The sequence below is a fragment of the Rhodococcus sp. 1163 genome (assembly GCF_002091985.1).
Lineage (GTDB): Bacteria > Actinomycetota > Actinomycetes > Mycobacteriales > Mycobacteriaceae > Rhodococcoides.
In genome coordinates, this window is sequence record NZ_MKKX01000018.1 from 175,159 (window position 1) to 232,829 (window position 57,671).

The 57,671-nt window shown below is 62.8% G+C and carries 55 protein-coding genes and 1 pseudogene (2 of these 56 only partly in view); 19 read left to right on the forward strand and 37 right to left on the reverse strand.

Annotated features, from left to right (window positions below; all coding sequences use genetic code 11):
- Window positions 1-942: the 5' portion of a DUF885 domain-containing protein gene (locus BJD99_RS06970; protein WP_179142224.1), read on the reverse strand. 255 nt of this gene lie to the left of the window's left edge; the window shows 942 of its 1,197 coding nt (coding positions 1-942); its start codon is at window positions 940-942; the stop codon falls past the left edge of the window.
- A gap of 169 nt (window positions 943-1,111) precedes the next feature.
- On the opposite strand from BJD99_RS06970, the gene coaA reads away from it, so the two are divergent.
- Window positions 1,112-2,035, forward strand: coding sequence for a type I pantothenate kinase (gene coaA / locus BJD99_RS06975; protein WP_084346084.1), 924 nt, complete (start codon window positions 1,112-1,114; stop codon window positions 2,033-2,035).
- A gap of 8 nt (window positions 2,036-2,043) precedes the next feature.
- Here the strand turns inward: coaA and BJD99_RS06980 are convergent, their stop codons facing one another.
- Window positions 2,044-2,826, reverse strand: coding sequence for an isoprenyl transferase (locus tag BJD99_RS06980; RefSeq protein ID WP_084346085.1), 783 nt, complete (start codon window positions 2,824-2,826; stop codon window positions 2,044-2,046).
- A gap of 126 nt (window positions 2,827-2,952) precedes the next feature.
- On the opposite strand from BJD99_RS06980, the gene BJD99_RS06985 reads away from it, so the two are divergent.
- On the forward strand, window positions 2,953-3,618 hold the full coding sequence (locus BJD99_RS06985) for a hemolysin III family protein (protein ID WP_084346086.1): 666 nt from the start codon (window positions 2,953-2,955) through the stop codon (window positions 3,616-3,618).
- 6 nt (window positions 3,619-3,624) lie between these two features.
- On the opposite strand, the gene BJD99_RS06990 is transcribed toward BJD99_RS06985, so the two are convergent.
- The 3 genes from BJD99_RS06990 to mca are packed head-to-tail and all read right to left on the reverse strand — an operon-like array spanning window position 3,625 to window position 6,785.
- Entirely contained in the window at window positions 3,625-5,634 is a 2,010-nt protein-coding gene (locus BJD99_RS06990; protein ID WP_084346087.1) for a thioredoxin domain-containing protein, read from the reverse strand.
- A gap of 2 nt (window positions 5,635-5,636) precedes the next feature.
- The gene (locus BJD99_RS06995; RefSeq protein ID WP_084346088.1) at window positions 5,637-5,909 is read right to left on the reverse strand and encodes a hypothetical protein; all 273 of its coding nucleotides are present in this window, start codon (window positions 5,907-5,909) and stop codon (window positions 5,637-5,639) included.
- Window positions 5,910-6,785, reverse strand: coding sequence for a mycothiol conjugate amidase Mca (gene mca, locus BJD99_RS07000; RefSeq protein WP_179142225.1), 876 nt, complete (start codon window positions 6,783-6,785; stop codon window positions 5,910-5,912).
- 136 nt (window positions 6,786-6,921) lie between these two features.
- Between mca and BJD99_RS07005 the strand changes: the two genes are divergently transcribed.
- The 3 genes from BJD99_RS07005 to BJD99_RS07015 all read left to right on the forward strand — a co-directional run bounded on the left by BJD99_RS07005 (window position 6,922) and on the right by BJD99_RS07015 (window position 9,437).
- The gene (locus BJD99_RS07005) at window positions 6,922-7,344 is read left to right on the forward strand and encodes a DUF4307 domain-containing protein (protein WP_084346090.1); all 423 of its coding nucleotides are present in this window, start codon (window positions 6,922-6,924) and stop codon (window positions 7,342-7,344) included.
- A gap of 238 nt (window positions 7,345-7,582) precedes the next feature.
- Window positions 7,583-8,077, forward strand: a complete 495-nt coding sequence (greA, locus tag BJD99_RS07010) for a transcription elongation factor GreA (RefSeq protein WP_084346091.1) — start codon at window positions 7,583-7,585, stop codon at window positions 8,075-8,077.
- Between the two features lie 106 nt (window positions 8,078-8,183).
- Window positions 8,184-9,437, forward strand: coding sequence for an acyl-CoA thioester hydrolase/BAAT C-terminal domain-containing protein (locus BJD99_RS07015; protein WP_084346092.1), 1,254 nt, complete (start codon window positions 8,184-8,186; stop codon window positions 9,435-9,437).
- Here the strand turns inward: BJD99_RS07015 and BJD99_RS07020 are convergent.
- The 4 genes from BJD99_RS07020 to BJD99_RS07035 form a co-directional block, all read right to left on the reverse strand.
- Window positions 9,427-10,221: an ABC transporter permease gene (locus BJD99_RS07020; RefSeq protein ID WP_084346093.1), complete on the reverse strand. Its 795-nt coding sequence runs from the start codon at window positions 10,219-10,221 to the stop codon at window positions 9,427-9,429. The two genes, BJD99_RS07015 and BJD99_RS07020, sit on opposite strands and share 11 nt — an antisense overlap.
- Window positions 10,218-11,186: an ATP-binding cassette domain-containing protein gene (locus BJD99_RS07025; RefSeq protein ID WP_084346094.1), complete on the reverse strand. Its 969-nt coding sequence runs from the start codon at window positions 11,184-11,186 to the stop codon at window positions 10,218-10,220. Before BJD99_RS07025 ends, BJD99_RS07020 begins: the two co-directional genes overlap by 4 nt.
- A gap of 216 nt (window positions 11,187-11,402) precedes the next feature.
- On the reverse strand, window positions 11,403-12,617 hold the full coding sequence (gene ilvA / locus BJD99_RS07030) for a threonine ammonia-lyase (RefSeq protein ID WP_084346095.1): 1,215 nt from the start codon (window positions 12,615-12,617) through the stop codon (window positions 11,403-11,405).
- Window positions 12,610-13,755, reverse strand: a complete 1,146-nt coding sequence (locus BJD99_RS07035; RefSeq protein ID WP_084346096.1) for an NAD(P)/FAD-dependent oxidoreductase — start codon at window positions 13,753-13,755, stop codon at window positions 12,610-12,612. The genes ilvA and BJD99_RS07035 overlap by 8 nt, the downstream gene beginning before the upstream one ends.
- Before the next feature lie 126 nt (window positions 13,756-13,881).
- Between BJD99_RS07035 and BJD99_RS07040 the strand changes: the two genes are divergently transcribed.
- From BJD99_RS07040 to BJD99_RS07060, 5 genes are read left to right on the forward strand one after another with little or no spacing between them, the layout of a single operon-like run.
- Window positions 13,882-14,325: an Asp23/Gls24 family envelope stress response protein gene (locus BJD99_RS07040; protein WP_084346097.1), complete on the forward strand. Its 444-nt coding sequence runs from the start codon at window positions 13,882-13,884 to the stop codon at window positions 14,323-14,325.
- Window positions 14,322-14,624, forward strand: coding sequence for a hypothetical protein (locus BJD99_RS07045; RefSeq protein ID WP_084346098.1), 303 nt, complete (start codon window positions 14,322-14,324; stop codon window positions 14,622-14,624). Before BJD99_RS07040 ends, BJD99_RS07045 begins: the two co-directional genes overlap by 4 nt.
- Complete coding sequence (locus BJD99_RS07050; protein ID WP_084346363.1) at window positions 14,621-14,806, forward strand: DUF2273 domain-containing protein; 186 nt, start codon at window positions 14,621-14,623, stop codon at window positions 14,804-14,806. Before BJD99_RS07045 ends, BJD99_RS07050 begins: the two co-directional genes overlap by 4 nt.
- The gene (locus tag BJD99_RS07055) at window positions 14,799-15,734 is read left to right on the forward strand and encodes a DUF6286 domain-containing Asp23/Gls24 family envelope stress response protein (RefSeq protein ID WP_256895532.1); all 936 of its coding nucleotides are present in this window, start codon (window positions 14,799-14,801) and stop codon (window positions 15,732-15,734) included. Before BJD99_RS07050 ends, BJD99_RS07055 begins: the two co-directional genes overlap by 8 nt.
- A complete protein-coding gene (locus tag BJD99_RS07060; RefSeq protein ID WP_084346099.1) occupies window positions 15,731-16,291 on the forward strand; it encodes a hypothetical protein in 561 nt (186 codons plus the stop codon). Before BJD99_RS07055 ends, BJD99_RS07060 begins: the two co-directional genes overlap by 4 nt.
- A gap of 145 nt (window positions 16,292-16,436) precedes the next feature.
- On the opposite strand, the gene tuf is transcribed toward BJD99_RS07060, so the two are convergent.
- The 14 genes from tuf to BJD99_RS07130 all read right to left on the reverse strand — a co-directional run bounded on the left by tuf (window position 16,437) and on the right by BJD99_RS07130 (window position 32,057).
- Window positions 16,437-17,627: an elongation factor Tu gene (gene tuf / locus BJD99_RS07065; protein WP_084346100.1), complete on the reverse strand. Its 1,191-nt coding sequence runs from the start codon at window positions 17,625-17,627 to the stop codon at window positions 16,437-16,439.
- A gap of 121 nt (window positions 17,628-17,748) precedes the next feature.
- On the reverse strand, window positions 17,749-19,851 hold the full coding sequence (gene fusA, locus BJD99_RS07070; RefSeq protein ID WP_084346365.1) for an elongation factor G: 2,103 nt from the start codon (window positions 19,849-19,851) through the stop codon (window positions 17,749-17,751).
- A 132-nt stretch (window positions 19,852-19,983) separates the two neighbouring features.
- Window positions 19,984-20,454, reverse strand: coding sequence for a 30S ribosomal protein S7 (gene rpsG, locus BJD99_RS07075; RefSeq protein ID WP_072805598.1), 471 nt, complete (start codon window positions 20,452-20,454; stop codon window positions 19,984-19,986).
- On the reverse strand, window positions 20,454-20,828 hold the full coding sequence (gene rpsL / locus BJD99_RS07080) for a 30S ribosomal protein S12 (RefSeq protein WP_072805599.1): 375 nt from the start codon (window positions 20,826-20,828) through the stop codon (window positions 20,454-20,456). The genes rpsG and rpsL overlap by 1 nt, the downstream gene beginning before the upstream one ends.
- Before the next feature lie 306 nt (window positions 20,829-21,134).
- Window positions 21,135-21,653 (reverse strand): DUF3558 domain-containing protein, encoded by a 519-nt coding sequence (locus tag BJD99_RS07085; RefSeq protein ID WP_084346101.1) that lies wholly within the window; start codon window positions 21,651-21,653, stop codon window positions 21,135-21,137.
- The gene (locus BJD99_RS07090; protein ID WP_084346366.1) at window positions 21,650-22,168 is read right to left on the reverse strand and encodes a DUF3558 domain-containing protein; all 519 of its coding nucleotides are present in this window, start codon (window positions 22,166-22,168) and stop codon (window positions 21,650-21,652) included. The genes BJD99_RS07085 and BJD99_RS07090 overlap by 4 nt, the downstream gene beginning before the upstream one ends.
- A gap of 53 nt (window positions 22,169-22,221) precedes the next feature.
- On the reverse strand, window positions 22,222-22,851 hold the full coding sequence (locus BJD99_RS07095; protein ID WP_084346102.1) for a TetR/AcrR family transcriptional regulator: 630 nt from the start codon (window positions 22,849-22,851) through the stop codon (window positions 22,222-22,224).
- A 5-nt stretch (window positions 22,852-22,856) separates the two neighbouring features.
- Complete coding sequence (locus tag BJD99_RS07100; RefSeq protein ID WP_084346103.1) at window positions 22,857-23,621, reverse strand: enoyl-CoA hydratase family protein; 765 nt, start codon at window positions 23,619-23,621, stop codon at window positions 22,857-22,859.
- On the reverse strand, window positions 23,621-24,781 hold the full coding sequence (locus tag BJD99_RS07105) for an acyl-CoA dehydrogenase family protein (RefSeq protein WP_084346104.1): 1,161 nt from the start codon (window positions 24,779-24,781) through the stop codon (window positions 23,621-23,623). The genes BJD99_RS07100 and BJD99_RS07105 overlap by 1 nt, the downstream gene beginning before the upstream one ends.
- Window positions 24,778-26,823 carry a biotin carboxylase N-terminal domain-containing protein gene (locus BJD99_RS07110; protein ID WP_084346367.1) on the reverse strand — a complete coding sequence of 682 codons (2,046 nt, stop codon included), beginning with the start codon at window positions 26,821-26,823 and terminating at the stop codon, window positions 24,778-24,780. The genes BJD99_RS07105 and BJD99_RS07110 overlap by 4 nt, the downstream gene beginning before the upstream one ends.
- Before the next feature lie 5 nt (window positions 26,824-26,828).
- Complete coding sequence (locus BJD99_RS07115; protein WP_084346105.1) at window positions 26,829-28,427, reverse strand: acyl-CoA carboxylase subunit beta; 1,599 nt, start codon at window positions 28,425-28,427, stop codon at window positions 26,829-26,831.
- A complete protein-coding gene (locus BJD99_RS07120) occupies window positions 28,424-29,572 on the reverse strand; it encodes an acyl-CoA dehydrogenase family protein (protein ID WP_084346106.1) in 1,149 nt (382 codons plus the stop codon). The genes BJD99_RS07115 and BJD99_RS07120 overlap by 4 nt, the downstream gene beginning before the upstream one ends.
- Entirely contained in the window at window positions 29,569-31,263 is a 1,695-nt protein-coding gene (locus BJD99_RS07125) for an acyclic terpene utilization AtuA family protein (protein ID WP_084346107.1), read from the reverse strand. The genes BJD99_RS07120 and BJD99_RS07125 overlap by 4 nt, the downstream gene beginning before the upstream one ends.
- Entirely contained in the window at window positions 31,260-32,057 is a 798-nt protein-coding gene (locus tag BJD99_RS07130; protein WP_084346108.1) for a TIGR03084 family metal-binding protein, read from the reverse strand. Before BJD99_RS07130 ends, BJD99_RS07125 begins: the two co-directional genes overlap by 4 nt.
- A 648-nt stretch (window positions 32,058-32,705) precedes the next feature.
- Between BJD99_RS07130 and BJD99_RS07135 the strand changes: the two genes are divergently transcribed.
- Window positions 32,706-34,535 (forward strand): HNH endonuclease signature motif containing protein, encoded by a 1,830-nt coding sequence (locus BJD99_RS07135; protein WP_084346109.1) that lies wholly within the window; start codon window positions 32,706-32,708, stop codon window positions 34,533-34,535.
- 369 nt (window positions 34,536-34,904) lie between these two features.
- On the opposite strand, the gene BJD99_RS21500 is transcribed toward BJD99_RS07135, so the two are convergent.
- The 3 genes and pseudogenes from BJD99_RS21500 to BJD99_RS07145 form a co-directional block, all read right to left on the reverse strand.
- Window positions 34,905-35,141 (reverse strand): pentapeptide repeat-containing protein, encoded by a 237-nt coding sequence (locus tag BJD99_RS21500; RefSeq protein ID WP_373270524.1) that lies wholly within the window; start codon window positions 35,139-35,141, stop codon window positions 34,905-34,907.
- Window positions 35,119-36,720 (reverse strand): annotated as a pseudogene (locus BJD99_RS07140) (MDR family MFS transporter); the annotation flags it as partial. The gene BJD99_RS21500 and the pseudogene BJD99_RS07140, both read right to left, overlap by 23 nt.
- 190 nt (window positions 36,721-36,910) lie before the next feature.
- A complete protein-coding gene (locus BJD99_RS07145; RefSeq protein ID WP_084346110.1) occupies window positions 36,911-38,188 on the reverse strand; it encodes a nitrate/nitrite transporter in 1,278 nt (425 codons plus the stop codon).
- A gap of 56 nt (window positions 38,189-38,244) precedes the next feature.
- Between BJD99_RS07145 and aroQ the strand changes: the two genes are divergently transcribed.
- The 3 genes from aroQ (at window position 38,245) to BJD99_RS07160 (ending at window position 40,104) form a co-directional block, all read left to right on the forward strand.
- Window positions 38,245-38,718 carry a type II 3-dehydroquinate dehydratase gene (gene aroQ, locus BJD99_RS07150; protein ID WP_256895533.1) on the forward strand — a complete coding sequence of 158 codons (474 nt, stop codon included), beginning with the start codon at window positions 38,245-38,247 and terminating at the stop codon, window positions 38,716-38,718.
- Window positions 38,719-38,801: 83 nt separating this feature from the next.
- Window positions 38,802-39,524, forward strand: a complete 723-nt coding sequence (locus BJD99_RS07155) for a thioredoxin domain-containing protein (RefSeq protein WP_256895534.1) — start codon at window positions 38,802-38,804, stop codon at window positions 39,522-39,524.
- A gap of 10 nt (window positions 39,525-39,534) precedes the next feature.
- A complete protein-coding gene (locus BJD99_RS07160) occupies window positions 39,535-40,104 on the forward strand; it encodes a vitamin K epoxide reductase family protein (protein ID WP_084346112.1) in 570 nt (189 codons plus the stop codon).
- On the opposite strand, the gene BJD99_RS07165 is transcribed toward BJD99_RS07160, so the two are convergent.
- Entirely contained in the window at window positions 40,101-40,541 is a 441-nt protein-coding gene (locus tag BJD99_RS07165; RefSeq protein WP_256895535.1) for a RidA family protein, read from the reverse strand. The two genes, BJD99_RS07160 and BJD99_RS07165, sit on opposite strands and share 4 nt — an antisense overlap.
- A gap of 192 nt (window positions 40,542-40,733) precedes the next feature.
- Here BJD99_RS07165 and BJD99_RS07170 point away from each other — a divergent pair, with 192 nt between their 5' ends.
- Entirely contained in the window at window positions 40,734-42,152 is a 1,419-nt protein-coding gene (locus BJD99_RS07170) for an NlpC/P60 family protein (protein ID WP_084346113.1), read from the forward strand.
- Window positions 42,153-42,211: 59 nt separating this feature from the next.
- On the forward strand, window positions 42,212-42,991 hold the full coding sequence (locus tag BJD99_RS07175) for an acyl-[acyl-carrier-protein] thioesterase (protein WP_084346114.1): 780 nt from the start codon (window positions 42,212-42,214) through the stop codon (window positions 42,989-42,991).
- On the opposite strand, the gene BJD99_RS07180 is transcribed toward BJD99_RS07175, so the two are convergent.
- From BJD99_RS07180 to BJD99_RS07205, 6 genes are read right to left on the reverse strand one after another with little or no spacing between them, the layout of a single operon-like run.
- Complete coding sequence (locus BJD99_RS07180) at window positions 42,910-44,448, reverse strand: AMP-binding protein (protein WP_084346115.1); 1,539 nt, start codon at window positions 44,446-44,448, stop codon at window positions 42,910-42,912. The two genes, BJD99_RS07175 and BJD99_RS07180, sit on opposite strands and share 82 nt — an antisense overlap.
- 9 nt (window positions 44,449-44,457) lie before the next feature.
- Window positions 44,458-45,060 carry an energy-coupling factor transporter transmembrane protein EcfT gene (locus tag BJD99_RS07185; RefSeq protein ID WP_084346116.1) on the reverse strand — a complete coding sequence of 201 codons (603 nt, stop codon included), beginning with the start codon at window positions 45,058-45,060 and terminating at the stop codon, window positions 44,458-44,460.
- Window positions 45,057-45,737: an energy-coupling factor ABC transporter ATP-binding protein gene (locus BJD99_RS07190; protein ID WP_084346117.1), complete on the reverse strand. Its 681-nt coding sequence runs from the start codon at window positions 45,735-45,737 to the stop codon at window positions 45,057-45,059. Before BJD99_RS07190 ends, BJD99_RS07185 begins: the two co-directional genes overlap by 4 nt.
- Complete coding sequence (locus BJD99_RS07195) at window positions 45,734-46,861, reverse strand: thiolase family protein (protein WP_084346118.1); 1,128 nt, start codon at window positions 46,859-46,861, stop codon at window positions 45,734-45,736. The genes BJD99_RS07190 and BJD99_RS07195 overlap by 4 nt, the downstream gene beginning before the upstream one ends.
- A complete protein-coding gene (locus tag BJD99_RS07200; protein WP_179142226.1) occupies window positions 46,858-47,964 on the reverse strand; it encodes an AMP-binding protein in 1,107 nt (368 codons plus the stop codon). Before BJD99_RS07200 ends, BJD99_RS07195 begins: the two co-directional genes overlap by 4 nt.
- Window positions 47,961-48,491, reverse strand: a complete 531-nt coding sequence (locus BJD99_RS07205) for a biotin transporter BioY (RefSeq protein WP_088942907.1) — start codon at window positions 48,489-48,491, stop codon at window positions 47,961-47,963. The genes BJD99_RS07200 and BJD99_RS07205 overlap by 4 nt, the downstream gene beginning before the upstream one ends.
- Before the next feature lie 214 nt (window positions 48,492-48,705).
- Between BJD99_RS07205 and BJD99_RS07210 the strand changes: the two genes are divergently transcribed.
- A complete protein-coding gene (locus BJD99_RS07210) occupies window positions 48,706-49,215 on the forward strand; it encodes a histidine phosphatase family protein (protein ID WP_084346372.1) in 510 nt (169 codons plus the stop codon).
- Here the strand turns inward: BJD99_RS07210 and BJD99_RS07215 are convergent.
- Window positions 49,212-49,415: a hypothetical protein gene (locus tag BJD99_RS07215; RefSeq protein WP_084346120.1), complete on the reverse strand. Its 204-nt coding sequence runs from the start codon at window positions 49,413-49,415 to the stop codon at window positions 49,212-49,214. The two genes, BJD99_RS07210 and BJD99_RS07215, sit on opposite strands and share 4 nt — an antisense overlap.
- Before the next feature lie 55 nt (window positions 49,416-49,470).
- Window positions 49,471-50,493: an MsnO8 family LLM class oxidoreductase gene (locus BJD99_RS07220; protein WP_084346121.1), complete on the reverse strand. Its 1,023-nt coding sequence runs from the start codon at window positions 50,491-50,493 to the stop codon at window positions 49,471-49,473.
- A gap of 110 nt (window positions 50,494-50,603) precedes the next feature.
- On the opposite strand from BJD99_RS07220, the gene BJD99_RS07225 reads away from it, so the two are divergent.
- The gene (locus tag BJD99_RS07225) at window positions 50,604-50,981 is read left to right on the forward strand and encodes a VOC family protein (protein WP_084346122.1); all 378 of its coding nucleotides are present in this window, start codon (window positions 50,604-50,606) and stop codon (window positions 50,979-50,981) included.
- A 5-nt stretch (window positions 50,982-50,986) separates the two neighbouring features.
- On the opposite strand, the gene BJD99_RS07230 is transcribed toward BJD99_RS07225, so the two are convergent.
- Entirely contained in the window at window positions 50,987-51,931 is a 945-nt protein-coding gene (locus BJD99_RS07230; RefSeq protein WP_084346123.1) for an endonuclease/exonuclease/phosphatase family protein, read from the reverse strand.
- 164 nt (window positions 51,932-52,095) lie between these two features.
- Between BJD99_RS07230 and BJD99_RS07235 the strand changes: the two genes are divergently transcribed.
- Window positions 52,096-53,718 (forward strand): GMC oxidoreductase, encoded by a 1,623-nt coding sequence (locus tag BJD99_RS07235; protein WP_084346124.1) that lies wholly within the window; start codon window positions 52,096-52,098, stop codon window positions 53,716-53,718.
- 292 nt (window positions 53,719-54,010) lie between these two features.
- Here BJD99_RS07235 and BJD99_RS07240 read toward each other — a convergent pair whose 3' ends face one another.
- A protein-coding gene (locus BJD99_RS07240) for a DNA-directed RNA polymerase subunit beta' (RefSeq protein WP_084346125.1) crosses the window boundary here: on the reverse strand, window positions 54,011-57,671 show its 3' portion. Its footprint extends 296 nt past the window's final position; only the last 3,661 of its 3,957 coding nucleotides appear in the window; the start codon falls outside the window, past its right edge — the gene reads right to left on this strand; the stop codon is at window positions 54,011-54,013.

The window sequence follows — 57,671 nt, forward strand, 5'->3', positions numbered from 1 at the left end:
CAGCAACAATGCCGCGTCCTGCCGCACCCCGAGCAGCTGGCCCGACGCCGTCGACAGTCGCTCGGCCTTGTCCCCGTCGAACCGCAGGCCGAGGTCGGCGTAGATTTCCTGCGCCCACAATCCCCACCCTGGTCCGACGATCGACTCGAGCGCCAGATCGGCAAGCCCCTCCGCCATCAGGCATTGCGGAGTGTTGACGAGAAACAAGGTCTGTTCCTGCTGCCCGGAACCGACCAGGCCCATCTCTTTCCGGCAATGCTCGGTGTGATGTCCGGGGTAAGCCTCATGCGCGATGAGGTGTGGGAGGTTCGCCATGTGCTGTTCGAGATCGGAGTTGATGGCCACGGTGGACTTGAAGTCACCGAGGTAATAGTTGAATCCTGACCACGGCTTGTCCCCCACCACCTCGTAACGCACCTGCTCGGTCTCGGGCAGTGAATACTCTGCTCGCACGAGATCACGCAAGGCACTCGAGAAGGCGTCGACACATTCCTGCAGTCGATCGGCCGGTATGACGTCTCCGGCGCGGTGAGCGGCCAATCGCTCGGCAAGCGAACCCGGACCCGACAACACCTCGTCCATCTTTCGGTGTGCCTGCACATAGTGGTCCTGATCCCCGGGTTCGATGCGGACATCGAAATATGCGAAGACCTCGTCGACGAAACCGATGTCTTCTCCTGCGAACTTGCGGCCCGAGCATTCCAGCGCGCGTAAGTGGACATCGATGAACTCGGCACGTTGCGCCGTCAGATCTGTGTTTGCCAGCTCGGCCCGCAGTGCGACGGCCTGCCGCGCGAGCGCAGCCGGATCGGGAGCGGGTGCATTCTCGGTCTGTCGACGCAACTCGGGGTCACCGGTGTACGCGTCGACGAAGCCCTCTTCGAGTCGGTCGAATTTCAGACCGAGTTGTAGATACTCACGGACGAGCGAATCGGCATTCATAAGATTCGACGATAGTGGCCGCAGTGAGATGAACGAACAGTGAACTACCCCGCCCGTGTGAGTATCAGTGGCACCAAGCACAATCTGAAGCCATGCGACTTCAGTGTCCCTCGTGCGCCTGGTGCGTACTCCCAGGTACGCACCAGGCACACGAGGTGTGTACCTCCGAATGAGCGAACCCAGCCCCTACGTCGAGTTCGATCGCGCCCAGTGGCGCACTCTTCGGCAGTCGACGCCACTGGTGCTCACCGAGGAAGAACTCGTCGGCCTCCGCGGCTTGGGTGAGCAGATCGATCTCGAAGAAGTCGCCGAGGTGTATCTACCTCTGGCTCGACTCATTCACCTTCAGGTCGCCGCACGGCAACGGCTGTTCGCGGCCACGGCAACATTTCTCGGCGAGAAGCACCCGGATCGTCAGGTGCCCTTCGTCATCGGAGTCGCCGGCAGTGTCGCGGTCGGAAAGTCGACGACGGCCCGAGTTCTGCAAGCACTCCTCGCGCGGTGGGATCACCATCCACGCGTCGACCTGGTCACCACCGACGGCTTCCTGTATTCGACGACAGAGTTGATGCGTCGCGGCATCCTGCACCGCAAGGGATTTCCCGAGAGCTACGATCGGCGCAAGCTGCTCCGCTTCGTCACCGAGGTGAAGTCGGGAGCCGAAGAGGTTGCCGCACCGGTCTATTCGCACGTGTCCTACGACATTCTGAAGGGCCAGTTCCACATGGTTCGTCAGCCGGACATTCTCATCGTCGAAGGCCTCAACGTTCTGCAGACCGGTTCACGTTTGATGGTGTCGGATCTGTTCGACTTCTCGATCTACGTCGACGCCAGAATCGAGGACATCGAACGCTGGTACGTGAAGCGCTTTCTCGCGCTGCGTAAGACGTCGTTCGCCGATCCCGACGCGCACTTCCATCACTACGCGAATCTGCCCGACGAGCACGCACGCATGGCGGCCGAGGATCTCTGGCACTCGATCAATCTGCCGAATCTCGTCGAGAACATTCTGCCGACGCGTCCTCGGGCCACGATGGTGCTGCGCAAGGACAGCGATCACGCCATCAACAGGCTCCGATTGCGCAAGTTGTAGATCGGTAGTCAGATTCCGAATCTGCGATGCCTGGCTGCATAGTCACGCAGTGCTCGAAGGAAATCGACTCGGCGGAATTCGGGCCAGTACGCCTCGGTGAACCAGATTTCCGAGTACGCGCTCTGCCACAGCAGAAATCCGGAGAGCCGTTGTTCACCCGAGGTGCGAATCACCAGATCAGGATCGGGCTGGCCGGAGGTGTAGAGGTGAGTATCGATGCCGTCGACGTCGATGGATTTCACCAAGTCGTCCCCGGTGAGTCCCTCGGCAATCTTCTCCCTCACCAATAACTGCACTGCGTCGGCGATTTCTTGACGACCGCCGTAGCCCACTGCGACGTTGACATGCGTTCCGGTTCGCCCCGCGGTATGAGCGGCGGCCTCTTCGAGCCTGCGCGCCGTCGACGGTGGAAGGAGCTCGAGGGTGCCGACGATCTTGACTCCCCAATTCTGCTCGGGTCCGCAAATCTCCTCGACGACGTCGGTGATGATCTCGAGCAGTGAATCGAGCTCGTCCGGGTCGCGGGACAGATTCTCGGTCGAGAGTAGATAGATGGTGGCCATCTCGATTCCCGCGGCGTCGCACCAACCGAGCATCTCGGCGATCTTCAGTGCACCCATGCGATGCCCGTGCGCGACGTCGGTGAAGCCGTTCTCACGTGCCCAGCGGCGATTTCCATCACACATCACTGCAACGTGACGAGGATGCCGCATGCCGTCGAGCTGCATGAGCAAGCGCCGCTCGTACACGTTGTACAGCACGTTACGTACGTTCGTCGGGAGAATTTTCACCGAGACATCACCACAGTCGGATCACCACGGAGCACAACCTTACGCCGACGAAACGAAGCTACTCGCCGGTAGAGTACGGACCGAACCTACGGTTGCGTAAGTTCGGAGTCGAGAGGAAGTGATCGCATGACGATGTTCGGGATCGACCAACTGCCCGCGAAACCTCGGATGCGCGGGTGGATTCATCTCTATGCTTTCGCGGTCTCCGTCGTGGCGGGCATCGTCCTGGTCACGTTGGCCTTCAGCTTGGTCTCCGTCAGTGCCGGAATCGCTACCGCGGTCTACGCGAGCACTGTCTGCGGTGTCTTCGGCGTCAGCGCTACTTACCACCGAATCCATTGGAAAACCCCGGCCTCTCGCACGTGGATGAAGCGTGCCGATCACTCGATGATCTTTCTGTTCATCGCCGGCAGCTACACGCCATTCGCCGTACTCGGACTCCCGGCAGCAACGGGCAAGACCCTGCTGATCGTCGTCTGGATCGGCGCCCTCAGCGGGGTCGCACTCAAGATGCTGTGGCCTCTCGCACCCGTCTGGGTGGGCGTGCCGCTGTACCTGATTCTCGGCTGGGCCATCGTGCCGGTCGCACCGACGCTCATCCAGCAAGTGGGCTTCGCACCGTTCATCCTGTTGCTCGTCGGCGGTATCCTGTACAGCGTCGGAGCCGTCCTGTACGCGACGAAATGGCCCAATCCCTGGCCCACTACGTTCGGGCACCACGAGTTCTTCCATGCGGCCACGGTGCTTGCTGCGATCTGCCACCTCGTCGCCGTGTGGTTGGTGCTGTTCTAGCCAGGGTCAGCGCTGCAATGCGGCGATGAGCTCGACCTCGGTGGTGACGGGGCGATCGCACACGAATCCGCGACACACGTACGCCGCCTCGTTGCCAGCGATCATCGGCCGACCCGCCAGTAGCGCGCTGGAATTCTCCGCTCCGGCCATGATCGTCGTACCCCCGGGAGCGTGGGCGCGAGCAACGGCGAGCAGCCTGCTGTTCCCGACACTCGACACGGCCACCTGCAAGGGTCCCCGCACCGAAGCCTCGGCGACGGTGAGCCAGTGGCCTCCCGATCGCGGTGCCCGTTCCAGAATCAGAGCCGCACGGGCGAGCCCCGCCGAGGCGAGCTCTCCGTATCGAGCCGACACTTCGGGCGGCACAAGCGCCTCTGCCGTCAGAAGAGCCTCCGTCACCGTCGATGCTCCCGACGGGGTTGCATTGTCGAGTGGGTCTCGCGGCCTCGTCACCAATACTTCGGCGTCATCGGCGGTATCGAACCAACTGCCGGGATGATCCGGGTCGGCGAAGTGTTCGATCGCAGCGTCGAGAATCGCCTGCGCCCGAATCGACCAGATCTCCTCTCCGGTGGCCTGGAAAAGTGCCAGCGAGGCGACGGCGAGGCAGGAGTAGTCCTCGAGCACACCCGTTGCGACGCCGACGTGGGTGCCGAGCGAGGCGCGTCGCAGTCGTCCGTTCTCGAAGTGCGTCGCGAAGAGTTGTTCACCGCAGGCGACGGCGGCGTCGACCCACTCCGAACGTCCCAGCCCCGCGCCCACTTCGGCGAGTGCTGTGATTGCCAGGCCGTTCCACGCGGTGACCACCTTGTCGTCGCGGCCTGGTTGTGGGCGCTGATCCCGAACCGAAAGCAACAGTTCGGCCACGCGCCGGTACCGCTCGAGATCGTCAGGATCCTCGGGCAACTGCAGAACCGACATGCCCGCTTCGAATGTCCCTGCGCTGTCGACGACGAACATGCCTGCAGCCCAGACGCCATCTTCGAATCCGAGAACGTCCACGAGCTGTTCCGGTGTCCACGCGTAGGTCGATCCCTCCACACCGTCGGTGTCGGCATCGAGCGCGGAGGCGAAACACCCATTGTCGGTTCGCAGTTCGCGTAGCAGAAAGCCCGCGGTCGCCTCGGCTACGCGAACAGCCAGCGGATCCCCCGTCACCCGGGCGAGGTGCCCGTACAACCGAAGTAGAAGCGCGTTGTCGTAGAGCATCTTCTCGAAGTGCGGCACGACCCATTCCGCGTCGACCGAGTAGCGCGCGAACCCGCCACCGATCTGGTCGTAGATTCCGCCGCGAGCCATCGCGGCCGCGGTGCGTTGGACCGTCTCGAGTGCCGCCGCCGAACCAGTGCGCTCGTGATGACGCAGCAGACCTTCCAACAGTGCACCCGGCGGAAACTTCGGTGCCCCGCCGAAACCACCACGATCGACGTCTTCGTCCGCGAGTACCGAGGCCACGGCGTCCGCCATCAGGTCGGAGTCGATCGGACGCTCCGATGTCGGCATCTGCCCCGAATTGTTTCGGAGGGCCGCAACGATCGCAGCGGATGCGTCGAACACTTCTTCCCGACGCGTACTCCAGGTGTCCGATATCGCGGTCAGCAATTGCTCGAACGAGGGCGTTCCACCGCGCGGTCTCGGCGGGAAGTAAGTGCCGCAGTAGAACGGTTCGGCGTCGGGCGTCAGAAAGCACGTCATCGGCCAGCCGCCCTGACCCGTCATCGCCACGGTCGCGTTCATGTAGACGGCGTCGAGGTCGGGCCGCTCCTCACGATCGACCTTGATACACACGAAGTTGGCGTTCATCAGCGCCGCGACCGTCTCGTCCTCGAAGGATTCGTGCGCCATCACGTGACACCAGTGACAGGCCGAATACCCGATCGAGAGCAGAATCGGCACATCGCGTTCTACTGCAGAGTTCAACGCCTCGGGCGACCATTGCTGCCAATGCACCGGATTGTCCGCATGCTGAAGCAGGTAGGGACTGGTCGATACTCCGAGTGCGTTGGCACCGAGCACGGCTAAGTCTCGTCCTTGTCGGCCCGCTTGTCCCCAGTCGACGTCTTCGTCGGATCCACCGTCAGCGCGCCGCGATCGGTCCCCTCGTCGAGTTCTTGATCAGGCCGCGGGTCTTCCTTCTCGAAAGTTTCGGGAAGCTTCTTGATCTGTTTGTTCATCGACCAGATCAGCAGGGCTGTACCGACGAGAAGTGCGACGATGATCACGAGCCCGACGGGCGAGGATTTACCGAACTCCGGGCCGGTCGGCTGCTGGGCCAATAGCGAGATGATCACTCAGACCTCCTTCGTTTCGATGCCGGCGAACAAATCGGTTTCGGGCAACGACGTCTTGACCCGCGTCTTCGCCAATTCGAACTCTTCGGTGGGCCAGAGCTTGCGCTGCACATCGACAGGTACGGCGAAGAACACCCCGTTCGGATCGATCTGCGTCGCATGCGCCCGCAAAGCGTCGTCGCGCTGCTCGAAGTATGCGTCAGCAGTGACCTGAGTGGTAATTCTCTCCATGATTTCGTCGCGGTCCGTGGTCCACCGTTTCAACCAGTCGGCGAATGGGCTCTCTTCGCCGCGGTCGACGAACCAGTCGTTGAACAGTTGCATCCGTTTACGAAGGAAACCGTGCGAGTAATAGAGCTTGAGTGGCGTCCATGGTTCCCCGGCATCGGGGAACTTCGTGGGATCACCTGCGGCTTCGAAGGCCGCAACCGATACCTCGTGACACCGAATGTGGTCCGGGTGCGGGTATCCGCCCTTCTCGTCGTACGTGGTCATCACGTGCGGCTTGAATTCGCGGACAACCTTGACCAGTGCCTCGGTGGACTCCTCGAGTGGAACCAGCGCAAAGCACCCCTCGGGCAGCGGGGGCAGCGGGTCGCCCTCGGGCAAACCCGAATCGACGAAACCGAGCCAGTGTTGGCGTACCCCGAGAATGCGGGCAGCCTCAGCCATCTCTTCCCGCCGCACTTCCTCGATGCGATCGTTCACACCGGGGATGTCCATCGCCGGATTGAGGATGTCTCCCCGTTCACCACCGGTCAACGTCACGACCAGGACATCGTTGTTCTCGGCGGCATACCGAGCCGTCGTCGCTGCGCCCTTGCTCGATTCGTCGTCGGGATGGGCGTGCACCGCCATGAGCCGTAGTCCGGACACGTTCTTTCCTCACCTCAGCTTCGCCTGCTTCTTCCCTACACATATAGTTCCACTTGGCGCCGACACAACGCGCACCGGCTGCCGTAGATCCACCAGCGAACACCGAGTTCCCCCGACCTTCACGACGAAAGCATGCATGACTTCCACGCTCCCCGAAGGCCGTTATCCCGCGTCGACGTCACGATCGATGTCCCGTCGCACCAAGAACCTGCTGCTTATCGTGGTGCTCCTCGCCGGCCTGGGGATCGCATACATCGGGTACGTGAAGTTTTCGGTGAAGGACATCGAGGGAACAGCCCTCGCGTTCGACCTGCTCGACGATTCCACCGTCTCCATTCGTTTCAGCGTCACGCGCGCAGATCCGCAGGACGACGCGGTCTGTATCGTGCGGGCGCGTTCGCGTGACGGATCGGAAACCGGACGCCGCGAAGTACTCGTACCCGGCTCGGACGCACGCGAGGTCGAGGTAAAGTCGGAGATACGTACTTCTCAACCGCCCGCCGTCGGCGACATCTACGGATGCAGCCTGAAAGTCCCCGATTATTTGCGTGCAGGCTGACCTAGCGCCTGCTCGTGGTAAGATCGGCCGGTACACGGTTCCGCTTTGGAGCCGTGTATTGCTGCATTGACGGCCAGGGCGGCACTGTGGCTCGCGGCTGACGCTGCGCTCCAGTGGCTCGAGAAACGGGCCTACAACGCCTGGGAATCTGCACATTGCAATCCCCAGGTTCGCCGCGTGCGCCGTCCGCATAAAACGGGGAGTCCACCGCGACTTCTACTACAAGGGAGTGATCGAGATGACCGAGACCCAGGTGACCTGGCTTACCCAGGAGTCCCACGACAGGCTCAAGAGCGAACTCGACCAACTCATTTCCAATCGTCCGATCATCGCCGCCGAAATCAACGAGCGACGCGAAGAGGGCGATCTGAAAGAGAACGGCGGCTACCACGCTGCACGCGAGGATCAGGGCCAGCAGGAAGCCCGTATTCGCCAGCTGCAGGAACTGTTGAACTCCGCCAAGGTCGGCGAGGCGCCCACCCAGTCCGGTGTAGCTCTGCCCGGGTCCGTGGTGAAGGTCTACTACGACGGTGACGAGTCCGACGCCGAGACTTTCCTCATCGCCACCCGCGAAGAGGGTTCCACCGACTCCAAGCTCGAGGTCTACTCCCCTAGCTCTCCGCTGGGTGGTTCACTCATCAACGCCAAGGTCGGCGACACCCGCCAGTACACGCTGCCGAACGGCAAGATCATGAAGGTCACGCTCGTCAGCGCAGAGCCTTACCACTCGTAGACATTCGTCTCGGTTCAGTCGAGTTTCCCCGGTCGGTAGTCATCCGACCGGGGAAACTTGCGTTATAAGACCGACACCGAACGCGGTCGCGGCGCACACTTGGACAATGGATGCCGTGTCCCTGCAGGTCGACCCAGTCGAGGGCCCAATCGACGGCCCCACCACCTTTCGTGTCCTGGGCGTTGCACCCGGCCTTCCAGTCCATCTCGATGTCGCGACGGTGGATGCGAACAACCACCACTGGGTGTCACATCAGGATTACAACATCGATGCCGAAGGTCGGCTGTTGATCACCGACCCCGATCGCCCCTGGTGGAATATGTTCTTCGTCGACGAAGGCGTCGTACCGGTCAGCTTCGCCGGGTCGGACGGCGGGCTCGACTATCGAATCTCGGTGCACGCAGTGGAGGGCTCGTCCAGCACCACAGTGCGTCGCACCTGGGGCGGAGATCTGGTTCGCGAGGATCTCGCGGGCGTCGGGTGGCGACTGCGGATTTATCTGCCCGATACCGGCGACGACGCACTGGCCGGGGTCATAGTTCTCCCCGACACCACAGGCGCACGACCGGCAGCGCCTACCGCAGCGCTGCTCGCCTCACATGGATACGTGGCAGCCGTGCTGTCCTATATGGACGACACCGGGCTCCCCGAGCAGTTCGAGGAAATACCGGTAGAAGCGATCGCCGCTGGAATGGCAGCTTTCGCCGGGCATCAACGTGTCGACGCACATCGCATTGCGGTCTACTCATGCTCGGTCGGGGTGTCGGTGGCCTTGTCCGCTTTGGCCCGCACTCCAAGCCTTCCGGTGCGCGGCGTCATCGCGATGTCACCCTCCCATGTCGTCCTGCAAGCCCGGTGCAAAGGTGGACCTCCGCCCCGTACGTCTTCGCTGACCGTCGGCGGTGAACCGTTGCCGTACATGCCCATTCGAAGCGAACGACTCATTGGGCAGCTGATCAGGACGGCGGTCCGACGGGTCTTTTCGACCGGCCCGACCTCGCAAGCGCTATCGCTACGACCCGCGTACGCTGCCGGGCTGAAAAACGACAAAGATGTCTACGACGCGACCATCCCAGTCGACAGGATCGACGCTCCGCTGCTGGCGATCGCCGGCGATGACGACGCGGCGTACCCGTCCGACCGGATGGCGCGCGCGTTGATCGCAAGACGCAAACGCAATACGGACCGGTTGCTGATCCTGCCGAATGCCGGTCACGTTCTGCGTCCCCCCGCAACGCCCACGACCGTCGACCGGAACTACGACGCTGTGTCCGGTGGAACGCCCGCGGGCACCGCGAAGGCGCAGCGCCGGATGTGGACCGAGGTACTGGATTTCCTCGAGGCCAGCCTCAAGCAGTAAGCGTTCTCTCGTACTTACGCACCGACAACGGCACGAAGACCACCAGCAGCACGACGACCCAGATGAGCGTATAAAGCACTGGGTTCTGCAGTGGCCACACATCCGGCGGCGGCGCCAAAGGACTTGTGTTGCCGAACAACTCGCGTACCGCCTGGACGGTCGAGGAAATCGGATTCCATTCGGCGATCGCTTTGAGCACCGGCGGGAAGCCGTCGATGGGCACGAAGGTGTTCGCGATGAAGGTTACGGGGAATATCACGATGAACGACGCATTGTTGAAGATCTCCGGTGACCGCACTGACAGCCCGACGAACGCCATCACCCACGAGATCGAGTAAGCGAACAGCAGCAGCAGAACGTACCCCGCCAAAGCCTCGAAAAACGACGTCGTAATACGCCAGCCGACGATCAAGCCAGTGATCGACATGATCGTGATGGTCACCAAGTTGTTGCCCACGTCGGCGGCAGTTCGCCCGATGACCACAGCCGAGCGTGCCATCGGCAGCGAACGGAACCTGTCCATCACGCCCTTTTGCAGATCCTCTGCCAGCGAAGATCCGGTGATCGTGGCACCGAAGATCATCGTCTGAACGAAGATGCCACCCATCAGGAAGCTCTTGTAGTCGCCGCCGCCCGGAATGTCGACGGCACTGCCGAACACGTATGCGAACAGCAGGACGAACATGATGGGCGACAGCGTCGCGAAGACCAGCAGATCCGGAACCCGCTTGATCTTGATCAGATTGCGCTTGCCGATGATCAGCGAATCGCGCACTACACTCATTTGTCTACCTCCACTGCAGCGTCCGACACGGTCGCATGGCCGGTGAGACTGAGGAACACATCGTCCAGGTTGGGGCGCCGCAAACCGACGTCGACCACAGAGATAGCCGCTTCGCGCAGCTTCAACAGGGCTGTCGTCAAGTCGTCCGCGCCACCGTCGACCGACATGACGATTCGGCGTGCCTGCGCGTCCCACTGCGGTTCGTCGACCCCGAGCGGAGCCAACAATTCATGAGCGCGTGCCCGATCGTCAGGATCGGTGAGTACGAACTCGAGACGCTCACCGCCGACCTGCGCCTTCAGCTGATCAGCGGTGCCCTCGGCGATGATCGACCCCTTGTCGAGGACGATGATCTTGTCGGCCAACCGGTCTGCTTCCTCCAGGTACTGCGTGGTCAGCAGAATGGTCGTGCCGTCCTTGACCAGATCGGAGATGAAGTCCCACATGCCGATTCGGCTGCGAGGATCGAGACCGGTCGTAGGCTCGTCGAGAAACAGCACCCGCGGCCGACCGATGAGACTGGCAGCGATGTCGAGGCGTCGACGCATACCGCCCGAATACTGCTTGGCTGTGCGGTCGCGAGCATCGAGCAGATCGAATCGTTCCAGCAGAGTGTCCGCGCGCGAGCGCGCCTCGGCCTTCTTCAGCCCGAACAGGCGACCGACCATCTCGAGATTCTCGTAACCGGTGAGGTACTCGTCTACCGCCGCGAACTGGCCGGTCAAACCGATGGTCGAGCGAACCTCGTCGGCCTGCTTGCCGACATCCAGGCCGAATACCTTCGCGGTTCCCGACGTCGCCTTCAACAACGTCGCCAAGATGCGAACCGCCGTCGTCTTGCCTGCGCCGTTCGGTCCCAGAACTCCGAGAACCGTTCCCTCCGGCACCGAGAAGCTGATCCCGTTGAGCGCGACGTTCTTCCCGTACTCGAGTACGAGGTTGTCTACTTCGACGGCATTTGCCACGACGTACCCTCCCCTGTCTTTGTCATGAACACGTACTTCTCGTTACTGCAGACACTGAGGTCTCGAACACTGCAGACTCTTGCCGCGTCGAAAACTAATCGGGCACGTTCGCCCACCCTGACAGCACGCTCGGATCGTACGGGCAGTCACCGACAAGTATCCGGGGAACAAGTACCGCTTGGCAGATTTGTCGGCGAACTCTTGCGCAGGCCGGTCCTACAGCGTGCCGACCCCGAATGCTGATGCGTCGAGTGCGTCGAGAATCTCCTGACGGTGAATCGGGCCTCGGGTTTCGACGGTGAGCAGGACTTCGACCTCCTCCAGGCCGAGCTGACCACCGGTCCTCGAGTGCACGACGTCGACGACGCTCGCACCAAGATTTTTGACGACCTCGAGCAAAGACAGCAGCCCGCCCGGTCGATCCGAAATCGTGACGCGGACAGCCAAGTATCGGCCTGCGGCGCGCAGTCCGTGGGTGATGACATGGGTCAGCAGCAGCGGATCGATGTTGCCGCCGGACAGGATCGCGCAGACCGGACCCCGAAGCTCGAGGTCGTCGCGGCTCATCAGTGCGGCCACCGCGGCTGCACCTGCAGGCTCGACGATGAGTTTGGCGCGTTCGATGCAGAGCAGCAACGCGCGCGAGAGTGCGTCCTCGCTGACGGTGACGACGGCGTCGACCCAGTCGGCCACGTGAGCGAACGGCACTGCGCCCGGTAACCCCACCGCGATGCCGTCGGCCATCGTGGACATCGATGCCGCTGCGATCGGATGACCCGCGCTGAGCGAAGCCGGCCACGCAGCCGCACCCTCGGCCTGCACCCCGATGATCCGCACACCTGGTTTGTGGAAATGAAAGGCAGCGGCGACGCCGGCCAGCAGACCGCCGCCCCCGGTCGGAACGAGGACGGTACCGACCTCGGGCATCTGCCCGAGCAGTTCGGTTCCGAGTGTCGCCTGCCCGGCAACGATGTCGGCATGATCGAACGGGTGTATCAGGACGGCGCCGGTCCGCTCCGCGAACTCACGCGCGTGGATCAGTGCCTCGTCGACGGTATCGCCGACGAGGTTCACCGTGGCACCGTAGGCCTTGGTGGCGACGAGCTTCGGCAGCGAGGCACCCGTAGGCATGAACACCGTCGAGGCGATGTTCAATTCGGTTGCAGCCCAGGCGACTCCCTGCGCATGATTGCCTGCACTCGCAGCGACGACTCCGTTGGCGCGCTCGGATTCGGTGAGTCGGGAGATCCGGTTGTACGCCCCGCGCGGTTTGAAGGAGCCGGTGCGCTGGAGGTTTTCGCACTTGAGACGCACTTCGTGACCGGTCAGGTCGGAGAGTATCCGCGACGCCACGACAGGCGTCCGACGCACGACAGGCGCGAGAACGTCCTCCGCGTCGGCGATATCACCGGCTGTGAGAAGTTCACTCAAAAGGCTGTCCGATCTTCGCGCGCATCTTCATCACTCCCCCAGCTTTCCCGGCACCGACAACAGCGGTAAGAATTCCGTCACGGAAGTAGTAGGCCAAGAACTTTCTGCCGTCATCATCGATGATCTTGACAGAATCGTCAGCAGAAGGTGTTCCGAGCGCTTGAATCTTCAGATCGTATTGGTCACTCCAGAAGTAGGGCACCTGCGGACGCGCCGGGGCTGCGTCGTGGCCGAGGATTGCGGGCACCATGACCCGGACCTGATCGCCGACGTTGCTCCAATGCTCGACCCGCTTATTCGCGTCACCGACGGTCCAGGCGGCGACATCGCCGACCGTCCACACATGTGGATCGCTCGTTCGTCCGACAGCATCCGCGGAGATGCCGTCGGCGATCTCGATTCCCGAGCTCGCCAGAAAGCCTGTGACAGGTATCGATCCCACACCGATCACTACGGTGTCGACCTCGATCTCGGTGTCATCGGTGAGCACGGCGTGGGTGACCCGATCGGATCCGCGCAGGGTCTTGATGCCGATGCCGGTCCTGAGGTCGACGCCCTCTTCCCGGTGCAATCGAGCAACGAGCTCGCCCACGTCGGCGCCGAGCACCGACCCGAGCGGTGTCTGTTGCGGTTCGACGATCACGACGTCGGCACCCGCGTGCCGGAGTCCTGCCGCAAGTTCACATCCGATGAAACCTGCACCGACGACAAGAGCACGGCTGCTGGATTCGACGTCTTTGCGTAACGCCGCAGCGTCGTCTCTCGAACGCAGCACGTGCACACCCGCCAGGTCCGGTAGCGAGGGAATCCGTCGCGGATGCAGGCCCGTCGCGATCACGAGTTCGTCGTAGGCCAGAGTCGATCCGTCGGCCAGTTCCACAGTCTGTGCGGCGGTATTCACTGCTACTGCAGCCGAGCCCAGGCGCAGTTCGATGCTGTGCTCCAGGAAGTACTCGGCAGGTTCGAAGGTGGTGTCCTCGCGTTCGCCGCGAATGACCTCCTTCGACAGTGGAGGTCTGTCGTACGGCAAATGGTTCTCGTCACCGACGAGCACGATGTCGCCGCCGTACTCGAGTTTGCGTAGTTCCTGGGCGGTCCGCAGACCTGCCAACCCTGCTCCAACGATCACAATTGCCATGACTGATCTTTACCAGACGGCGACTGTTTCGTCGCTGGCCGGCCGCTTCGGCTCTCCCAGACAACCCGCGCATGCCATGTTGTCTTTGTGTAGCCGCACCGGGGCGGCATCACTACGATCAGAGGTATGACCACAGACCCCAGGTTCGCTGCAGCGGGTTCGGCAGCACTGACCACCACGCAGGGGCGAACGATCATCGCCGATGCCGTCGTCGCAAAGATCGCCGGCATCGCCACCCGCGAGATCGACGGCGTCTACGACGTCGGTGGCGGCACAGCCAGAGCGGTCGGAGCTCTCCGCGATCGGATACCGGGTGCCCGGGTCAACCACAGCCAGGGAGTGGCCGTCGAGGTGGGCGAGAAGCAGGCCGCGATCGACATCGGCATCGTCGCCGAGTACGGCGTAGCGCTGCACGAGCTGGCCGCAGGTATTCGCCGCAACATCATCACTGCCGTCGAACGGATGACGGGCCTCGAGGTCACCGAGGTCAACGTCACCGTCTACGACGTCATGCTTTTCGACGACACCGAGACCGGACCTGATCCGGACCTCCGACCGCGTGTGCAGTGACCGCGCCACGCGAGATCGAACTCGCTGACACGGTCGCATCGATCACGCTGAGTATTGCGGGTGTCAGTGCACTGCATCCGGGCGAGTTCGGTGAGATCGCGACGTACCTGCCCGGTCGTAGGGTCGTCGGAATCCGGATCGACGTCGACGTCTGCGAGATCCATATCAGCGTCGAGTACCCCAGCGACGTGCACGCGGTCGCACGCGGAGTGCGTGATGCCGTCGGTCCACACGTGTCGGTCCCGATCGTGGTCACCGTCGAAGACGTCGCAACACAACCGACAGGGAGTCATCGATGACGTACACACTCGCGGGGTTGCTCACGGGGTTGCTGTTGGCGCTTGCTGGAATCATCGGCGGGTTCAGCGGATTCGTACTAGCGCTGTTCCTCGGGGCCGTCGGGGTCGCGATCGGTGCTCACCTCGATGGTCGACTCGACCTCACTACGTTGCTGCGTAGCCGCGGTCGCGGCCGTGGTTGATACAGACATCGCCGCAACGGCCGACACTGGCGGGCGAGGAACCCTCGTCATCAAGGAACGCGCCATCGAACGCGTGGCCGTCGCAGCGGCCCTGACCGTGCCGGCTGTCGTCCGTAGCGTCGGTGGGATATCACGCTTGACTGGCCGCGACCTGCCGCGCGCAGATGCATCGGTCGGCGAGTACTCGGTCTCGATCAACCTCTATGTGAGTCTGACGTGGCCGTGCCGAATCGCCGACGTCTCCGAGGCCGTCTACACCGAGGTTGCCCGTGCCCTCGACAACATCGTTGGCCTGCCCTTGTATCGGCTCAACGTCATGGTCGCAGCCACATCCGCCGGAGAACCTGTGGAACAACAGGTCTCGGACGACACGGCTGTTGAGGTACCTAGACCGCGCCCACCGACGGCAAGTCCGGCCGCACTCCCCGTCGCTGTTGTGCTCGCCTTCGGCCTGCTGGCACTGGCCTTCGTCGCAGGTCGAGAATTCTTGATCGTGCACGACACCATCGTCGGGGCTCCCTGGATTCGCAACACCGTCAACTGGATTTCCGAATTGCATTGGGCGCCATGGATGATCACCGCATCGGGAGCAGCGATAGTTGCCGGACTGATACTTCTCGTCATCGGAACCAAGCCCCGCACGCAGACGCACACCGGGGTTACGTCGCCGACATCGCCTTCGCCGATGGTATGGATGCGACCAACCGACGTCGCACGCATGTGCAGTGATCACGCAGGCGAAGTTCCCGGAGTCGAATCCGCTCGCACGACGGTCACGAAGAAGCGCATCACCGTCGAGGTACACCGAACCGAAGCAGGCGAAGACGAGGCGCTGACCGAAGCTGTCCGTGATGCTGTAGCACCGACGCTGTCGGTGCTGGCCGACGCCAGAGATACCCGAATCCGACTCCACCAGGCACGCAGATGAAGCGCGCAACTGCAGTCGTCGACCGCCTGCTCGTCGTTCTACTCGGCGTAGCGCTGCTCGCTGCCGGTGCATTCGCACTCGCCTGGTACTTCGACCTTCCGCTCGCGGTGCGCACACTGTCTCGATTCGACCGAGCCACGATCGCGGGACTACCTGCGCAGGATTGGTGGGAGGCAGCACTCGCCGCGACTGCCATCGTCAGCGCCATCGGTGCACTTGCACTGATTATCGGCAACCTGTCGCCGCGGCGCACCGGGACGATGCAGATCTACGCCGAGGAAGCCCTCGCGGTCCGAGTCGACCTCGGCGCACTGGCACGCGGGATCGCCGCTGATCTCTCGACCTTCCCTGAAGTCGAATCCTCCAGGGGCCGAGCTATCGACGACCGAGGGACCGCCACACTCGCGGTCACAGTGTCGGTATCGCCTGCCATCGACATCGACGCCTTCACACGGACCGTCGAGAAGAAGGCGGAGTTCATTGCCGAGTCCGTCGAAGGCGGAGCAGTCGCTCTTCGGATCCAGATGCATGTGAACGCTGCCGTGCCGTCCAAGTAGCGCACTGCGCGTGAATGATCCCTTGTAGCTATCTGATCGTATGAATGGACCATTCAAGCGGGGTGGTAGCGGGTACCAACCAACACACAAAAAGAGGCGCCCATCTCCTTGCGGAGATGGGCGCCTCTTCTCGAGTGAAGCTAAATCACTTGAGGATCTTCGTGACGCGACCGGCGCCGACGGTACGACCGCCCTCGCGGATAGCGAAACGCAGGCCCTCGTCCATGGCGACCGGCTGAATCAGCACGACGGTCATCTCGGTGTTGTCACCAGGCATGACCATCTCGGTGCCCTCGGGAAGGGTCACAACGCCCGTAACGTCCGTGGTACGGAAGTAGAACTGCGGGCGGTAGTTGTTGAAGAACGGCGTGTGACGGCCGCCCTCGTCCTTGGACAGGATGTAAGCGTTGCCCTCGAACTCCGTGTGGGGAGTCGTGGTGCCCGGCTTGATGACAACCTGTCCACGCTCGACATCTTCGCGCTTGATGCCACGAACGAGCAGTCCGACGTTGTCGCCGGCCTGGCCCGAGTCGAGCAGCTTACGGAACATCTCGATACCGGTGACCGTGGTCTTGGTCGAACCGGGGCGGATGCCGACGATCTCGACCTCTTCGTTGACGTTCACCGAGCCGCGCTCGATACGTCCGGTCACAACCGTGCCACGGCCGGTGATGGTGAAAACGTCCTCGACTGGCATGAGGAACGGCTTATCCGTCTCGCGGACAGGGTCCGGGACAGAATCGTCGACGGCCTGCATGAGCTCGAGAACGCTCTCGGCCCACTTGGGGTCACCCTCGAGTGCCTTGAGTGCGGACACCTTGATAACCGGTGCATCCTCGTCGAAGTCCTGCGCAGCGAGAAGCTCGCGGACCTCCATCTCGACGAGCTCGATGATCTCTTCGTCGTCGACCATGTCGGACTTGTTCAGGGCGACGAGGATGTACGGAACGCCGACCTGCTTGGCGAGGAGCACATGCTCACGCGTCTGCGGCATCGGGCCGTCGGTTGCCGCTACCACCAGGATTGCGCCATCCATCTGCGCAGCACCGGTGATCATGTTCTTGATGTAGTCGGCGTGGCCGGGCGCATCTACGTGTGCGTAGTGGCGCTTTTCGGTCTGGTACTCGACGTGGGAGATGTTGATCGTGATACCACGAGCCTTCTCCTCCGGAGCCTTGTCGATCTCATCGAAGGCCGAGGCCTCGTTGAGTTCCGGGTACTTGTCGTGCAGAACCTTGGTGATTGCTGCCGTCAGCGTCGTTTTGCCGTGGTCAACGTGACCGATGGTTCCGATGTTGACGTGCGGCTTCGTCCGCTCGAACTTCGCCTTCGCCACTATGTCCTCCTGGACTGATTGGTGCTTGCCGTTATGCAGCAGTGCGGTTGTCTCGTACAGCTCTTGTGAACTGCAGGGGTCGTGCGGTGTAACAGATACAGCGTGCCCAGCTAGAGAGAAATTATTCTCCGGTCGCCTTCGCGATGATTTCCTTGGCGACGTTCGCGGGAACCTCTGCGTAGGAATCGAACACCATGGAGTAGTTAGCGCGGCCCTGAGTCTTCGACCGAAGGTCTCCGATGTAGCCGAACATCTCCGACAGCGGAACCAGTGCCTTGACGATACGGGCACCGCTGCGTTCCTCCATGGCCTGAATCTGACCACGGCGGGAGTTCAAGTCGCCGATGACCTCACCCATGTAATCCTCGGGCGTGATGACCTCGACGGCCATGACGGGTTCGAGAATGACGGGGCCGGCCTTACGAGCGGCTTCCTTGAACGCTTGTGAGCCGGCGACCTTGAAGGCCATTTCCGACGAGTCGACGTCGTGGTACGCACCGTCGAGGAGCGTGAGCTTGACGTTGACCAGAGGGTATCCGGCGAGGACGCCGTACTGCATTGCGTCCTGTGCTCCAGCGTCGACCGAAGGGATGTACTCCCTTGGCACACGACCACCACTGACCTTGTTCTCGAATTCGTACGTCGCGCCGTCTTCGCCTTCGAAAGGCTCGAGCTTGATGACGACCTTCGCGAACTGGCCGGAGCCACCGGTCTGCTTCTTGTGGGTGTAGTCGTGCTTTTCGACCGTCTTGCGGATGGTCTCGCGGTAAGCCACCTGCGGCTTGCCGACGTTTGCCTCGACCTTGAACTCGCGACGCATACGGTCGACGAGGATATCGAGGTGGAGCTCGCCCATACCGCCGATGACGGTCTGGCCGGTGTCTTCGTCCAGCTTCACCGAGAAGGTTGGATCCTCTTCGGCGAGCTTCTGGATAGCTGTTCCCAGCTTCTCCTGGTCGGACTTGGTCTTGGGCTCGATCGAGACCTGGATGACCGGGTCAGGGAAGCTCATCGACTCTAGGATGACCTGGTTCTGCGGATCGCAGAGGGTGTCTCCCGTAGTCGTGTCCTTCAGACCGATCACGGCGTAGATGTGACCGACGGTGGCAGAAGGCACCGGGTTTTCCTTGTTGGAGTGCATCTGGAAAATCTTGCCCAGACGCTCCTTCTTGCCCTTGGTCGAGTTGACGACTTGAGCACCGGCGTCGACGCCACCCGAGTACACGCGGATGTAAGTCAGCTTGCCGAAGAAGGGGTGCGTCGCAATCTTGAATGCGAGAGCCGCGAACGGCTCTTCGATCGCAGGCTTGCGAGTGATCAACTTCTCTTCGTCGCCGACAGCGTGGCCGGTGACCGACTCGACGTCCAGCGGTGAAGGCAGGTAGTCGATGACCGCGTCGAGCATGGGCTGTACGCCCTTGTTCTTGAACGCGGATCCACAGAGAATCGGGTACAGCTCGCTGTTGATCGTCATCTTGCGGATGGCGCCCTTGATCTCGGCGACCGTGAGCTCTTCGCCGCCGAAGTGCTTCTCCAGAAGCGCCTCGTCGGACTCGGCCACAGTCTCGAGCAGCAACGTGCGGTACTCGTCGGCGCGCTCTTTGAGGTCTTCGGGGATCTCGATGGTCTCGTAGGTCTCGCCCAGCTTGGTTTCGCCGCGCCAGATCTTCGCGGTCATCTCGACGAGGTCGACGATGCCTTCGAATTCACTCTCGGAACCGATCGGCAACTGGATGACCAGCGGCTTGGCACCGAGGCGCTCGACGATGGTTTTCACCGTGTAGTAGAAGTCAGCGCCCAGCTTGTCCATCTTGTTGACGAAGCAGATACGCGGGACGTCGTACTTGTCTGCCTGACGCCACACCTGCTCCGACTGAGGCTCGACGCCCTCTTTGCCGTCGAATACGGCTACGGCGCCATCCAGCACGCGGAGTGAACGCTCGACCTCGACCGTGAAGTCGACGTGGCCGGGCGTATCGATGATGTTGATCTGGTTCTGGTTCCAGAAGCACGTGACAGCAGCGGACGTGATGGTGATGCCACGCTCCTGCTCCTGCTCCATCCAGTCTGTCGTCGACGCACCGTCGTGCGTCTCACCGATCTTGTAGTTCACCCCGGTGTAGAACAGGATGCGCTCGGTGGTAGTGGTTTTACCGGCATCGATGTGGGCCATGATGCCGATGTTGCGGACCTTGTTAAGGTCGGTCAGCACTTCCTGTGCCACGGAATTCATCCCGTCTTATAAGTCGAAGAGGTGGGGCTGGTCCAGCGCTGCAGTTCTCGCACGGGGCCAGGTACTAGGTAAAGCGCCGGTGAGATGCGGAGGCTATGAAGCTCCGCACCCTCCCGACAAGTATCACCAGCGGTAATGCGCGAACGCCTTGTTGGCTTCTGCCATCTTGTGCGTGTCCTCGCGACGCTTCACAGCGGCACCGAGGCCGTTGCTGGCGTCGAGCAACTCGTTGGCGAGACGCTCGACCATCGTCTTCTCACGACGAGCACGCGAGAAGGTGACCAGCCAGCGCAATGCCAACGTGGTGGAACGGCCGGGGCGAACCTCGACGGGCACCTGGTAGGTGGCGCCACCGACGCGACGGCTGCGAACCTCGAGGGCCGGCTTGACGTTGTCGAGTGCACGCTTGAGCGTGACGACGGGGTCGGTGCCGGTCTTCTCGCGCGCCTGCTCGAGTGCCTGGTAGACGATGCGCTCAGCGGTCGACTTCTTGCCGTCGATGAGGATCTTGTTGACGAGCTGCGTGACCAACGGGGAACCGTAAACCGGGTCGTTGATCAGCGGCCGCTTGGGTGCTGGGCCCTTGCGTGGCATTAGCTCTTCTCCTTCTTGGCGCCGTAGCGGCTGCGAGCCTGCTTGCGGTTCTTGACGCCCTGGGTATCGAGCGAGCCGCGGATGATCTTGTAGCGCACACCCGGGAGGTCCTTCACACGACCACCGCGAACGAGCACCATGGAGTGCTCCTGCAGGTTGTGGCCTTCACCGGGGATGTAGGCAGTGACCTCGACCGCACTGGTCAAGCGCACGCGCGCGACCTTACGGAGAGCGGAGTTCGGCTTCTTCGGAGTGGTTGTGTACACGCGAGTGCACACGCCACGACGCTGTGGGCTTCCCTTGAGGGCAGCGGTCTTGAGCTTCCGCACCTTATCGGTGCGACCCTTGCGGACCAGCTGGTTGATAGTTGGCATGAACCGGCTTTCTTCGTGTTACGAGTCTCATCTTGATCGAGACTCAGGGATCTAGCAGTTGGAGCAAGAGAACACTGCTCCTCACCCTTACTACCTCCGCGGGTCTCTTGCACCCCGCGGTCGGGTGTGTCGCATACCCCCACACGGCAGCCGTATCGCTTGCTCGAAATCCGAACATGAGCACGGCTGTACCTCGCATAGGCACACAGACGGCCCGGGCATGCCGGACACGACGCATTACGATACCCGGCGGCGTTGCCTCGGGTCAAAACGACCCCCGCTGTGCTACCGGCTGGGCTTGGACATCTACTGACTCAGGTCGAGAGTCAGTTCCATCAACTCGGTCGCTGCCGCACAAGGGTCCGGATGGCCCGACCCTGGCAGGTACTGAACCCACCACCCGACGATGCCTGCGTCGGGCCCGCCTGCTGTGACACCGCACGAGTCGGGATCCTGGGGTGGCTGGCTGCGAATTGCGTTGCGTCCCTTCACCGAAATGTCGGTAACGCTGTACATCATCTTCTCGTTGGTTTTGCGTTCGATGGCCAACGATCCGTTCTCGAACCAGTTGGATGTCACCTTCACGATGCCGTTGGGTCCACTGACGTCCCAGCGGCAGATGGCTCCGAAGAATCCACGGGCGATGGCGTCGCCGCCGACGGTTGCCGCGATCTGGTCGTCGAGAACCCAATCGCATTCGGTCAGCAGGTTGGGCAGATCCCCGCCTCCCGAGCCGTCGAAACTTGCCGCCCGCGGAGTCCCCTGCACCGTTGTGCTGCAGCCGGCGAGCAGGAGGGCTGTCGCCAGAATCAACGCTCTCTTCATTGGGCCCTCTCCACCGTCAGGGACGCGAGTTGCTCGGCGACACCGCACGGATCGGCCGACGGTCGCATATCCCCGTACGAGACCGACCAATGTATGAAGTCCTTGCCGAATTGCACGCCGACTTCGCACAGAGAGCCCTCCGTGGCGGCGGAGAATCCGGGGTGCCCGTCGATCTCGATGTCCTCGGCCGGCCTGCCGATCAATTCCGATCCGGACCGCTCCCTGTCGATGGGGCTGCCCCGATACCAGGAGAAGCTGACCGACGGCCCGGAGAAACCCGCAACCTCCCACTCGCATCCCACCGAGTTACGGGTGATCATCGTGAACGCCGTCACCGCGAACGCTCCACGCACTTCCTCGTCCGCGACCGAACCGCACTGGCCGAAGAACGGTCCGGACTCGCCGGCGGAGGCCTCTACCGAATCCTGGCTCGACGGGGCAGCGTCGTCACCGGTTCCGCAGCCGGCCAGCAGCATGCCGCACACTGCCACGCCGATGGCCACTCTCCCCCGCATGCCCAGGACTCTACTGAAGCGTTCGCCGAAGGACATACTCCGAGAATCGACCCTCATGTATGGACGGAGGCCGTGTCGTCCTGGCGAATCCGTAGGGACGCGTCGAGCACGCCGGACCAGGCCCGAACGATCTCGGCGCGGCGTCGCGAGTCGTCGCTGAGCACATCGGCCAACCCCAAGCCGCGGGCCAAGTCGAGCGTCGCCTGTACCAACCGGTGGGTCTGAGGATCGCGATCATCGGCGCCGAGATGCGCGACGGCAGTGCGATGTGCGACGCGACCGAACTTCTCCTCGAGTGGCAAGACCCTTGCGCGCATCTCCGGATCCGCGGCAGCCGCGGTCCACACCTGCAACGCTGCCTTGAAAAGTGGGCCGGTGTAATAGTTCACCAGCCGATCCACCACGGCCTCGGTTCGGGCCGGCCCGATCGGCAGGGCCACCGATTCGCGTCCGGCGTGCTCCATTCGGGTATCGAACATGTACTCGAGGGCCGCGGTGATCAGGTCTTCACGCGTCGGGAAGTGGTGTTGGGTGGCACCGCGGGACACCCCTGCTCGTTCTGCCACGACGGCTACCGTGGTGCTGCCCCAGCCCTGCTCGGCGAGTGAGTCGATCGTTGCTTCGAGCAACCGCAACCGCGTGGCCCTACTTCGGTCCTGCTTGGGTTCACGCGGCGACGCCATCTTTACTACTTCTTCCCTGTGTTCGGTATCGCCCAACTCGGTGGACGCTTGTGCAGAAAGGCCATCATCCCTTCTCGCGCCTCCTCCGATTCGAACAGCCTGGCCGAATGTGCGGCGAGAACCTCTCCGCGAAGATCGAATTCGGCGAGTATCGGGGCGGTGGTCAACCATTTCGACTCCGCCAGCCCTTGCGGTGACGCCTGAGAAATCGTTGCGACAAGTTCCGCGATCGTCGACGCCGGATCCGAACTTGCTGCACTGATCAACCCGATGGCCTCGGCTTCGTGGGCCCCGAACTTCTCACCGGTCAGAAAGTATCGGCTCGCTGCCCGCGAACCGAGTCGAGGAAGGACAGTGAGCGAGATGACGGACGGCGCGAGCCCGAGGCGGGCCTCGGTCAGCGCAAACGTACTGCCGGGCCCGGCCACGACGATGTCACAGGCACCGACGAGCCCCATTCCTCCTGCGCGCACATGGCCGTCGATCTTTCCGATGACCGGCTTGGGTGTCTCGAGGATCAACCGTAGTAACCCCAGCATCTGGGCGGTTCTGCCCTCGACCGAACCACCGGCCTCGGACATGTCGGCTCCGGCGCAGAAGGTGTTGCCCGTGTGCGCGAGTACGACCGCACGAATAGCAGGGTCCTTGCCTGCATCGACGAGTCCGGCGGTGAGCTCGTCCACCAGGACGGTGGACAACGCGTTTCGATTGTGCGGTGTGTCCAGGGTCAGCGTGGTCACTGCATCCGCGGTGTGAACCTGCACTGCCATCAGTACGACCTCGGCAAGCCCAGCGAATGCTGCGAGACGAAGTTCAGGATCATCTCGCGGCTGACCGGCGCAACACGGCCGATACGAACGGCGCCGAGCATCGAAGCCAGTCCGTACTCCTCGGTCAGGCCCGCGCCGCCGTGGGTCTGAATGGCCTGATCGAGCGCTTTGATGCTCGCCTCTGCTGCTGCGTACTTGGCCATGTTCGCGGCCTCCGCAGCACCGAAATCGTCACCGCTGTCGTAGAGAACTGCGGCTTTCTGCATCATCAGCTTGGCGAGCTCGAGCTCGATCTTGACCTGCGCGAGCGGATGCGCCAAACCCTGATGCGCACCGATCGGCGTCTTCCACACCGTGCGTTGATTGGCGTACTTCACCGCGGCGTCGAGTGCGTAGCGCCCCATGCCGACCGCCATCGCGGCACCGAGGATGCGTTCGGGATTGAGCCCGGCGAACAGTTGCATGAGCGCGGCATCGGCTTCACCGACGAGGGCGTCGGCCGGCAACCGAACATCATCGAGGAACAACGTGAACTGGTGGTCCGGCTCGATGATGTCCATCTGCATCCGAGTCTTCTGGAATCCCTCGGCGTCCGTCGGCACGACGAACAGCGCCGGCTTCAGCTTGCCGCTCTTGCTGTCTTCCGTCCTGGCGACGATGAGCACGGCATCGGCCTGATCGACCCCGGAGATATAGATCTTGCTGCCGTTGACGATCCAGTCTTCGCCATCTCTTCTGGCCGTGGTCGTGATCTGATGCGAGTTCGATCCGGCGTCGGGCTCGGTGATCCCGAAGGCCATGATCTTCGACCCGTCGGCAAGCGCGGTCAACCACGTCTGCTTCTGGTCCTCGGTGCCGTACTTACCGATGATGGTGCCGCATATCGCGGGGCTCACCACAACCAGGAGCAAACCTGCACCATGGGCAGAGAGTTCTTCCTGCACGAGCGCGAGCTCGTAGATGCCTGCTCCACCACCGCCGTACTCCTCGGGAAGATTCACCCCCAGGAACCCGAGCTTGCCTGCTTCGTTCCACAATTCGGTCAGCGGTTCACCACGCCGCGCTTTGGGGAGCACGTAGTCGATGTAGTTGAAGCGCTTGCCGAGAGAAGATACTGCAGTACGCAGCGCCTTCTGCTCCTCGGTTTCGATGAAGCTCATGTGTTCTCCTCTTCACTCACTACTGCTTCGGTGACTACTGCTTCGGTGACTACTGCTTCGGTGACTACTGCCTCGGTGACCACGGCGAGTAAGGCACCGACTTCTACCTGCTGTCCCACTTCGACATTCAGCTCGGTGAGTACACCCGCCGCTGGAGCGGTCACCGTGTGTTCCATCTTCATCGCTTCGAGCCACAGAATCGGCTGACCGGCCGTCACCGTGTCACCTGCTGCCGCGCCGACGCGAACGACGTTGCCCGGCATCGGAGCAAGCAGCGATCCCGCCGCCACCTCCTCGCTCGGGTCGGTGAAGCGCGGTGTCCTGACCAACCGAACGGGCCCGAGGGAAGAGTCGACGAAGATGTCGACGCCGTATCGTGCGACGTCGAAGAAGCGACGAATACCGTTCTCGTCGAGCACTACTCGCGTAGGCGAACTGGACACCAACCCGACGCCGTCCAGGGTTGTCGTGAGCCCGTACCGGCCGAGGGTGTATTCGACGGTGATGTCACCGGACTCGACCCCACACAACGAGGCATCGGTTCGGTAAGACTTGCGCTGCGGCTGGGATGGAAGGTTGCGCCACCCGCTCGGCAGCCCCTTGTCGACACGTGCCGTCCTGCGATTGGCGGCTGCATCGGCAAGCGCAGCAGCGAGTGCCGACAGCTGCACTGCATGGACGCCTCCTATCGGACGAGCGAGCGTATCGAGCCCATGGGTGTCGAAGAACGCCGTGTCGGTGTCCCCCGCCACGAAAGCCGGATGACGCAGGACATTGACCAGGAGGTCCCGGTTGGTCTTCAATCCGTGAATCTGCGCATTCTGCAATGCTTTCGCCAGCAGCTTCGAAGCCTGCTCACGGGTAGGTGCATAAGAGATGACCTTGGCCAGCATCGGATCGTAATGAACGCCGACGACAGTGCCACTCTCGATACCCGAATCGACCCTGATACCTGCCTTCTCGAGAACCGCGAAGTGCGCACCCGGAATCTCGAACCGATGAACCGGCCCACTCTGTGGTTGCCAATCCTGCGACGGGTCCTCCGCATAGAGCCGAACTTCGATCGAATGGCCCACGGCGACAGGCTGATCTGCTGGCAACGAACCGCCTCCGGCAACGTGGATCTGCAACGCAACCAGATCCAACCCCGTCGTACATTCGGTGACGGGATGCTCCACCTGAAGGCGAGTGTTCATCTCGAGAAAGAAGAAGTTCCCACTCTCGTCCGCCAGGAATTCGACGGTTCCGGCTCCCTCGTACCGGATGGCCTCGGTGGCCAAGCGGGCCGCGTCGAAGAGCCGCTGGCGCATACCAGGGACCCGCTCGACGAGTGGCGACGGCGCTTCCTCCACGACCTTCTGGTGTCGACGCTGCAGCGAGCACTCTCGCTCGCCGACCGTCCACACGTTGCCCTGACGGTCGGCCATGACCTGTACCTCGATGTGGCGACCGGTTTCGATGTATCGCTCGCAGAACACCGTCGAGTCACCGAATGCCGACAATGCTTCCCGCTGTGCCGCTTCGATTTCTGCATGCAGCGCGGCAAGTTCACGCACGATCCGCATGCCTCGTCCGCCGCCACCCGCAGATGCCTTGACGAGAACCGGGAGCTCGTCCTCGCCGATCGCCGCCGGATCGAGCTGCGTCAGCACCGGCACCCCGGCGTCGGCCATCATCTTCTTGGACTCGACCTTGCTGCCCATCAGTTCGATGGCCTCGGCCGGCGGTCCGATCCAGATCAAACCCGCGTCCTGCACCTGCTGCGCGAATTCCGCATTCTCGGAAAGGAACCCGTAACCGGGGTGGACAGCGTCGGCGCCGGCTCGGATCGCTGCTGCGATGACGAGTTCGCCGCGCAGGTACGTCTCGGCCGAGGAATTTCCGGGCAAACGTACCGCGGTGTCGGCTTCCCGCACGTGCGGAGAATCCGCGTCGGCGTCGGAGAAGACGGCAACGGTGTCGATGCCCTCGCGACGGCAGGAAGCGAAGACGCGTCGCGCGATTTCGCCGCGGTTGGCGACCAGGATCGAGTTGACAGTCATATGCGTCACATCCGGAAGACACCGAAGTTCGCGGTGCCTTCGATCGGGGCAGAGGCGATGGCCGAGAGGCACATTCCCACTACCGTACGGGTGTCACGGGGGTCGATCACTCCGTCGTCGTACAGGCGACCGGAGAGGAACAGTGGCAGCGACTCCGCGTCGATCTGCTTCTCGATCATCGCGCGCATGCCGGCGTCTGCTGCTTCGTCGAACACCTGGCCGCGACCTTCGGCAGCAGCACGTCCGACGATGGAGATGACACCGGCGAGTTGGGCACCGCCCATGACCGCGGACTTGCTCGACGGCCAGGCGAACAGAAAGCGTGGGTCGAAGGCCCGCCCACACATGCCGTAGTGACCCGCACCGTACGACGCGCCCAGCAGGATGGAGATGTGCGGGACAGTGGAGTTGGAGACGGCGTTGATCATCATCGAACCGTGCTTGATCATGCCGCCTTCCTCGTACTCCTTGCCGACCATGTAGCCGGTGGTGTTGTGCAGGAAGAGAAGTGGTGTGTTCGAGCGGTTGGCGAGCTGGATGAACTGTGTCGCCTTCTGCGATTCCTCACTGAACAGGACGCCTCGCGCGTTGGCGAGAATGCCGATCGGGTAGCCGTGTAGTTCGGCCCAGCCGGTAACGAGCGAAGACCCGTACATCGGCTTGAACTCGTCGAAATCGGAACCGTCGACGATGCGAGCGATGACCTCGCGCGGATCGAACGGAATCTTCAGGTCGGTGGGAACTATGCCGAGGAGTTCTTCGGGATCAGCGAGGGGTTCGATGACGTCGGCGCGCGGTTCCGGGCCCTGTTTCTTCCAGTTCAAACGCTCGACGATACTGCGACCGATGCGAATGGCGTCCTGCTCATCGACGGCGAAATAGTCTGCGAGACCGGACTTTCGGGCATGCATTTCGGCACCTCCGAGTGACTCGTCGTCGGATTCCTCACCGGTGGCCATCTTCACCAGCGGGGGTCCGGCCAGGAATACCTTGGACTGTTCCTTGATCATGACCACGTGGTCAGAGAGGCCGGGAATGTACGCACCACCCGCGGTGGAGTTACCGAAAACGAGGGCGATGGTGGGGATGCCCGCAGCCGACAGTTGTGTGAGGTCACGGAACATGCGGCCGCCAGGAATGAAAACTTCCTTCTGCGTCGGCAGATCGGCGCCACCGGACTCGACGAGCGAGATGACCGGCAGACGGTTCTGCATAGCGATGTCGTTGGCGCGGAACCCCTTCTTCAACGTCCACGGGTTGCTGGCACCGCCGCGGACCGTCGGATCGTTTGCCACGATCAGGCATTCGATGCCGCAGACGACGCCGATGCCCACCACCGTGCTGGCGCCGACCGGAAAGTCGCTGCCCCAGGCAGCAAGTGGGCATAGTTCGAGGAACGCCGAGTCCTCGTCGACGAGTAACTCGATGCGTTCGCGGGCAAGGAGTTTGCCGCGCCCCCGATGACGCTCGATGTACTTCTCGCCTCCGCCGAGCAGAGCCTTGGTGTGCTCGACATCGATCTCGGCGAGTTTGGTGTTCATCGCCTCGGTTGCCTCGACGTACTGCGCGGAGGCAGTGTCGAGAGTGGACTTCAGCACGCTCATGCCTGATACCCCAATCGTTTTGCTGCAAGTCCTGTCAGAATTTCGGTCGTGCCGCCGCCGATGCCGAGGATGCGCATGTCGCGGTATTGCCGCTCGACTTCGCTTTCGCACATGTAGCCCAGGCCGCCGAACAGCTGAACTGCCTGGTTGGCCACCCACTCACCGGCCTCGACGGCAGTGTTCTTCGCGAAACACACCTCGGCGATGAAGTCGTTGCTCGATTCGAGGGACTGCTCCACGAGATAATGCGTGTACACCCGCGCAACGTCGATCTTGCGCGCCATCTCGGTGACCGTGTTCTGCACGGACTGCCTGGCGATGAGCGGTTTGCCGAAAGTTTCACGATCGCGGACCCACTGCAGAGTCAGATCCAAGCAGCGTTGGGCGCTGGAGTACGCCTGCGCGGCGAGAGCGATACGTTCGGTGAGGAAGGCCTGCGCAATCTGCGCGAAACCGGAGTTCTCGGCCCCGACGAGATTGCCCACCGGCACTCGGGCGTCGGTGAACGACAGCTCCGCGGTGTCGGAGGCACGCCAGCCCATCTTCTCGAGTTTGCTCGTCACCTCGAAACCTGGTGTGTCCTTCTCGATCACGAGTAGCGACACCCCCGCTGCCCCGTCGCCGCCGGTACGCACCGCCGTGACGACGAAGTCCGCGCGGCAGCCCGAGGTGATGTACGTTTTGGCGCCGTTGACGACATAGTGGTCACCGTCTTTCACGGCCTTGGTCCGCAGATGCCCGACGTCGGAGCCGCCACCGGGTTCGGTGATGGCCAGCGAACCGATTTTCTCGCCGGCGAGGGTCGGTCGAACCCACCTGTCGATCTGCTCGGTGTCGCCTGCGGCCACCAGATGCGGCAGCGCGATTCCACCGGTGAACAACGATGCGAACAATCCACCAGAGGCACCGGCCTGGTGGATTTCCTCGCAGATGACGACGGCGTCGGCGAAGTCCCCGCCCTCACCACCCACACTCTCCGGGAAACCTGCGCCGAGCAAACCGAGTGCCGCAGCTTTCCGATGGAGCTCGCGGGGTAGCTCCCCCGCTGCTTCCCAATCGTTCAGGTACGGCACTATGTCGTGTTCGACGAAGCTACGCACGGTCTTTCGGAGTTGCTCGCGCTCGGGAGTATTCCATATCGTCATGAGAGTGTCCCTGTGAAGACGAGAGTTTCGGGAATGTCGATGTGGCGCGAACGCAGCCATTCACCGAGCCCCTTGGCCTGTGGATCGAAACGAGCCTGCGACGCAACGCCTTCTCCGAGGATTCCTTCGATGACGAAGTTGACGGCCCGCAGTTTCGGAAGAACGTGTCTGGTGACGACGAGATCCGCGGTCTCCGGCAGCATGAGTGCGACCTGCTCGACCGTCAAAGCGTGAGCCAGCCAAGCAAATTCGTCGTCCGTGCGAACCCAGACGCCGACGTTCGCATTTCCACCCTTGTCTCCGCTGCGTGCGGCGGCAATGGTGCCGAGTGGAACGCGGATGGTCGGTTCCGTCTCTCTCACCGGTGGTAGGTCTGGTTCGGTCAACGGTTCGAGTTCGAGCGTCTCGGTCGCGGGTTCGATCCCCCGTTGCGTCCCGTCCGGTAGTACGACCACATGTGGCACTTCGCCGATCGGCACATAGCCGGCGGTGAACACGCCGTACGGCGCTCCGTTCCCGGGAGGTGCCGTCACCGAAAGCCCCGGATAGCTGGCCAGTGCCAGCTCGACCGCCACCGAGGAGAACTGCCGCTCGACAACATTCGGATCGCTGTCGCGAACGACGCACCGGAGCAGGGCACTCGCGGTTTCCTCGGTCTCGGCGTCGGGCTTGTCGGTGCGCACGAGCGTCCAGTCGAGTTCGGTCGGCCGCGACGGAAGCCAGGACTCGAACTGCTGCTGCGCCAGTGCGGCTTTGGCCTCGATGTCGAGGCCGGTCAGGATCAGGGTGAACTCGTTGCGGAATCCGCCGAGTGCGTTGAGAGACACCTTGGCAGTGGGCGGGGGCGCTTCGCCTTTCACGCCGCTGACCAGCACTCGATCGGCTCCGACCTGTGACACCGACGCTGTGTCGATTCGAGCTGTGGCATCGGGGTTCGCGTAGCGGCCACCGGTGATCTCGTACAGCAGTTGAGCTGTGACGGTACCGACGCTCACCGCACCCGAGGTGCCTTCGTGTTTGGTGATGACAGACGATCCGTCCGCCTCGATCTCGGCAATCGGGAATCCTGGCCGCGACATATCCGCGATCTCGGTGAAGAACGAGTAGTTGCCACCGGTAGCCTGCGTACCGCATTCGATGATGTGCCCGGCAACAACCGCTCCGGCGAGAGCGTCGTAATCGGTTCTGCTCCAACCGAAGTGGGCGGCGGCTGGTCCGACGATAACGGAAGCGTCGGTGACACGCCCGGTGACGACGACGTCGGCACCCGCGTTCAGCGCCTCGACGATACCCCAGGCCCCGAGGTACGCATTGGCGGTGAGCGGGCTACCGAGGCCGAGTTCTTGGGCCCGCGGTAGCAAGTCGTCGCCGTGCACATAGGCGATTTCGGCGCCGGTGCCGAGCTTGTCGAGTGCCTCGACCAGGCCACTCGGGTTGAGGCCACCAGCATTCGAGACGATTTTGACGCCCTTGTCGAGCGCGAGCCCCAGGCAGTCCTCGGCCTGGCGGAGGAAAGTCTTTGCGTAACCGCGAGACTGATCCTTCGCCCGATCACGGCCCAGGATGAGCATCGTCAGCTCCGCGAGGTAATCGCCGGTGAGATAGTCGAGTTCGCCGCCCTCGAGCATCTCACGCATCGCCGAGAGTCGGTCGCCGTAGAAGCCGGAACAGTTGCCGATTCTGACTGTCATTGTTTGGTTCGTCCTGGTCCTGGAGGGCCTGCGAAGGCTTGAGCGATGGTCAGCCAGTGCTGAGCGTCCGGTCCGACGGCTTCGATGTCGAGATTCTCCGGGTGCGCCCGCTGCGTCACCAGCAGACAAAAATCCACCGCCGAGCCGGTGACGCGTTGAGCAGCGTCACCGGGGCCCCAGGTCCACAGCTCACCCAAGGGGGAGGTCAGCTCGACTCGGAACGGCTCGGACGGCGGAGTCTGTTGGTTGACCACATATGCAAAATCGCGGGTACGGACGCCGATGTGTGCGACAGCTTCGATGCGCTCGGTCGGCTCGCGGGTGATACCGAGTGCGTCGGCGACATCCTGGCCGTGAGCCCAGGTTTCCATGAGGCGAGCCGTTGCCATCGAAGCAGCGCTCATGGGCGGTCCGAACCACGGAATCTTGACACCCGACGGGACACGTTTCAGTGCGTCGGTCATCGCATGCCTGCGGGTGCGCCAGAGCTCGAGGAGTTCAGAATTGCTGGCCTCCTCCGCTGCGGCGCTGTCGACGAAACCAGCGGGATCGGACCATGCAGCCTTCAGCACGCCATCGAACTCTGCGGCAGCGATCGCATCCCCCGACGCCCCCGCGGTGGTGCGTTCGGCAACATTGTCGGTCCAGGACAGATGCGCGATCTGATGCGCAACGGTCCATCCCGGTGCTGGTGTGAGCGTCGCCCACTGGTCTTGTGTCAGTCCAGCAACGAGAGCGTCGAGCGCATCACCCTCGGCGCGGAGGTCATCGACGATCGAGTCGAGGTCGGCCATGGAGGAAGTTTCACACCTGATCGATAAAAAAGCAAGCACGCTTGCTTGTTAATTGTTGTCGACCCTCCGGCGGTCAGGGGGTGTCAATCGTCGAGCGAGCACTTCCATGCCATCGACCCCGGGAGTGGGCACCGCGTCGAGCTGGCCGCAGGACGCGAGGGGTTGTCCGGAGAGGAACCGTCGAGCTCGGCCGGAGGACGAGAGAGCGCTTACGCAGAGCCCAGACTGGCAGACCGCAGGGACAACCATGCCCACGGTTGCGTTGTCGTCGTCGGCCGTTCGCGCGGGCGCGCGTTGGCGGTCCACCCTTGCCGCGAAGCATCCCTAGCTCGCCTGCGAGCGGGTTCTGAACGATCCGGCGATCGAACTCGACACCGTCGGACTGGTCGGGGTAGCCGAACCGCCAAAGGGTGCGACTGCAGCACAGGGGCTGACCCCAGAGCCACAGGGCGCCCAACACGCCGCGAGCTGGCCGACCGCAGGCCAGAGGGCTTCGGGCCGGGATGTTGACGGCATGGTGTATGCACTCGAATTTTGTATTCGACTGCACTACAAGCGAATCGGCGAAGCCAACCCTTGACGGGCAGCCCAGGAGGCGATAGTATCGAACATACGTTCTAACATCGACTTGCCGGGGGGCTTCGATTCATGAGTTCGAGTCGCAGAAGTGCATTCGCTTCGTACATAGGTCCGCAGCCGAAGCCAGTCATCGATCGATCATCGCTTCAGAAGCTCTCCGACGCAGCGGTGATCGAGAACCAGGCCTGCGCACGCAAAGTTCGGCTCGCAGCGTCGATCTGGGATTCGTGCATTCACCAGAACGTGCAGGTCGGTGAGGTGATCATGGATGCCGGGAGCTATGCGGCATCGGAGACAGCGAGGGCGCTGGGATGTTCCAAGGCTGTGGCGGACACTTATGCAGAGATCGGTATGGATCTCCGACTCCGATTGCCCAGGGTCAGAGCAGCATTCGACGCCGGCGAGTTGGATCTCGCGCGGGTTCGGGCGATCTATCGAAACACCAACCCACTCTCACTCGAAGTTGCCGTCCGCATCGAGTCCGAAATTCTCCACGCAGCGCGCCGCCTCTCCCCCGGGCCACTCGCCACCGAGATCTGTGAAATCGTGCAGCGCGTTGCACCGGAGGAGGCGGCTGCGCTTCGCAAGGATCTCGTCAAGCTCACCCGCGTTCGATACCGCGACAGAGACATGATCGCCACCATCGAGGCAGACCTCGAAGCAGGTGACGCCGCGGCGTGCTGGCAACTGGTCAACGAAATGGCGAACACTCTGTGCCGCCGTGATCCGCGCACTCGTGGCCAGCGACTCGCGGCCGCGTACGTGGCGCTCATGCATCAAGAGACATTTGTTTCGTGCACGTGCGAACAGGACGAAGACAATCCGTGCACCGCCCGACGGGAATTGCCTGACCGCCGTAGCCCACTGACCACAGTGACGATCGATCTACCGACCCTTGCTGGACTCGCCGACCTACCCGGGTACCTCGCAGGGCACGGATTGATCGATGCGGACTATGCCCGCGAACTTGCTGCAAACGGAGACTGGCAGCTACTGCTGACCGAAGCGGCCGATCTCGCCGCATCGCTCGGTCTAGTAGACGTGATCCCTGATCAGGGCCTCGATGTTCGGTCAGAGCGTGGCGAGGGTGACGCGCGGATGGGTGCAGGTGCAGGTGCAGGTGCAGGTGCAGGTGCAGGTGCAGGTGCCGAGAGTGACGGGCCCGGCGACTCCGCAGGCACTGGCACTGGCACCGGGACTGGGACTGGGACTGGGACTGGGACTGGAGTCAATCTCGGTAAGCACACTGTGCTCAATCCGTTGGGTCATGGACGCCGCAGGCGCGGACTCACCCTTCCGAAGCGTCCGGCAAAGCCACAGCAGTGCACCACAGCGCCGAACGCAACTGAGTCCGCTACCGATTACTCCGGGTCCTACACGCTGGTAGCGCACATCGAAGAGGCTGTTGCAGCTGAGCCAGCACGGGCTGAGGCTCTGCACCCCGATGGTCACGGCGGATTCCTCGAACCACCCGACGGTGCGCTCACTTATCGCCCGAGTAGCGAACTGGCGAAATGCGTTCGACAGCGGGATCGCACCTGCCGGCATCCGGGATGTGACGTTCCGGCCGCAGCCTGCGAAATCGACCATGTGGTGCCCTATCGTCACTACGACCCGAAACACGGCGGATGGACGGTACTGACCAATCTGCATTGCCTCTGCCGCTATCACCACATGCTCAAGACAATGGGCGTCTGGGTTCCTGTCATGCTCTCGCGGGGCATCGACTACTGGACTTCGAGTTCCGGTTCGACAGCGATCACTCTGCCTGGGGGCACAGTCGGGACGACCGATCTGTCCGACTGCCGCCTGCTACCCCATTCCACGCAAGCGACACCCCCAATGCCGCCGCCAGCCTGCGAGCACGAACAAGACGGCAACCGAGCTCGCCGGACCTGACGGACCGGGCACACCGTTCACCGAGTGCCAGGCCGCCCAATCGGGCCGGCACAGCGGAGGCCACCTCGACTCAGCGCGCAGCAATGAAAGTGCCGCGAGCATCAGCGGTCCCAACCGTCCAGGGAATCCCTGGACTCGTGGGAACGCGGAGGATGCAGATGGCCCCGCGCCGTTTTGAAATGTGGAACAGGAGGTCCCTCGTAACCATCGAAAGTTACGAGGGACCTGAGAGTGTTCCGAGGGATCGATCTGCCTGCGTAGCTGCTCGAGTCATGCTCCGAACTTTGCTCGACCGAGCCGGGTAGTGCCCTGCTCGACCGAGCCGGGCAGTGCCGCATCTTGGATAGCGATCGCTCACCGCAGAGATCGTCAGCGCAGCACTTTGCGTGTAGGCCGCACTTTTCTAGCGGGCCACTTCCCCAGCGCAGTACTTTCCCCGGCGCAGCTTTCGTTAAAGATCCCTGCCTGCTCTTGCAGCCTCGACCTTCGCCGCCTCACCCCCGGCAGCTTCGCCCTTCGCAGCTTCGTCCTTCTCAGCTTCGTCCTTCGCAGCTTCGTCCTTCTCAGCTTCGTCCTTCGCAGCTTCGTCGCGTTCCTGCTGGGCAGCTGCGAGGCCGGACATCGTCCGCAGCGGAACCTCCTTGACGAAGATGACCAGCACGAATCCGATGACCATCAGGATGGAGACGGCCAGGAAGACATAGTCCATGGCATCGGAGAATCCGACACGGAAAGGTTCGGCCAGCGCGCTGTCGAGCTTTTGCATGAACGAACTGTCGACCAATGCACTGCCGGCGATCGACGAGTCCTGAGCAATGATGGCGTCGGCGAAGCCCTTCTCCAGCGGGTCCGCACTCGTCGACGCCGATTGGACGGCCTGCTGGAACTCCGGCGTCGTACTGGCCGCGACCAGTGCGTCAGTGGTCTTCGGTGTGAGCTGTGTGAACAGCATCGACAGGAAGACCGCGACGCCGAGCGTCGCACCGATCTGGCGGAAGAAGGTCGCAGCCGCTGTCGACACTCCCATGTCCTTGGGCGGCATCGCATTCTGAATTGCCAATGTCAGCGGTTGCATCATGGAACCGAGACCGATACCGAACAACGCCATGATCAGCATGGTCTGCCACAGCGGAGTATCCGCGTGCACATAGTGGAAGAGGAACATTCCGATCGCCATCAGTGCTGTGCCAACTACCGGAAAGATCTTGTAGCGGCCAGTTTTCGAAATCATGCGCCCCGACACGATCGACGAAATCATGAGAGCCCCCACCATCGGAAGCGTCTGATAGCCGGCGAGCGTCGGCGACGATCCCTTGACGACCTGCAAATACTGCGGCAATAGCGAAATGCCACCGAACATTGCCGCACCAGCGATGACACTGACCGCGATACACAATGCGAACAATCGATTGCGGAAAAAGCGCATCGGGATGAGCGCGTCGTCGCCCATCTTCACTTCCACGAAAACGAATGCGAGGACGCCCACGACACCGATCGCAAAACACATCAACGCGAGCGGCGAAGTCCAACCCCACACCCGGCCCTGCTCGGCGATGATGAGCAACGGGACAAGACCGACCGCCAACAGGAGCGCGCCCCACCAGTCGACGCGTGCCTCGCGTCGGAACACCGGAAGGTTCAGCACGCGCCACACGACGACAAGCGCGATGATGCCGAGCGGGACGTTGATATAGAACACCCACCGCCAACCCGTGATGCCGAGAATCGTGGATTGGCCGGCAAGCAGACCACCGATGACGGGACCGAGCACACTCGAAGTACCGAACACGGCAAGAAAGTAGCCCTGGTACTTCGCGCGCTCACGCGGCGGAACGATGTCCCCGATGATGGCGAGCGCCATCGACATCAGCCCACCGGCGCCGAGGCCCTGAACTGCCCGGAATGCCGCGAGCTCGTACATCGACGTCGAAATACCGCACAGCATCGAGCCGATGACGAAGATGGAAATCGCCGTCATGAAGAATGGTTTACGGCCGTAGAGATCGGAAAGCTTTCCGTACAACGGCGTCGAAATCGTCGAGGTGATCAGGTACGCCGTGGTGACCCACGCGAGTACCGAGAATCCGTTGAGGTCGTCGGCGATCGTGCGGACCGACGTCGACACGATCGTCTGATCGAGCGCCGCGAGGAACATCCCCATCATCAGCCCCGACAGGATCGTCATGATCTGACGGTGCGAGAGTTCGCCGGACGCGGGCTGCGTCACTTCTTGTTCGGTTACCACCGCTTGGTTACACCTTTACGATATGTTTGCTTGCAACACACAAGTAAATTGGGAACACCAGCATGCTCTCGGGAACGCGAGATTGCAATCCGATTTGTCAGACGCGCAACCCTGCCACCGCGGCGTCTAGTTACGATTTTCGACGCGACTGGAAAATCTCCCGCATCGTGCGCGGATGGATCCCTTCCACTGCCAACTGCCGTCGAGTTTTACGACGCGTCAGCAGGACTCCGGTGATCGCAACCACCCACACCGGATACTGCGCGAGAAACGCCAACCGGAACGCGTCGAAGGTGTACCCGCCGTTCGCTTGCAGAATCGCTCCGATGGACGCGATCACGAGCAGCGAAGCCAGGAATCCACCAATGTTCACCATTCCCTGGGCAGTGCCGAGATTGGCGCTCGGATTGAACGTACGGGCGTAGTCGAATCCGATGACCGACCCCGGTCCCCCGACCGAAATGACGACGACGAGCATCACCAGCAACCACAGTGGCGCCGGCCCCGGTAGAGCAAGAACGATCGCCCACATCACGGCATTGCTGATCATGATGGCCAACACCAGCCACGACCGCCGCATCGGGTACCGGCCCGTCAGAAATCCGAGAAGTAAACCGGACACGACGGCCGAGAACACCGAGATGGACAGCAACACACCCGCGGTCGATGCAGACAGACCCTGTCCCGAAGTCAAGTAGGGAATCCCCCACAACAAAGCGAAAACGGTGATGGAGAACTGCGTCCCCATATGGCTGAAGAAACCGAGACGAGTGCCCGGGCGGCGCCACACCTGCCCGATCGTGGCGAGAGTCTCGCGCATCGAGGTCGACGGCTCGACGACCTCCGATCCTGGCGGCACATCGCGTATCAGCGCCAATGCCAGGACGAACGCAAGTAAACCGAGCGACGCGGCACTGCCGAACGCAAACGTCCAGCCCGGCCCGTCGAGCAACATCAAGAACGGCACCGCCGACAGAATCTGACCGGTCTGACCGAGCAAACCAGTCAGCTGCGAGACGATAGGAACCTGCCGCGGAGCGAACCACCGCGGGACGAGTCGCAGCACCGAAATGAAGGTCAACGCATCGCCCACCCCGACGAGCGCCCGTGCGGCGACCGCCACCGGAAGCGACTCCGTCAGCGCGAGCGTGATCTGCGCAATCGTCATCAACAGAGCACCGAGCGCGATCATCTTGCGTGAACCGACGCGATCGAGCACCACACCGGCAGGAATCTGCATCGCGGCGTAGACGACGACCTGAAGAACGACGAACGACGACAGCAGCGACGGGCTGACCGAGAACCGATCGGCCGCGTTCAGTCCTGCCACCCCGAACGCGGTGCGGTGCAGGACGGCGACGATGTATGCGAAGACGCCTACACCCCAGACCAGCCACGCAGCTTTCACTAGGACAGTGTGTCAACGACCTGTGAAATGATCGCCTTCGGTAGTACGCGCCCTGAATGAAAGTGAGCGATCACATGGTCGGCGACTCGAGCGCAGCCCAAGGACACATCCTCGTGCTCAACGGACCGAACCTGAACATGCTCGGCACTCGCCAACCCGAGGTGTACGGCCACGAAACCCTCGCCGACGTCGTCGCACTGTGTGAGAAGACCGCCGCAGCACACGGTCGAACCATCCGCGCCGAGCAGTCCAATCACGAGGGACAGCTCATCGACTGGATACACCAGGCACGCGGTACCGCGTCGGGAATCGTCATCAATCCCGGCGGTCTGACGCACACATCCGTGGCATTGCGCGACGCACTCGTCATCCCCGAAGTCCCCATCATCGAGGTGCACATCAGCAATGTGCACGCTCGCGAGGAATTCCGTCACCACTCGTTCGTATCTCCCATAGCCAGCGGCGTCATCGCCGGCCTCGGAGTGGCGGGCTACGGATTCGCCGTCGAACGAATCATCTCGCTGACCTGACAGTCCAGCGCTCAGCCTGACCTCAGGTTTACCCGCCTATGATTGTCCCGGACTTCATTGGTCGGGCGAGCAAGGGATCTGCAGTGAGCAACGAAAGCAAGAAGAAGGCACAGGCTGCCACAGCTGCCATGCAAGGAAAAGACAAGAAGCGACGCACGTTGATTCAGATCGGAATCGCCGTCGTACTCGTCGCCTTGATTGCCGTCATCGGATTTTCCATCGCATCGAAGAACTCCGATTCCGACGCACCGGCCGCAGCCCCCTCGTCGACTCAGGACAACGGGGCGATCCGAATCGGTGATCCGAATGCTGCCGTCGTCGTCAGCGTCGTCGAGGACTTTCAGTGCCCGGCGTGCAAGCAGTTCGAGTCGATCAGCGGAGACACTCTCGCCGAACTGGTCGCGGACAACACCATTGCCGTCGACTACCGGCCGATCGCGATCCTCGACCGCATGTCCTCGACCAATTACTCCACGCGCGCCGCGAACGCGAGCCTGTGCGTCGCCGAAGCCGACTCCTCCGCGTGGCCTGCCTGGCACAAGGCGATGTTCGATCAGCAGCCCACCGAGGGCGGAGCAGGCCTGAGCGACGACGAACTCGTAGCCATCGCCCGGCAGGCAGGCATCGAAAGCCCGGAGCTGTCGAGCTGCATCACCGACGGCACCTACACCGATTACGTGACGAGCCAGACGAAGGCCGCGCTCGACGAGGGCATCTCGAGCACACCGACCGTCTCCGTCAACGGGACCGTCGTGTCGAACCCGACTCCGGACGGTTTGCGCGCCGCGATCACCGCTGCACAGTGATGGCTGCGAAGTGAGAGCGAGTAGAGCCACCGCCTGGGTCCTCACGATCGGCGGCTTTCTCGGTCTCCTCGGGGCCCTGACCCTGACTATCGAGCGAATCAAATTGCTCGAAGACAGCGCATACGTGCCGTCCTGCAATCTCAATCCGGTACTGTCCTGCGGTTCGGTCATGACGACCGAGCAGGCCGCGTTGTTCGGGTTCCCCAACCCGATCATCGGGATCGTGGCCTTCACCGTGGTGCTGATGACGGGAATTCTGACGTTCGGCCGAATCGCACTGCCGCACTGGTATTGGCTCGGTCTCAGCACCGGCACGGCACTCGGTGTGGTGTTCGTGCATTGGCTGATCTACCAGAGCCTCTACGAGATCCATGCGCTGTGCCCGTACTGCATGGTCGTGTGGGCGGTGACGATACCGATCTTCATAGTCTCGCTGTCCCAACTGGTCGACCGCGAACACGCAGGCACCATCACCCGAGTTCTCCTCGAATGGCGCTGGACGATCTTGGCGATCTGGTACGCAATCGTCATCGCAGCGATCGGAATCGAGTTCTCCGACTACTGGTCGACGCTCGTCTAGAGCACCGCGATCGCATCGATCTCGATCAGCAACTCGTCCATCGCGAGCCTGCTGATTTCGACAACGGTCTGCGCAGGCCTGCTCTCGACGAACAGCTCGCCCAAAATGCCGGTGTACGTGTCCAAGTCACCGAGGTCGGTGAAGTACACGGTCAGTTTGACGACGTTGGCCAAGGTACCGCCGGCCGCGTCGAGAATGAGCCGAATGTTCTCGAACGCCAGCCGGATCTGAGCCGAGACATCTCCGATGCCCGCGAACCGACCATCTGCGGTGATCGATGTCTGGCCGGACAGATACAGCGTGCGGTCGGCGTTCTCCACGACTACGCACTGCGACAGTAGCTGCGCACCGGGGTCCCACACGGTCTCGGGCGACAGCACGTATTTGTCGATGATCTTTCGCTCCCCTGCTCGGAATTGTCGGTAGTGATTTCTCACCGCCAACCTACGCGGAACACCAGCTCGGGTCGGTGTGAAGTGTGCGTCAGGGGTGATTTTTTGTCGCCACCCACTAGAACGTGTTCTATTTCGCTCCGCGAATCGGTCCCAACGTGCATGATGTGTGAGTCACCTCACATGAATGGGTTGACATGGAACGTCGGGGAGAGCTCGAGCACCAGGAGTTGTTACATGGCAGGCGATCCAATCGCAGTCATCGTTGCCGTAATCGTGTCCGCTGCAGGAGCGGTGGCAGCGACAGACCTTCCCCCACAGGTCAAAGACGGCGCCCACAGCGTCGCGGCGGCCGCGGAGGACACCGGTCCAACGTTGCAGAAGCAACTCGATGACCTGCTCGGTACATTGCCCGCGCCGGCAGCCGATGTCGCGGGCACTGCCCTCGACAACGCAGCGACGGCCATCGAAGATGCAGCCGAACCGATGTTGCCCCCGAAGCCAGCAGAACCCGCCAAGCTGGAAACCGCTCCCGTTGCCGACGTTCCAGCGCCTGTTGCCGCCGCGATCTCGACGACAACCGATACGACCACTACGCCAAGCGCCTTTGCGCCCTCGGTGTTTCCCACCAACGCAGGATCGGTCCAATTCGGCGGATTGACGTACTCACTCGGGCAGATCACCAACCAAACTGCGTTCATGCCTGCCGCCGAAGCACTCAGGCGGGCGCTGTTCCCCGGTCTACCTGCGACTTTCACCGGGGTCTCGCTGTCACCGATAGGAGCGATCACCGCGTTCGTTCCGTGGCTGACCCGCGCAGGATCGATCTGTGGCGGAGTCAAAGCACCGACGATCGCCGCGTTGTACGCAGCTGAGAACGGATTCCGGCACGGACCGACCTCACCGGTATCGGTGTCCGGTGCCCGCGGACCCGGCCAGTTCATGCCCGCCACCTGGCGCACCTACGGCAAAGATGCCGACGGCGACGGCGTAGCCGACATCAACGGCATCGCCGATTCGGTCATGGCGTCGGGAAACCTGCTCTGCGACATCAACAGTCAAGTCGAGAAGTGGAAGTCGGCCGGATTGGTCAAGGGCGACAGTCTCGACCTGACCATCGCCGGCTACAACGCCGGCGCAGGCGCGGTCCTCAAGTCCGGCGGAATGCCGTCGGGAACACCCGATTACGAGAACCAGACGAAGCCGTACGTTGCCAAGATTCGCGCGACTGAAATGCAGTTCGCCGCGATCCTGACGCCGTTCGCCGGCATCGATATTGCCGGTATCGGCGGACGAGCAGTGCAACTCGCCATGGACTACCTCGGCCTGCCGTACGTGTGGGGCGGCGGCAACATCAACGGGCCGTCCGGTGGGGGGTTCGACTGCTCGGGCTTGACGTCGTACGCGGTGTACAAGGCCTCCGGTGGCGCGGTGACGCTCCCCCGAACCTCGGAGACCCAATGGGGTGTCGGCACCGAGATTCCGTTGCCGCTGGCTCAGCCCGGGGATCTACTGTTCGGGAACTGGCAATCCGGTGGGCCGGGGCACGTGGCCATCTACATCGGCAATGGTCAGATGGTCCACGCCCCCACCACCGGCGATGTCGTCCGCGTCGCTCCGGTCTTCGACGGGATGAAGGCTCGTCGAGTTCTCTGACCCGCACCGGGTAGGTTCGATTCGAGAAACGAACCCACCGGTAACAAGGAGCGACACACGTGGACAATGCCGGAACCGTAGAGCCAGCGGGCTTCGACGACGCCCTGGCACCACTACCTGCCGAAGGCGAAGGGTTCGAAACCGATTGGCCGGTACGTACCGGTGATGTCGCCCCAGCCGGCCGCTTGCGTTTCGACGGCATCGCGCGCTATCTGCAGGACATCGGGTCGGACAATCTTGCAGCGACACCCCTCGGCCTCACCGATCCATTCTGGATCGTTCGGCGTACGGTCATCGACGTCCATGAACCAGTACCGTTCCCCGACCACATCCATCTGCGGCGCTGGTGTTCATCGATGTCGACGCGTTGGTCCAACATGCGGGTCTCGATGTCGACCGGCAAAGGCGGCTCCATCGAAACCGAGGGTTTCTGGATCAGCATCAGCGCGAAGACCGGTATGCCGACACGGATCAGCGACGATGCCCTCGACATGCTTGCACGCACCACCGATCAACATCGACTCAAATGGAAGGCATGGCTCACCGAGCCGGTGCCGCACGAGTCGGACACCGATATCCAGTTTCCGTTGCGTGCCACCGATATCGACTCGTTCGATCACGTCAACAACGCGGCATACTGGCATGCCGTCGAGGAGTTCCTGGTCGACTACCCCGATCTCGTCGCCGGACGACACCGGGCCGTCATCGAGTACTTGTATCCGGTTCTCGGCAAAGAACAGGTCGACATTCGGCACCGTTACGAAAGTGGTTCGCTGACAGTCTGGTTCGTCGTCGACGGCGCAGTACGGACGGTCGCGAAAATTGCCCCGATCTCCTGACGATCGACCTTACCCCGCGGCGTCCGCGGCAACTGCTCGAGCGTCAGAATCTGCACCGGAATACTAGGGCTCGGTAGCTCTCGACGCAGGTGCCGCCAGATCTCGGCGGTGGACGGCGGGTTCGCACCTTCCACGATCACCACCGCTGGAACTTCCCCCATACGAACGTCCGGGACTCCGACGCACGCTGCCTCCACAATGCCAGGAATCGCGGTGAGCGCGGACTCGATGGGAGCCAACTCCACATTCAAACCCGCACGAATCAGAATGTCGGTGTCCCTGCCGAGTAACGTCAACTGCCTTCCCTCGAGACTCCCCATGTCCCCCAGATTCCCACCGCCCGCCGGATTTTCACCGCCCGCCAAGTTTTCACCGCTCGCCAAGTTTTCACCGCCCGACAGGTTTTCACCGCTCCCGAGTCTCCCTCGGTCCCCCACGGTCATCCACCCGTCGACGGGGCCGCCGGTCACACCATCCTCGGTCAGGTAGCCGTCGAACAGCATGTCGCTGCGCACGTGGACGATCGAATCCCTGATCTCCGAATCCCTGATCTCGATGTCGACGCCGTCGAACAATGTCCCCGGTCCCGGGTCGATACCGCGGTCGAAGGAGACGAAACTCAACTCCGACGCTCCGTAGAAGTGCACGAGCGAGGCATTCGGGAGTGCTTCCTGCAGCGCCGATCTGCCTGAGGACGGCCACCGCGCCGCGCTGGACAGCACTTCGCGCACACTCGGCACCGGGCCGATTCCGGACCGGACCACATCCCAGGCAATTGTCGGCACCGAATACAGGTGTGTCGCGCCGCTGGAAAGCGAACTGTCCACCGGTCGGACGTCGACGATCGCGCCGCGGGTGAGTCCGTGCAGCGCACCGTAGAGAAAGTGCGTGTGGTCGAGTACGCCCGGCGTCGCCACGCGGTCACCCGCGCGGATGTCGAAGGTCGAGTCGGAACGGTCGAGGGTACGGGCCCAGGATCGTTGATCGCGGACGAACAGTTTGGGTTCCCCCGTCGTGCCCGAGGTGATTCCGATGAGAAGTTCACTGTCTTCGTCGGCAGCGCCATGCGCCAGAACACCCTGGACCTGGATGCTGTCGACAGACGTCGGGGCCGCGGCGCCCATCCTCCGCAACCGCGCATGCTGATTCGGTGCTGCCAGAACGACATCGGGTCGCGTCAGAGACAGCACGCGCGCGAACTGCTCGGGCAGCAAGTGACGATGCAGAAGCACCACACCGATTCCCGACGACATCGCCGCTGTCACGGCTACGAGCGATCCGATGTCCGACGTCGGGAGCACAGCCACTCTTCGCATTCCCGACATGCCGGCCGCCGCGGCTGTGACCAGCTCACCGAACTCGCCGTACGTCACTGCGCCTCCACTGTCGACGACGGCAAGCGAGGAAGGTTTGTCGCGGATATACTGCGCGATCCGACCGGTCAGTAGTTCGCTCACTGGAGGACCTCAGTCATCGTCGACGCCCCGCGCGACGAGAGCATCGCCCATCGCGTCCGCGGTTCGCAGCGCACGGACGAGGACGGGCGTCACGAGCGCAGTCATGGACCATTGCAGGCCCCGCGCTTTCCGTGCCTCGGCGACCTCGTGCACGATCGTCGCGAGAATGGGAATGCACCTGATGGCCAGGGCGAGCATGAGGCCGATCCGGTCGGGGTCGACGCCGAATCTGCGTAGCGGCCCCAGAGCGCGGGTGACGGTGTCGAGCATGTCGGTCACGCGTGTGGTGAGCGTGACCAGCGCGGCCAATGCCACCGAGATCAGCAGAACGCCGCACACCACGACAGCACGAGCGGGAGAGGTGATGATCACCTGGAAGACGCCGATGATCAGCAGCATCCAGATGATCGGGCGCAGTTGGGCGAGAGCAACTTTCACAGGTATCCGAGCAAGAAGGAACAGTGCCGCGACCAGTGCAGCGACGATCCCGACCTGAATCGGTGTTCGGACCACGACGGTCGCGGTGACGATCGAGATGATGAGCAGGAGCAGCTTCACCCACGCAGGCAATCGGTGCAGGAACGACGTCCCCGGCCGATACAGGCCGATCATTCGACGAGTTCCCGATATGCCGGAACCGCATCCTTCGGGGCGCCGTCGAACGCGACGAGCCCGTCGTCGATGACGATGACGCGCTCGAAGCTGTCCAGCAGCGCCAAATGATGCGTCACGACGATCACTTGCTGATCCATCGAATCGAGTGCCTCGGCGACGACGCGGGCATTGCGCAGATCGAGGAGCGTCGTCGGCTCGTCGGCAATGACGACCTCGGGGCGCCGGATGAGGACGGCTCCGATCGCCAGGAGCTGTTTCTGCCCGCCGGACAACAGATGGGACGGATGCTCTGCGTGGCGGTCGAGACGGAATCGCACCAGGATCTCGTGCACACGTTCAGCGATCTCTGCCTTGCTCAGTCCCGAACGGCGCAGCGAGAACGCGAGATCCTCCGAAACAGTAGGCATGACGATCTGAGTATCGGGATCGGTGAAGACGAAGCCGACCTTCTTACGGACCTGCGCGCCCTTCTTGGATGCGTCCACACCGTCGACGGTCACCGTTCCCGACGTCGGCGCCAACAGGCCGTTGATCATCCGAGCCAGCGTCGACTTACCCGAGCCGTTGGAACCGATGATCCCCACACGCCGCTCACTGAACCGAAGGTCGATGCCGCGCAACACCTCACGATCACCGAACGCATGCTTGACACCCTCGAACACAACTTCACTCACCACGCACGCTCCACGATCATCGCAATCCCTTGTCCGCCGCCGATGGCGCACGCAGCCAGCCCCAACTCGGGGCCGCCGTCAGCCAGCATCTGAGATGCCATGCGCACCAACAGAATTGCGCCCGATGCCCCCCACGGATGACCCATCGCTATGGCGCCACCCTGCGGGCACAGTAGGTTCTCATCCAGCCCCAGTTCGTCCGACACCGCGAGTACCACCGACGCGAAAGCCTCGGTGATCTCCACGACTCCCACGTCGGACAGGGCGACGCCCGTTCGACGCAACACCTTCTCGATAGCGGGAACCGGCCCGAGGCCGGGCAACGCCGGATCCGAGCCGGCGACGGCCGCGCCCAGAACACGCAGCGCTGGAAGGCCTTTCGCACGCGATTCGGTGGTGACTGCGAGCGCCGCTGCGCCATCGGAGATCCCGCACGAGTTACCGGCCGTACCGGTACCCGACGGCGAGAAACTCGGGCGAAGCCGCGCCAGCCGTTCGGCGGTCATATTCGATCTGATGCGCTGATCTCGCTCGATCCCGGCGACCGGCACGATCTCGGAAGTGAAATCGGATTCGGCGGCAAGCCGATGTGACCGTGCGGCATACCCGTCCAGGCGAACACGGTCGATACCTCGAAGGCGAGCAAGATCGTCGGCAGCGACGCCCATGTCCGGGTCCTCGAAGCCGTCGGGTGCAAAGGGCGCACGGGTGTAGCGAACTGGTTCCGACCCCGCCTGCGGTGGCCAGAACCGCCACGGTGCGGTACTCGCCGATTCGACTCCGCCCGCAAGGATCACGCTCTCGTCACCGCTGCGCACCCGCATCGCGGCCTGCATCACCGCTTCGAGCCCCGAACCGCACTGCCGATCGACCGTCACCCCCGGCACCTCGACGCCGAGGCCGGCGCTCAGCGCTGCAATACGGGCCGGATCGCCACCAGGCCCGAGACAATTGCCGAGAACCACGTCGTCCACTGCGTCCTCGCACCCCGATTCACGCAACGACGCCAACACTGCCCGCAACACCGGAGCAGCGAGGTCGGTCGTCGTCAGATCGGCAAACCCGTGACCGGCTGTACCGATCGGGGTCCGCCACGGAGCGACGAGAACTGGAGCGGAGGTCATGAGATCGAGTCTGTCACCCGCGCACGGGCGATCTTGCCGCTACCGGTGCGAGGCAGAGCGGGGACGACGATCCAGCGCCTGGGCACGGCTTCACGAAACAAGCGTCCGCGGGCCTCGGCTTTGACGGAATCCACGTCCGCCCCGTCGTGAAGCTCCACAACGGCAGTCACCGTCGCACCGAGCACCGAATGCGGCGTTCCGACGACAGCCGAAGCTCGAACACCATCGATCGAATCCAGCACCAACTCGACGTCCTCCGCGATCACCGTAGTTCCGCCCACGTTGACCGCGGCATCACCGCGCCCGCGTACGACGAGCTGCCGATTCGGCCCGAGCTCGGCCAGGTCTCCGACACCGAACCACTCCGGAGCTCCGAGGACCCGATACGGCGACCGCACGAACAGAAGCCCGTCGCGAACCTCCGCTTCGAGGCCAGCGAGCAAAGTCAACGGTTCAGGCACCCGACGCGCAGCGACCAAGGACAGCTCCGCCGCCCCGTAGTACTCGACGAGGTCGATACCGTGCGCGCGTTCCTGCGCTCCCGCATCCAGAGCCGTACCGGCCACGACGGCGAGGCGAAGCGCCGGTGCTCGATCGAGGAGATCGCGAAGGACCGCTGGGACGGCATGAGCCACCGTCGCACTCCCGCTGTCGTCTGTGACACAGGCACCGATCCACAGAGCATGAACGGCCGCGAACAAGTGCATCGTGGCGTGCAACGGACCGGTGACCAACACTCGATCAGCAGCGGTGATGCCGGCAATCGAGGTGAACTCGGCGAAGCTGTCGGTCCACGACGCAGCAGTACGAGCCAGCGCGCGCGGCCTGCCGGTCGAACCCGAAGTCGCAACGAGCAGGAACGCGTCGGGATCCACGTTCCCGTGGACCGGCCTGGCGTCCGGATTCTCCACTCGCACCGTTGCTCCCTGACTCGCTGCGGCGAACACGCAGATCAGGGCATCGGGAAGGTCCAACTCCGACGCGTCGTGCATCCGAGACTCGGGCCATTTTTCGACGGCGGCGTCGAGCTGTTGGTAGGTGAGGGCTCGCCCGTTCCAGTCGATCGCGAGCGAAGACCCGCGCCCGCCCAGAAGCAGACTCACGAACGAATCAAACCGGGATACGCTCGGTGCACACTTTTGGCGACCACGGCGCCGATGACGACCTTGACCAGGTCACCAGGGATGAATGCGAAGTTGGTGGAGATCGCGCCCCACACGCCGATGTCGGTGCGCAGCAACAGGCCGATCGTGCCGAAAATGTAGATGATCACGATCGCGCCGAGGGCGTTGATCGCGAGACCGAGTGCTATCGGATATTTCGGGAGGATGCGGGCCGTCAGCAGGCCGATGACGAACGCCGCCGGGATCCACCCGATGAGATATCCGGCGCTGGGGCCCGCGAGTGCTGTAAGACCGGTGCGACCACCGGACAGCAGAGGCAGACCGATGAGAGTCAGCGCGATGAACACCACGACGGCCGCCGTGCCCTTGCGGGCACCGAGGATCGCACCGGCGAGGATGACGCCGAGGGTTTGGAGCGTGATGGGAACGCCACTGAAACCCACCGTGATTGCGCCGGGGAGTCCCAGGGCGGCCAGCAGCGCGGCGAAGACGGCGATCTGCGCCATGTCCCGTGCCGAGATCCTTACCTTGGAACCGGACACTGCTTCGGAACTGGACGCTGCCGAGCTCTGTGCACCTTCGAGACCTGCCATGACGACTCCTTGTGAGCGCAAACTTGAACGGCGTTCAAGGTAGCAGGTGCGCACCCTGTGGTCTGCATCGCGACCTCCGCTGCGCAAGCATATGGATGTGGTGGCCCCGGCCCGATACGGTGGATCGATGGCCGAACTGCGCACCCTCGTACTCATGCGACATGGTAAATCCGGCTACCCGGAAGGGACGCCGGATCACGATCGCCCCCTCGCAGATCGTGGTCGGCGCGAGGCAACACTCGCAGGCCGCTGGATAGCCGAGAACGTCGGCAACATCGACGCCGTCATTTGCTCCACTGCCACCCGCACCCGAGAAACCTTGATCGCGACGGGCATCGATGCGCCGGTGAGATTCGAACAACGGATCTACGGCGGCTCCCCCGAAGAAATTTTCGAGGAAATCGCGCTGACCGAAGCTGCCGTTTCGACCCTGCTCATCGTTGGACACGCACCCGGAATACCCTGGACGGCACTGGAACTGGCGTCGAAAAACGAGTCCTCGGCAATCGATGCCATCAACGTGAAGTTTCCGACATCAGCTATCGCCGTGCTGACCACTGCAGCGCCGTGGGCCGATCTCGGGCCGGGCATGGCCTCGCTCACGCAGTTCCATGTGCCCCGAGAAACGACGGACTAGCTGCGCAACTTGGCGACGACCAGGCCGACGACGCCGATCGCGAGAAGTAGAACCACTGCGGTTCCGAACCCGGCGAGCCACCACACGAGCCCGAAAACGACCAAGGCAGGCGCCGCAGCGATCACCGCGATCAGCGGGTTCTCACGCACTGTCTCGAGCGCGGATTGTGCATGAACTCTGTCCAGCTTCTTGCCTGCCATGACGACCTCTCCGGTGACTGATTCGTCTCGTTCTTCACTGTACTGCGCAACACCTTCACTCGGCGATGGCTCGAGTCGACAGCGAAGGAGCAAACAGCTTCCATAATTCGGCGTCGGCGACTGCCAGCGCAGTTCGGTCGTAGGTCGAAGTCGACGCCAAAATCTCGTCGGCGTCGGTGCGCTCGATCAACTCCTCGAGCCGAATGGCAACCTCGTGGGCCGTGCCGTGCACCGATGAATCGATCGAACGTTCCACTCGCTCCCTCGTTCGAGTGGGCACGGCGTCGAGATCGATTTCTCGGATCGGAACGAGCGGTGGAAACTCTCCGGTGTTCCTCGATTGAGCCATTGCCCAGGCCTCGGGCAGCATCAACTCGCGAGCACGGGCTGCCGAGTCCGCGATCATGATGTCGAGCGAGACGATGACGCGGGGGGTCGGGAAGAGCTCGGTGGCACGGAACTGACGTCGATAGGCAGCGATCTCGGCACCGTCACCCCAGAGAATCGGACCGCCGACCACCACGGGCAACCCAGCTTTCGCTGCTATCGCCAACCCCTTCCCTGTCGCCAGGACGTACATCGGCGGGGCAGGCACCGCCGGCCTGACCGTCACCGGGCCCGTCCCGTCGAGAAATCTCGACAGTTCGGCCAGATCGTCGGCGAATGTATCCGCTTCCTCGCGACCGGTTCGGAGCGCGCGGCGGACAGGCTCGGTGAAGCCGAGCGAGCGCCCGAGACCCACGTCCACACGCCCCGGGTAGAGAGCGGCGAGCAGTGCGAACTGCTCGGCGACGACGAACGGCTGATGGTTCGGCAACATGACGCCGCCGGAACCGAGCCGGATCCGCGAGGTGTGCGCGCCGATTGCCGCAAGCAACACCGACGGGGCACCACTGGCAATACCGGGAACGCCATGATGCTCTGCCACCCAGAACCGGTGGTAGCCAAGCTGTTCGGCGTGGACAGCACGCTCGATCGACCCGGTCGGAGCGGAAGCGTCGTCGAAGCCTGTCCTCGTGCGGGAGCGATCGAGTATGGACAGAAGCACACCAGCGTCAACAGCCGATCGGTCGTGCATATTTCTCTGGCCAGCAGTGTTCACCGAACGAAAACTCGACTCGCGGACCGAAACTGTCCGCAATACTTGGCAGGCTTGCTGTCACCACAACGAAAGGGAGCGAACGAAACATGGACATCAAACTCGAACTCGTCATGATCCCGGTGAGCGACGTCGACCGAGCCAAGGACTTCTACGTCAAGATCGGATTCAACGCAGACCACGACGAGCGGCCAACGGACGAAATCCGCTTCGTACAATTGACCCCACCCGGATCCGCCTGCTCCATCGCCATCGGTGAAGGCATCACCACTGCCGCACCGGGGAGCGTCGAGGGCATGCAGGTCGTCGTCGCCAGCGCCGAACAAGCGCGCGAGCACCTCATCGCGGCAGGCCTCGACGTCGACCCCGTCGTCGACCTGGGATGGGGCAAGTTCGTGTTCTTCGCCGATCCCGACGGAAACAAATGGGCAGTCCAAGAACTCCCGGACTACGCCCACAAAGACTGACGGCCTCAGGGCGCGCGTAGCAGCAAGTCCGCGCGGATGCCGCGGTGATCGGAGCCGGGAAGTTCGACGACTCCCACATCGATCACCGCGGCGTCGCTGACAAGAATGTGGTCGATCGCTATCAACGGCGGATACCACGCGTCCGCAGAATACGTAGCCAAGTGACCAGCGCCGACCTCCATCGCCGCGTCGCGGTAACGATTGCTCAGCAAGTCTCGGTACCGCTTGTGGTCGAACGTCGCATTGAAATCCCCCGACACCACCACTGGGCCGTCGTCGAGCGGGATCTTGTCCATCAACTGCCCGAGCGCGGCAAGTTCGCGCACCCACTCCGACGGGTTCCGTGGCCACGGCGGCACCGGGTGCACCGCAAACACCAGCGGCCACGGACCGTCAGGAACCTGCACACGTGCCGAAAGTAATTCGGTGATGTAGCCATCGTGCCGAGTCTCGTCACTGATGGGATATCGCGAATAGATGCCTGTCCCGTTTCCACCCGACGCCGCGCTGACGAACGTGTACGGAAGGCGCTCGAGAATCCCCGCCGCAACGAGCCCCTCGTGCGCCGAAGGAGTCAACTCGACAACGGTCAGCACATCGGGCGAGTGAGCATCGACCGCAGCCACCACAGCACCCGCATCAGCCTCACCGAGCAGAATGTTGGCACTGAGCACACCGAACCGTGTGCCCTGAGTGTTGGGCTTGCGAAACCGCGACCGAACCAGAGGGAACTGAGTCGAGAGAGCAACCACGACAACCAACGACCCGAACGCGACGCCCCACCACCCGACACCCACACCGAGAAGCACAGCACCCGGAACGGCCGCCACCATGAGAAGACGAGCAAGCGCGGCCGCAACGAGCATGAACTGACCCGTCGAATCGACAATATGCGCGGCGATGCCCAGCAACGCGACCGCAACGAATACGGCCCCCAGAACGATGATCATTCGCGCCAGTCTTTCAGCCACACCTGTGGAGGAGCTGGCAACACCTGCTCACCCAGGGCTGCGTCTGGTAAATCTCACGTAATCCGAAAGACCAGTCGCTTTTAAGCCCCGTAATGAGGAACAATGGCCGACGAGCCGCGATCGACTTCAGGGGACAAATACACGTGAAACGCAGGCAACTCCTTCAACTGGCAGCAGCAGGGCTCGTTGGGCTTACCGCACCTCCACTTCTTTCCGGAACCCGAGCACACGCGATCCCGATCGGCCTCGGCTCGATCCGGTCACTCGTCCCAGAAATCTTCGCCGACCCGCCACGACCGCCGGAGCACTCGTCGGTCATCGTCATCGGTTCCGGCTTCGGAGCCAGCGCGGCCGCGCTACGCCTCGCGCAGGCCGGTAGTCAGGTCACCGTCCTCGAACGCGGTCTGCGCTGGCCGAGGGACCCATGGCGCGAGATCTTCACCGCCGACATGACCGCCGACGGCCGTGGCCTGTGGCAACAAGACTCGTTCACCAACATCACCGGCCTACCCGTCGGGCCCGTGGACAGGTTCGGCGGCGTACTCGACACCACCCGATTCGAGAACCTTTCCGTCTGGCGCGGCGCAGCTGTCGGCGGAGGATCCATCGTCTACACCGGCGTCACGATCGCACCGGAACGCCGATTCTTCGACCTCTCCTTCGGCGGCAGGCTCAGCTACGACGACATGGCCGGAACCTGGTACCCCAAGGCCCGATCAATGCTGATGCCGTCGCAGATGCCCGACGACATCTACAACAGCGCAAATTTCGCGCACTCTCGAACCTGGGACGACCACGCCCGACGCGCCGGCTACCAACCCGAACGAGTCGACGGCAACTGGAACTGGAACGTTCTGCGCGATGAGATGACCGGACGGTCCCGCCCGTCCGCAACCGTCGGAGCAAGCACCTTCGGAAACTCGAACGGCGCCAAGCACGACCTGACCCAGAACTACATCCCGCAGGCCGAGAACACCGGACGGGCAACCGTCTGCCACAGCCACGAAGTCGCCTCGATCGGCACTGAATCCGGCGGCCGCTACCGCGTCGAGGTACGACGCCTCGACGCGGTAGGCAATGTTCTCGAAACTCGCACGCTCACCTGCGACAAACTCGTTCTCGGAGCCGGATCCATCGGCACCACAGAGCTTCTCGTGCGTGCGCAGGCCACCGGCACCTTGGGCAATCTGAACGAGTTCGTCGGTCGTGGTTGGGGCACCAACGGCGACGCCTCGATGACGCGATCGCTCGGACCTGCTGCAGGCGTACCGCAGGGCGCACCGTGCGCATCCCGAATCGTCGACGATTCCGGACTCCCCCTCACCGTCGAGAACTGGTATGTCCCAGGCGTACCCACGGACCTCGGCTTCATCGGCTCGCTCGGCATGACGATCGACCCACTCCGGGCAGACTTCCATTACAACGCCGCCACCGACTCGATGACGCTGAACTGGCCCAAAGGCGGCAGCCGTGACACCGTCGAAGCACTACGCGCAGTGCAGAACAAGATGGCTCAGGCCGGCGGCACCGTAGTCTCCGCGGAGCCGTTCACCCGCGACGTCGACGACACCTTCACCGCCCACCCGCTCGGTGGTGCGGTCCTCGGCGACGTCACCGACTCGTACGGACGCGTCAAAGGGCACGACGGACTCTACGTCGTCGACGGCGCCCTGATCCCCGGTAGTACCGGCGCAGCCAACCCCTCTCTCACCATCACCGCGCTCGCCGAACGCAACATCGCGAAAGTGATTGCCGACGGGCGGTAGGTGCGAGTCCCAGCGCCACCCGTCAGCAGAGTTCGCGAACCGAATTCGTCAACTCACGGAACAGCCCCGCACCCAGGAAAATGGGTGCGGGGCTTGGTTGTTCTATCGCACGAAAAAAGCCCCGCCTCCCGACCGAAGTCGGAGTGCGGGACTTGGTTGTTTTGTCGCACGAAGAAAGCCCCGCCTCCCGACCGAAGTCGGAGTGCGGGGCTTGGTTGTTTTATCGCACGAAAAAAGCCCCGCCTCCCGACCGAAGTCGGAGTGCGGGGCTTTCGTCTTCTAGCAGAAACGCCTAGCGGTACTCGTTGGAGAAGCCGTAGTCGTCGAGCGGCACTGCTGCGCCGGTGTTGGCTCCGAAGCCATCCGGGCTGTAGTACTGATCGTCGTACGACGGCACCGCGTATGCCGCGGCACGCGCCTCTTCGGTCGGCTGCACCTGGATGTTCCGGTACCGGTTGATGCCGGTACCAGCCGGGATGAGCTTTCCGATGATGACGTTCTCCTTCAGACCTATGAGCTTGTCGCTACGGCAGTTGATAGCCGCATCGGTGAGCACACGAGTGGTCTCCTGGAAGGACGCTGCAGACAGCCACGAATCGGTTGCCAGCGAGGCCTTGGTGATACCCATCAGGACCGGACGTCCGGCTGCGGGCTCGCCACCTTCGGACACGACGCGACGGTTCGACGCCTCGAATTCGCTGCGCTCGGTAAGAGAACCGGGCAGGAATTCGGTGGAGCCGGAGTCGATGATCGTGACACGACGGAGCATCTGGCGCACGATCGTCTCGATGTGCTTGTCGTGAATCGACACACCCTGCGACCGGTACACCTCCTGGACCTCGTTCACCAGGTGGATCTGAACCTGACGAGGACCCATCACGCGCAGAACCTCGTGCGGATCGGCAGCACCTTCCATGAGCTGCTGGCCGACCTCGACGTGGTCACCGTCCGACAGAAGTCGCTCGGTGCCGTCGTCGTGCTTGAAAGCACGCAGACGCTGACGCTTGGAGAGCTTGTCGTAGACAACCTCCTCACCGCCGTCGTCCGGGACGATGGTGATCTTGTAGAAACGATCGCCGTCCTCGAGCTGGATACGACCCGACACGTCCGCGATCGGAGCCTTGCCCTTCGGCACACGTGCCTCGAACAGCTCCTGCACGCGAGGCAGACCACCGGTGATGTCATCTCCGGCGACACCACCCTGGTGGAAGGTACGCATGGTCAGCTGAGTACCGGGCTCACCGATCGACTGTGCGGCGACGATACCGACGGCCTCACCGATGTCGACCAACTTGCCCGTGGCCATCGAACGGCCGTAGCAAGTGGCGCAGACGCCGGTACCGGTGGTGCAGGTCAGGACCGAGCGAACCTTGACCGACGTGACGCCCGCTTCGAGCAACGCGTCGATGGCCGGATCGCCGAGGTCATGTCCACGAGCGACGATGACCGTGCCGTTCGCGTCGACAGCATCGCTCGCCAATGTACGGGCGTACGTGCTGGTCTCGACGTGAGCGTCGCGGATCATCGTGCCATCGGCGAGCTTCTCGGCGATGGTCGTGTTGATGCCGCGCTCGGTGCCACAGTCGGTTTCCCGAACGATGACATCCTGCGAAACGTCGACGAGACGACGGGTCAGGTAACCCGAGTCGGCGGTACGAAGTGCCGTATCCGCCAGACCCTTACGAGCACCGTGCGTGTTGATGAAGTACTCGAGAACCGTCAGGCCTTCCTTGAAGGAAGACTTGATCGGACGCGGGATGAACTCACCCTTCGGGTTGGTCACCAGGCCCTTCATGCCGGCGAGCGACCGCACCTGAGTCATGTTTCCGGCTGCGCCGGACTTCACGATCATCGGGATGGGGTTGTCGTCGGGGAAGTGCGCCTCCATGGCCTTACCGACCTGCTCGGTCGCGTCCTGCCAGATCTTGACCAGTGCAGAGTTGCGCTCGACCTTGTCGAGTGCGCCACGCTGGTACTTCTTCTCGATCTGATCGGCCTGAGCCTCGAAGGTCTCCATGATCGCCGGCTTCTCCGGCGGCACGAGGACGTCGGAGATGGAGATCGTGACACCCGAACGCGTGGCCCAGTAGAAGCCTGCGTCCTTCAGCTTGTCGACGGTCTGCGCAACAACGATCATCGGGTAACGCTCGGCGAGATCGTTGATGATCGTCGCCTGACGCTTCTTCGGCATCTGCTCGTTGACGAACGGGTAGTCCGCCGGCAGCAGCTCGTTGAAGAGAACGCGTCCCAATGTCGTTTCCGCGATCCAAGACTCGCCACGACGCCAACCGTCGGGGAAACGCTCGGTCTCGATGTCGCGCGGCGGACGCTGCAGCGTCAACCGAACCTTGATCTGCGACTGCACGGTGAGCGAACCGCGGTCGACGGCCATCTGGGCCTCGGCCGGGCTGGAGTACGCACCGAACTCGGCATGGTCCGTCTTGGCGTCGGCACGTTCACCGATGGCACCGTCGTCGAGACGAGTCAGGTGGAACAGACCCGTGACCATGTCCAGACGCGGCATGGCGAGCGGACGACCCGACGCAGGCGAGAGGATGTTGTTCGAGGACAGCATCAAGATGCGTGCCTCGGCCTGAGCCTCTGCCGACAGCGGCAGGTGGACAGCCATCTGGTCACCGTCGAAGTCGGCGTTGAACGCCTCACACACGAGCGGATGCAGCTGGATTGCCTTGCCCTCGACGAGCTGTGGCTCGAACGCCTGGATGCCCAACCGGTGCAGGGTAGGTGCACGGTTCAGCAGCACTGGATGCTCGGCGATGACCTCTTCGAGGACATCCCACACCTGCGGACGCTGACGCTCGACCATGCGCTTGGCCGACTTGATGTTCTGCGCGTGGTTCAGATCCACCAGGCGCTTCATCACGAACGGCTTGAACAGCTCGAGTGCCATCAGCTTCGGCAGACCACACTGGTGCAGCTTGAGCTGAGGACCGACGACGATCACGGAACGACCCGAGTAGTCGACGCGCTTACCGAGGAGGTTCTGGCGGAAGCGACCCTGCTTGCCCTTGAGCAAGTCGGACAGCGACTTGAGCGGACGGTTACCCGGTCCGGTGACCGGACGTCCACGACGGCCGTTGTCGAACAGTGCGTCGACCGACTCCTGCAGCATCCGCTTCTCGTTGTTGACGATGATCTCGGGAGCACCGAGATCGATCAGTCGCTTGAGGCGGTTGTTGCGGTTGATGACACGGCGGTACAGGTCGTTGAGGTCGGACGTCGCGAAACGTCCACCGTCGAGCTGAACCATCGGGCGAAGCTCCGGTGGGATGACCGGAACAGCGTCGAGAACCATGCCCATCGGCGAGTTGCGGTTGTTCTGGAAGGCCGCGACGACCTTCAGACGCTTGAGCGCGCGAAGCTTCTTCTGGCCCTTGCCGCTACGAATGGTCTCGCGCAACGACTCTGCCTCGGCGTCGATGTCGAAGGTCTGCATGAGCTTCTGGATCGACTCGGCACCCATGGCACCGGTGAAGTACTCGCCGTACCGGTCGATGAGCTCGCGGTAGATGAGCTCGTCGACGATGAGCTGCTTCGGGGTCAGTTTTGTGAACGTAGTCCAGATCTCTTCCAGACGATCCAGCTCGCGCTGCGAACGGTCGCGCAGCTGACGCATTTCGCGCTCGCCGCCGTCCTTCACCTTGCGACGTACGTCCGACTTGGCACCCTCTGCTTCGAGCTCGGCGATGTCGGCTTCGAGCTTCTGCGCACGAGCTTCGAGGTCGGCGTCACGCTGATCGGCGACCGACTTCTTCTCGACCTCCATCTCGGCCTCGAGGGTCGACAGCTCGTTGTGACGGAGCTCGTCGTCGACCGTCGTGATGACGTAGGCAGCGAAGTAGATGATCTTTTCGAGATCCTTCGGAGCCAGGTCGAGCAGGTAACCGAGACGTGACGGCACACCCTTGAAGTACCAGATGTGCGTGACGGGA

Coding starts and splice junctions, on each gene's coding strand:
- BJD99_RS07220 (WP_084346121.1), bottom strand. CDS start 50,493: ATGCACGACCGATCGGCTGTTGACGCTGGTGTGCTTCTGTCCATACTC.
- BJD99_RS07040 (WP_084346097.1), top strand. CDS start 13,882: ATGACCACAGACCCCAGGTTCGCTGCAGCGGGTTCGGCAGCACTGACC.
- greA (WP_084346091.1), top strand. CDS start 7,583: ATGACCGAGACCCAGGTGACCTGGCTTACCCAGGAGTCCCACGACAGG.
- BJD99_RS07205 (WP_088942907.1), bottom strand. CDS start 48,491: ATGGCGCAGATCGCCGTCTTCGCCGCGCTGCTGGCCGCCCTGGGACTC.
- BJD99_RS07135 (WP_084346109.1), top strand. CDS start 32,706: ATGAGTTCGAGTCGCAGAAGTGCATTCGCTTCGTACATAGGTCCGCAG.
- BJD99_RS07005 (WP_084346090.1), top strand. CDS start 6,922: ATGACTTCCACGCTCCCCGAAGGCCGTTATCCCGCGTCGACGTCACGA.
- coaA (WP_084346084.1), top strand. CDS start 1,112: ATGAGCGAACCCAGCCCCTACGTCGAGTTCGATCGCGCCCAGTGGCGC.
- BJD99_RS07225 (WP_084346122.1), top strand. CDS start 50,604: ATGGACATCAAACTCGAACTCGTCATGATCCCGGTGAGCGACGTCGAC.
- BJD99_RS06985 (WP_084346086.1), top strand. CDS start 2,953: ATGACGATGTTCGGGATCGACCAACTGCCCGCGAAACCTCGGATGCGC.
- BJD99_RS07085 (WP_084346101.1), bottom strand. CDS start 21,653: ATGAAGAGAGCGTTGATTCTGGCGACAGCCCTCCTGCTCGCCGGCTGC.
- BJD99_RS07210 (WP_084346372.1), top strand. CDS start 48,706: ATGGCCGAACTGCGCACCCTCGTACTCATGCGACATGGTAAATCCGGC.
- BJD99_RS07130 (WP_084346108.1), bottom strand. CDS start 32,057: ATGGCCGACCTCGACTCGATCGTCGATGACCTCCGCGCCGAGGGTGAT.
- BJD99_RS07125 (WP_084346107.1), bottom strand. CDS start 31,263: ATGACAGTCAGAATCGGCAACTGTTCCGGCTTCTACGGCGACCGACTC.
- BJD99_RS07095 (WP_084346102.1), bottom strand. CDS start 22,851: ATGGCGTCGCCGCGTGAACCCAAGCAGGACCGAAGTAGGGCCACGCGG.
- BJD99_RS07120 (WP_084346106.1), bottom strand. CDS start 29,572: ATGACGATATGGAATACTCCCGAGCGCGAGCAACTCCGAAAGACCGTG.
- BJD99_RS07100 (WP_084346103.1), bottom strand. CDS start 23,621: ATGGCAGTGCAGGTTCACACCGCGGATGCAGTGACCACGCTGACCCTG.
- BJD99_RS07105 (WP_084346104.1), bottom strand. CDS start 24,781: ATGAGCTTCATCGAAACCGAGGAGCAGAAGGCGCTGCGTACTGCAGTA.
- rpsG (WP_072805598.1), bottom strand. CDS start 20,454: ATGCCACGCAAGGGCCCAGCACCCAAGCGGCCGCTGATCAACGACCCG.
- BJD99_RS07035 (WP_084346096.1), bottom strand. CDS start 13,755: ATGGCAATTGTGATCGTTGGAGCAGGGTTGGCAGGTCTGCGGACCGCC.
- aroQ (WP_256895533.1), top strand. CDS start 38,245: ATGAAAGTGAGCGATCACATGGTCGGCGACTCGAGCGCAGCCCAAGGA.
- BJD99_RS07185 (WP_084346116.1), bottom strand. CDS start 45,060: ATGATCGGCCTGTATCGGCCGGGGACGTCGTTCCTGCACCGATTGCCT.
- BJD99_RS07170 (WP_084346113.1), top strand. CDS start 40,734: ATGGCAGGCGATCCAATCGCAGTCATCGTTGCCGTAATCGTGTCCGCT.
- BJD99_RS07050 (WP_084346363.1), top strand. CDS start 14,621: ATGACGTACACACTCGCGGGGTTGCTCACGGGGTTGCTGTTGGCGCTT.
- BJD99_RS07110 (WP_084346367.1), bottom strand. CDS start 26,823: ATGACTGTCAACTCGATCCTGGTCGCCAACCGCGGCGAAATCGCGCGA.
- BJD99_RS07195 (WP_084346118.1), bottom strand. CDS start 46,861: ATGACCTCCGCTCCAGTTCTCGTCGCTCCGTGGCGGACCCCGATCGGT.
- BJD99_RS07015 (WP_084346092.1), top strand. CDS start 8,184: ATGGATGCCGTGTCCCTGCAGGTCGACCCAGTCGAGGGCCCAATCGAC.
- rpsL (WP_072805599.1), bottom strand. CDS start 20,828: ATGCCAACTATCAACCAGCTGGTCCGCAAGGGTCGCACCGATAAGGTG.
- BJD99_RS07060 (WP_084346099.1), top strand. CDS start 15,731: ATGAAGCGCGCAACTGCAGTCGTCGACCGCCTGCTCGTCGTTCTACTC.
- BJD99_RS07020 (WP_084346093.1), bottom strand. CDS start 10,221: ATGAGTGTAGTGCGCGATTCGCTGATCATCGGCAAGCGCAATCTGATC.
- BJD99_RS07090 (WP_084346366.1), bottom strand. CDS start 22,168: ATGCGGGGGAGAGTGGCCATCGGCGTGGCAGTGTGCGGCATGCTGCTG.
- BJD99_RS07230 (WP_084346123.1), bottom strand. CDS start 51,931: ATGATCATCGTTCTGGGGGCCGTATTCGTTGCGGTCGCGTTGCTGGGC.
- BJD99_RS07115 (WP_084346105.1), bottom strand. CDS start 28,427: ATGAGCGTGCTGAAGTCCACTCTCGACACTGCCTCCGCGCAGTACGTC.
- BJD99_RS07215 (WP_084346120.1), bottom strand. CDS start 49,415: ATGGCAGGCAAGAAGCTGGACAGAGTTCATGCACAATCCGCGCTCGAG.